The sequence below is a fragment of the Pseudoalteromonas sp. OF5H-5 genome, assembly GCF_021530695.1.
Lineage (GTDB): Bacteria > Pseudomonadota > Gammaproteobacteria > Enterobacterales > Alteromonadaceae > Pseudoalteromonas.
This window is the reverse complement of record NZ_JAKGBF010000007.1, coordinates 57,672-115,342: the sequence shown is the minus strand read 5'-3', so window position 1 is coordinate 115,342 and position 57,671 is coordinate 57,672. Positions and strand designations below refer to the sequence as shown.

54 protein-coding genes (1 of these 54 only partly in view) are annotated in these 57,671 nt (G+C 43.2%); 27 read left to right on the top strand and 27 right to left on the bottom strand.

Annotated features, from left to right (window positions below; translation table 11 throughout):
• The 3 genes in view from L1271_RS12135 to L1271_RS12125 are tightly spaced (each overlapping or abutting the next) and all read right to left on the bottom strand, a layout consistent with a single transcriptional unit that may run on beyond the window.
• Nucleotides 1-490, bottom strand: partial view of a hypothetical protein gene (locus tag L1271_RS12135; RefSeq protein WP_235367957.1) — the 5' end (the start) only. It extends 491 nt beyond the left edge of the window; 490 of the gene's 981 nt are visible here — the first part of the coding sequence; the start codon lies at nucleotides 488-490; its stop codon lies off the left edge, out of view.
• Nucleotides 490-774 carry a cell division protein ZapA gene (locus L1271_RS12130; protein WP_010607148.1) on the bottom strand — a complete coding sequence of 95 codons (285 nt, stop codon included), beginning with the start codon at nucleotides 772-774 and terminating at the stop codon, nucleotides 490-492. The genes L1271_RS12135 and L1271_RS12130 overlap by 1 nt, the downstream gene beginning before the upstream one ends.
• On the bottom strand, nucleotides 774-1,001 hold the full coding sequence (locus tag L1271_RS12125) for a hypothetical protein (RefSeq protein ID WP_010374211.1): 228 nt from the start codon (nucleotides 999-1,001) through the stop codon (nucleotides 774-776). Before L1271_RS12125 ends, L1271_RS12130 begins: the two co-directional genes overlap by 1 nt.
• A 234-nt stretch (nucleotides 1,002-1,235) precedes the next feature.
• On the opposite strand from L1271_RS12125, the gene L1271_RS12120 reads away from it, so the two are divergent.
• Both L1271_RS12120 and L1271_RS24855 read left to right on the top strand, forming a co-directional pair.
• Entirely contained in the window at nucleotides 1,236-2,078 is an 843-nt protein-coding gene (locus L1271_RS12120) for a 23S rRNA (adenine(2030)-N(6))-methyltransferase RlmJ (RefSeq protein WP_102057574.1), read from the top strand.
• A gap of 384 nt (nucleotides 2,079-2,462) precedes the next feature.
• Entirely contained in the window at nucleotides 2,463-2,654 is a 192-nt protein-coding gene (locus L1271_RS24855; RefSeq protein WP_095728048.1) for a hypothetical protein, read from the top strand.
• A gap of 7 nt (nucleotides 2,655-2,661) precedes the next feature.
• Here the strand turns inward: L1271_RS24855 and L1271_RS12115 are convergent, their stop codons facing one another.
• Nucleotides 2,662-3,231, bottom strand: coding sequence for a PhnA domain-containing protein (locus tag L1271_RS12115; protein ID WP_235367956.1), 570 nt, complete (start codon nucleotides 3,229-3,231; stop codon nucleotides 2,662-2,664).
• A 107-nt stretch (nucleotides 3,232-3,338) separates the two neighbouring features.
• Nucleotides 3,339-4,076: a substrate-binding periplasmic protein gene (locus tag L1271_RS12110; RefSeq protein WP_235367955.1), complete on the bottom strand. Its 738-nt coding sequence runs from the start codon at nucleotides 4,074-4,076 to the stop codon at nucleotides 3,339-3,341.
• Between the two features lie 209 nt (nucleotides 4,077-4,285).
• Between L1271_RS12110 and L1271_RS12105 the strand changes: the two genes are divergently transcribed.
• Nucleotides 4,286-5,563, top strand: a complete 1,278-nt coding sequence (locus L1271_RS12105) for an EAL and HDOD domain-containing protein (RefSeq protein WP_029215901.1) — start codon at nucleotides 4,286-4,288, stop codon at nucleotides 5,561-5,563.
• A gap of 114 nt (nucleotides 5,564-5,677) precedes the next feature.
• On the opposite strand, the gene L1271_RS12100 is transcribed toward L1271_RS12105, so the two are convergent.
• From L1271_RS12100 to L1271_RS12090, 3 genes are all read right to left on the bottom strand, one after another.
• Nucleotides 5,678-7,162 carry a Ppx/GppA phosphatase family protein gene (locus tag L1271_RS12100; RefSeq protein ID WP_235367954.1) on the bottom strand — a complete coding sequence of 495 codons (1,485 nt, stop codon included), beginning with the start codon at nucleotides 7,160-7,162 and terminating at the stop codon, nucleotides 5,678-5,680.
• Between the two features lie 17 nt (nucleotides 7,163-7,179).
• The gene (ppk1, locus tag L1271_RS12095; protein ID WP_235368009.1) at nucleotides 7,180-9,276 is read right to left on the bottom strand and encodes a polyphosphate kinase 1; all 2,097 of its coding nucleotides are present in this window, start codon (nucleotides 9,274-9,276) and stop codon (nucleotides 7,180-7,182) included.
• Between the two features lie 119 nt (nucleotides 9,277-9,395).
• Nucleotides 9,396-9,902, bottom strand: coding sequence for a glycine cleavage system protein R (locus L1271_RS12090; RefSeq protein ID WP_010607154.1), 507 nt, complete (start codon nucleotides 9,900-9,902; stop codon nucleotides 9,396-9,398).
• Between the two features lie 305 nt (nucleotides 9,903-10,207).
• Here L1271_RS12090 and L1271_RS12085 point away from each other — a divergent pair, with 305 nt between their 5' ends.
• The 10 genes from L1271_RS12085 to L1271_RS12040 all read left to right on the top strand — a co-directional run bounded on the left by L1271_RS12085 (nucleotide 10,208) and on the right by L1271_RS12040 (nucleotide 20,938).
• Nucleotides 10,208-12,442 carry an ABC transporter permease subunit gene (locus tag L1271_RS12085; RefSeq protein ID WP_102057570.1) on the top strand — a complete coding sequence of 745 codons (2,235 nt, stop codon included), beginning with the start codon at nucleotides 10,208-10,210 and terminating at the stop codon, nucleotides 12,440-12,442.
• 15 nt (nucleotides 12,443-12,457) lie between these two features.
• Nucleotides 12,458-14,107 carry a phosphate ABC transporter permease PstA gene (pstA, locus tag L1271_RS12080; protein WP_010607156.1) on the top strand — a complete coding sequence of 550 codons (1,650 nt, stop codon included), beginning with the start codon at nucleotides 12,458-12,460 and terminating at the stop codon, nucleotides 14,105-14,107.
• 27 nt (nucleotides 14,108-14,134) lie between these two features.
• Nucleotides 14,135-14,962 carry a phosphate ABC transporter ATP-binding protein PstB gene (gene pstB / locus L1271_RS12075; RefSeq protein WP_235367953.1) on the top strand — a complete coding sequence of 276 codons (828 nt, stop codon included), beginning with the start codon at nucleotides 14,135-14,137 and terminating at the stop codon, nucleotides 14,960-14,962.
• Nucleotides 14,963-14,985: 23 nt separating this feature from the next.
• Nucleotides 14,986-15,687 (top strand): phosphate signaling complex protein PhoU, encoded by a 702-nt coding sequence (gene phoU, locus L1271_RS12070; protein WP_010607158.1) that lies wholly within the window; start codon nucleotides 14,986-14,988, stop codon nucleotides 15,685-15,687.
• 142 nt (nucleotides 15,688-15,829) lie between these two features.
• On the top strand, nucleotides 15,830-16,507 hold the full coding sequence (locus L1271_RS12065; protein WP_010607159.1) for a TIGR00153 family protein: 678 nt from the start codon (nucleotides 15,830-15,832) through the stop codon (nucleotides 16,505-16,507).
• Between the two features lie 36 nt (nucleotides 16,508-16,543).
• Nucleotides 16,544-17,812: an inorganic phosphate transporter gene (locus tag L1271_RS12060; protein ID WP_010607160.1), complete on the top strand. Its 1,269-nt coding sequence runs from the start codon at nucleotides 16,544-16,546 to the stop codon at nucleotides 17,810-17,812.
• A 108-nt stretch (nucleotides 17,813-17,920) separates the two neighbouring features.
• Nucleotides 17,921-18,829, top strand: coding sequence for a hydrogen peroxide-inducible genes activator (locus tag L1271_RS12055; protein ID WP_010607161.1), 909 nt, complete (start codon nucleotides 17,921-17,923; stop codon nucleotides 18,827-18,829).
• A gap of 117 nt (nucleotides 18,830-18,946) precedes the next feature.
• Nucleotides 18,947-19,486 (top strand): RNA polymerase sigma factor, encoded by a 540-nt coding sequence (locus L1271_RS12050; protein WP_010607162.1) that lies wholly within the window; start codon nucleotides 18,947-18,949, stop codon nucleotides 19,484-19,486.
• Nucleotides 19,479-20,051, top strand: a complete 573-nt coding sequence (locus L1271_RS12045; protein WP_235367952.1) for a hypothetical protein — start codon at nucleotides 19,479-19,481, stop codon at nucleotides 20,049-20,051. The genes L1271_RS12050 and L1271_RS12045 overlap by 8 nt, the downstream gene beginning before the upstream one ends.
• Nucleotides 20,048-20,938 carry a hypothetical protein gene (locus L1271_RS12040; RefSeq protein WP_102057568.1) on the top strand — a complete coding sequence of 297 codons (891 nt, stop codon included), beginning with the start codon at nucleotides 20,048-20,050 and terminating at the stop codon, nucleotides 20,936-20,938. Before L1271_RS12045 ends, L1271_RS12040 begins: the two co-directional genes overlap by 4 nt.
• A gap of 107 nt (nucleotides 20,939-21,045) precedes the next feature.
• Here L1271_RS12040 and L1271_RS12035 read toward each other — a convergent pair whose 3' ends face one another.
• Together L1271_RS12035 and L1271_RS12030 are read right to left on the bottom strand one after the other, a co-directional pair.
• Entirely contained in the window at nucleotides 21,046-21,243 is a 198-nt protein-coding gene (locus L1271_RS12035) for a hypothetical protein (RefSeq protein WP_010607165.1), read from the bottom strand.
• Nucleotides 21,244-21,401: 158 nt separating this feature from the next.
• Nucleotides 21,402-23,909 carry a two-component system response regulator gene (locus L1271_RS12030; RefSeq protein ID WP_010607166.1) on the bottom strand — a complete coding sequence of 836 codons (2,508 nt, stop codon included), beginning with the start codon at nucleotides 23,907-23,909 and terminating at the stop codon, nucleotides 21,402-21,404.
• A gap of 320 nt (nucleotides 23,910-24,229) precedes the next feature.
• On the opposite strand from L1271_RS12030, the gene queA reads away from it, so the two are divergent.
• The 8 genes from queA (at nucleotide 24,230) to L1271_RS11990 (ending at nucleotide 33,261) form a co-directional block, all read left to right on the top strand.
• Nucleotides 24,230-25,267, top strand: a complete 1,038-nt coding sequence (gene queA, locus L1271_RS12025; RefSeq protein WP_235367951.1) for a tRNA preQ1(34) S-adenosylmethionine ribosyltransferase-isomerase QueA — start codon at nucleotides 24,230-24,232, stop codon at nucleotides 25,265-25,267.
• Between the two features lie 214 nt (nucleotides 25,268-25,481).
• Nucleotides 25,482-26,621, top strand: a complete 1,140-nt coding sequence (gene tgt / locus L1271_RS12020) for a tRNA guanosine(34) transglycosylase Tgt (protein WP_010374167.1) — start codon at nucleotides 25,482-25,484, stop codon at nucleotides 26,619-26,621.
• A 20-nt stretch (nucleotides 26,622-26,641) separates the two neighbouring features.
• Entirely contained in the window at nucleotides 26,642-26,980 is a 339-nt protein-coding gene (yajC, locus tag L1271_RS12015; protein ID WP_010374166.1) for a preprotein translocase subunit YajC, read from the top strand.
• 24 nt (nucleotides 26,981-27,004) lie between these two features.
• Complete coding sequence (gene secD, locus L1271_RS12010; RefSeq protein WP_010607168.1) at nucleotides 27,005-28,864, top strand: protein translocase subunit SecD; 1,860 nt, start codon at nucleotides 27,005-27,007, stop codon at nucleotides 28,862-28,864.
• A gap of 9 nt (nucleotides 28,865-28,873) precedes the next feature.
• On the top strand, nucleotides 28,874-29,818 hold the full coding sequence (gene secF, locus L1271_RS12005; RefSeq protein WP_010607169.1) for a protein translocase subunit SecF: 945 nt from the start codon (nucleotides 28,874-28,876) through the stop codon (nucleotides 29,816-29,818).
• A 132-nt stretch (nucleotides 29,819-29,950) separates the two neighbouring features.
• Nucleotides 29,951-30,478 carry a hypothetical protein gene (locus tag L1271_RS12000; protein ID WP_174170603.1) on the top strand — a complete coding sequence of 176 codons (528 nt, stop codon included), beginning with the start codon at nucleotides 29,951-29,953 and terminating at the stop codon, nucleotides 30,476-30,478.
• 112 nt (nucleotides 30,479-30,590) lie between these two features.
• The gene (locus tag L1271_RS11995; protein ID WP_235367950.1) at nucleotides 30,591-32,372 is read left to right on the top strand and encodes a bifunctional diguanylate cyclase/phosphodiesterase; all 1,782 of its coding nucleotides are present in this window, start codon (nucleotides 30,591-30,593) and stop codon (nucleotides 32,370-32,372) included.
• 85 nt (nucleotides 32,373-32,457) lie between these two features.
• Nucleotides 32,458-33,261, top strand: coding sequence for a substrate-binding periplasmic protein (locus L1271_RS11990; RefSeq protein ID WP_102057886.1), 804 nt, complete (start codon nucleotides 32,458-32,460; stop codon nucleotides 33,259-33,261).
• Between the two features lie 632 nt (nucleotides 33,262-33,893).
• Here L1271_RS11990 and L1271_RS24740 read toward each other — a convergent pair.
• The 4 genes from L1271_RS24740 to L1271_RS11975 form a co-directional block, all read right to left on the bottom strand.
• Nucleotides 33,894-34,016 (bottom strand): hypothetical protein, encoded by a 123-nt coding sequence (locus L1271_RS24740; protein ID WP_264484056.1) that lies wholly within the window; start codon nucleotides 34,014-34,016, stop codon nucleotides 33,894-33,896.
• Between the two features lie 251 nt (nucleotides 34,017-34,267).
• A complete protein-coding gene (locus L1271_RS11985; protein WP_235367949.1) occupies nucleotides 34,268-35,899 on the bottom strand; it encodes a methyl-accepting chemotaxis protein in 1,632 nt (543 codons plus the stop codon).
• 126 nt (nucleotides 35,900-36,025) lie between these two features.
• Nucleotides 36,026-36,736, bottom strand: coding sequence for a 16S rRNA pseudouridine(516) synthase RsuA (rsuA, locus tag L1271_RS11980; protein WP_174170605.1), 711 nt, complete (start codon nucleotides 36,734-36,736; stop codon nucleotides 36,026-36,028).
• Nucleotides 36,737-36,759: 23 nt separating this feature from the next.
• Complete coding sequence (locus tag L1271_RS11975; RefSeq protein WP_102057560.1) at nucleotides 36,760-37,089, bottom strand: 5-carboxymethyl-2-hydroxymuconate Delta-isomerase; 330 nt, start codon at nucleotides 37,087-37,089, stop codon at nucleotides 36,760-36,762.
• A gap of 81 nt (nucleotides 37,090-37,170) precedes the next feature.
• Between L1271_RS11975 and L1271_RS11970 the strand changes: the two genes are divergently transcribed.
• The 5 genes from L1271_RS11970 (at nucleotide 37,171) to L1271_RS11950 (ending at nucleotide 41,732) form a co-directional block, all read left to right on the top strand.
• On the top strand, nucleotides 37,171-37,962 hold the full coding sequence (locus L1271_RS11970) for a hypothetical protein (RefSeq protein WP_130164988.1): 792 nt from the start codon (nucleotides 37,171-37,173) through the stop codon (nucleotides 37,960-37,962).
• The gene (locus tag L1271_RS11965) at nucleotides 37,946-38,569 is read left to right on the top strand and encodes a LysE family transporter (protein ID WP_235367948.1); all 624 of its coding nucleotides are present in this window, start codon (nucleotides 37,946-37,948) and stop codon (nucleotides 38,567-38,569) included. Before L1271_RS11970 ends, L1271_RS11965 begins: the two co-directional genes overlap by 17 nt.
• Entirely contained in the window at nucleotides 38,569-39,099 is a 531-nt protein-coding gene (locus L1271_RS11960) for a gamma-glutamylcyclotransferase family protein (RefSeq protein ID WP_235367947.1), read from the top strand. The genes L1271_RS11965 and L1271_RS11960 overlap by 1 nt, the downstream gene beginning before the upstream one ends.
• Before the next feature lie 45 nt (nucleotides 39,100-39,144).
• Nucleotides 39,145-40,707 (top strand): serine hydrolase, encoded by a 1,563-nt coding sequence (locus L1271_RS11955; protein ID WP_235367946.1) that lies wholly within the window; start codon nucleotides 39,145-39,147, stop codon nucleotides 40,705-40,707.
• Between the two features lie 104 nt (nucleotides 40,708-40,811).
• The gene (locus L1271_RS11950) at nucleotides 40,812-41,732 is read left to right on the top strand and encodes a histone deacetylase family protein (RefSeq protein ID WP_235367945.1); all 921 of its coding nucleotides are present in this window, start codon (nucleotides 40,812-40,814) and stop codon (nucleotides 41,730-41,732) included.
• Here L1271_RS11950 and L1271_RS11945 read toward each other — a convergent pair.
• Nucleotides 41,729-42,028: a DUF4144 domain-containing protein gene (locus tag L1271_RS11945; RefSeq protein WP_235367944.1), complete on the bottom strand. Its 300-nt coding sequence runs from the start codon at nucleotides 42,026-42,028 to the stop codon at nucleotides 41,729-41,731. The genes L1271_RS11950 and L1271_RS11945 overlap by 4 nt on opposite strands.
• Nucleotides 42,029-42,104: 76 nt before the next feature.
• Between L1271_RS11945 and L1271_RS11940 the strand changes: the two genes are divergently transcribed.
• On the top strand, nucleotides 42,105-44,621 hold the full coding sequence (locus tag L1271_RS11940) for an EAL domain-containing protein (protein ID WP_235367943.1): 2,517 nt from the start codon (nucleotides 42,105-42,107) through the stop codon (nucleotides 44,619-44,621).
• On the opposite strand, the gene L1271_RS11935 is transcribed toward L1271_RS11940, so the two are convergent.
• The 12 genes from L1271_RS11935 to rsmD form a co-directional block, all read right to left on the bottom strand.
• On the bottom strand, nucleotides 44,594-45,415 hold the full coding sequence (locus L1271_RS11935) for a DUF2797 domain-containing protein (protein ID WP_235367942.1): 822 nt from the start codon (nucleotides 45,413-45,415) through the stop codon (nucleotides 44,594-44,596). The genes L1271_RS11940 and L1271_RS11935 overlap by 28 nt on opposite strands.
• 114 nt (nucleotides 45,416-45,529) lie before the next feature.
• Entirely contained in the window at nucleotides 45,530-46,813 is a 1,284-nt protein-coding gene (gene purD / locus L1271_RS11930) for a phosphoribosylamine--glycine ligase (protein WP_045990370.1), read from the bottom strand.
• 15 nt (nucleotides 46,814-46,828) lie between these two features.
• On the bottom strand, nucleotides 46,829-47,665 hold the full coding sequence (locus tag L1271_RS11925) for a class I SAM-dependent methyltransferase (RefSeq protein ID WP_102057551.1): 837 nt from the start codon (nucleotides 47,663-47,665) through the stop codon (nucleotides 46,829-46,831).
• Between the two features lie 100 nt (nucleotides 47,666-47,765).
• A complete protein-coding gene (gene purH, locus L1271_RS11920) occupies nucleotides 47,766-49,352 on the bottom strand; it encodes a bifunctional phosphoribosylaminoimidazolecarboxamide formyltransferase/IMP cyclohydrolase (RefSeq protein WP_039492703.1) in 1,587 nt (528 codons plus the stop codon).
• 211 nt (nucleotides 49,353-49,563) lie between these two features.
• Nucleotides 49,564-49,854, bottom strand: coding sequence for a DNA-binding transcriptional regulator Fis (fis, locus tag L1271_RS11915; protein ID WP_010374122.1), 291 nt, complete (start codon nucleotides 49,852-49,854; stop codon nucleotides 49,564-49,566).
• Nucleotides 49,855-49,899: 45 nt separating this feature from the next.
• The gene (gene dusB / locus L1271_RS11910) at nucleotides 49,900-50,865 is read right to left on the bottom strand and encodes a tRNA dihydrouridine synthase DusB (RefSeq protein WP_211858644.1); all 966 of its coding nucleotides are present in this window, start codon (nucleotides 50,863-50,865) and stop codon (nucleotides 49,900-49,902) included.
• A gap of 303 nt (nucleotides 50,866-51,168) precedes the next feature.
• A complete protein-coding gene (gene prmA / locus L1271_RS11905) occupies nucleotides 51,169-52,041 on the bottom strand; it encodes a 50S ribosomal protein L11 methyltransferase (protein WP_235367941.1) in 873 nt (290 codons plus the stop codon).
• 74 nt (nucleotides 52,042-52,115) lie between these two features.
• Nucleotides 52,116-53,963, bottom strand: coding sequence for an RNA polymerase sigma factor RpoD (gene rpoD, locus L1271_RS11900; RefSeq protein ID WP_102057550.1), 1,848 nt, complete (start codon nucleotides 53,961-53,963; stop codon nucleotides 52,116-52,118).
• Nucleotides 53,964-54,084: 121 nt separating this feature from the next.
• Entirely contained in the window at nucleotides 54,085-55,824 is a 1,740-nt protein-coding gene (dnaG, locus tag L1271_RS11895) for a DNA primase (RefSeq protein ID WP_010607191.1), read from the bottom strand.
• 177 nt (nucleotides 55,825-56,001) lie between these two features.
• On the bottom strand, nucleotides 56,002-56,448 hold the full coding sequence (locus L1271_RS11890) for a GatB/YqeY domain-containing protein (RefSeq protein ID WP_010607192.1): 447 nt from the start codon (nucleotides 56,446-56,448) through the stop codon (nucleotides 56,002-56,004).
• Between the two features lie 20 nt (nucleotides 56,449-56,468).
• Complete coding sequence (gene rpsU, locus L1271_RS11885; protein WP_010362466.1) at nucleotides 56,469-56,684, bottom strand: 30S ribosomal protein S21; 216 nt, start codon at nucleotides 56,682-56,684, stop codon at nucleotides 56,469-56,471.
• 186 nt (nucleotides 56,685-56,870) lie between these two features.
• A complete protein-coding gene (gene rsmD / locus L1271_RS11880) occupies nucleotides 56,871-57,455 on the bottom strand; it encodes a 16S rRNA (guanine(966)-N(2))-methyltransferase RsmD (RefSeq protein WP_010607193.1) in 585 nt (194 codons plus the stop codon).
• Nucleotides 57,456-57,671 lie beyond the last annotated feature (216 nt).

Sequence of the window (57,671 nt, the reverse complement as noted above, 5' to 3'; positions counted from 1 at the left end):
TCGTTCGTTCACTTGGTTCTAGAGACGCGATACGATTTTCACTAAGCATGACGCTTTGGTTAAAAAGCTCAAGCTGTGCGTGAAAGGCAGTCGTCAATGCGTTGGCTGATGTTGCCGTTGGGCTTAGCCATTGTAAATTTGGATAAGCATGCTTGAGTAGCACTATGCTGGTGTCTTGTTTGATATCGGCATGCAAAGAGATTACGTAACAAAGCGGAACGGTGAGGCGCTTTTCTAATTCGTGGATCAAGGCCTCTGTGGTGACAAGATCGCCATGTATGGATGCCAACAGTGCACACTGTTTGCCGATAACTAAAGCTTGATTGGGCTGTAAAGCGCTATCTTTTCCTTTGATAAAATAAACCGCGTCATTGATTTTATGGAACTGATTAGCATTGGCGGCAGTACTTTGAAAACTCGCCGCCAATAGAATGAGACCCCAAACTAGAGAGATGCTACATAAGATAGGGTTGCTCCAGTATGTCGGCATTATTCGCCTGCAGGCAGCACTAACTTGTCGATGAGCGTGGAAACGAACTCTGCGTCTTGCTGTTGCTTTGCTTCCAATGCTTGTAAATCATGACAAAGGTGTAAGGCTGCGAGTAGTAACGCATTGTGATCATTGCGAACGGTTGAGCGTTTACGCATTTCTTCTACACGTCGGTCTAAAAGCGCTACGGCGTTATGCAGCGCTTCTTCTTGATCTGGCGCACATGCAAATTGATGTGACTTGCCAAGTAACGTTACTGTTACTTGGTTATTCTGCTCAGACATTAGCTAGCCTGTTGAGTTTGCAACTTATCAAGTAGGCCAGATAAAGATGAACTAAATTCTTTTTGCTTTTCTTCGCTTTCTAGCATTTCAAGCTGTAGGGTTTCATTTTCATCGATGAGTTTTTGATTTTGTTCTTTCAGTGCCGAAACTTCCGATTTTAACTGGTTATTTTGGCTCAAAAGTTGGTCAATCAACTGGTCGAGTTTTTGGAGATCTTGGTTATTCATAAATGCGCTCATATGACTGTGATTTGTCATGCAAATGTAAAACAAAGCGGCTAAGGATGCTAGTGTTTACGCGACTTTCTGCTGATTTTTCTCAACTTTTAAGAGATAATGCCGATATTGGAATATTTTGTTCAGAAGTGATTCAGTCTAAAGTTAAAAATTGATGAATCATTGCTCAAATTTAGCTCAGGTTTATTTCACCTGTGTTGTTATTATTTTTATCAAGGCGGGGTTATGCTCAGTTACCGACATTCTTTTCATGCAGGAAACCCTGCCGATGTGATCAAACATTTAGTATTGGCAGAAGCTTTGTCATACATGGCTAAAAAAGATAAGCCGTACGATTACGTGGATACGCACTCTGGCGCTGGTTTTTTTGAGCTAGCGAGTAGTGATGCACAAAAAACTCAGGAGTATCTGCAAGGCATCGCTAAGCTGTGGGATTATTCTGGATCCGTGTCGGCAATTAGCGATTATGTTGCATTAATCAAATCATTTAACGAAGGCGATAAATTAAGCCATTATCCCGGTTCTCCTAAGGTAGCGGAGCACTTCTTACGTCGTCAGGATAACGGTTGGTTTTTTGAGCTACATCCAAAAGATCTTGAGCTGTTAAAGCAAAATACGGCACATAAAAAGTCACTGCGCGTCACTGGGAGTGACGGTTTTAAAGGGCTATTAGGATTGGTGCCTCCAGCTTCACGCAGAGCCTGCGTGCTAATGGATCCTCCTTATGAGATCAAATCCGATTATGATGTTGCGGTCAAAAGCATCATAAAAGCGCACAAAAAGTTTGATTCCGGCGTCTATATGATCTGGTATCCCGTTGTTGACCGTGAACGCATTGATGCAATGGAGTCGAGCCTGATTGAATCTGGAGTGCGTAATATTCAAGTGTTTGAACTTGCCACCCGCGCAGATACACAAGAACGAGGCATGACGGCTTCTGGTATGATGGTGATCAATCCGCCTTGGACCTTAAAGAAAATCATGGATAAAGTGTTGCCTGAGCTGGTTTCGTTATTGGCTGAGGATGATGGTGCGTTTTACCGCAGCATTCAATTAGTAGAAGAATAGTAAAAATAAACTGCTAAGCTATCTAACCTGAGGTTTGGATAAGGAATGTTCCAACTCATTGTTTCTAAAGAACAGCTTAGTTTTTTCCTTTTCTAGCCAGAGAGTTTTAGGGAAAACACCGCTTCCGCGTCCTGCTCTCGCTAAGGTACCTACATCCTGTAGGCAAGGCGAATTTACGCACCAATAGCTGGCTATTGGAAGTGAATTCAACGCAGTTAGCGCTAAAACTGGCTGCTAGAAAGGCATTAATTATCCGCAGCTCAGGTTATCTAGGGCCTGTTTACCTTTCAAGTTTGTTTTTGCAGCAGTTTGATTGGTATTTGTACAAGGCAGAGCCTGCGTAGCATAGTTATTCTATGTGAGTCAGGCGAGAACACAGTAGAAATGCTAATCAAGCGCTGCCCTTTGGGTTCACCTGAGTGCGCTTTGTTCATTGTTGCTCAACTTTTGCCTAGATTACTAGGCGGCAAGTCGAGCGTCGCGACCAAAACACACTCAGGAGAACAAAAATCAAACAGCAAAGATCAACAGGCCCTAGTCGATAAAGTATTGAAGAGACTTAGCAGTTTATCTTAGGGCCTAGTTATTTCTTAACAAACTTCGTTAAAATAACGATGTTTTGACCTTCTACACGACCTTCAATATGCTCTGGGTTTGAAGGCGAGAGGCGAATGTTACGTACCGCAGTGCCGCGTTTTGCAACTAGGCTACTACCTTTAACATCCAAGTCTTTAATTAAAGTCACTGTGTCACCAGCACTCAGTTTCACCCCGTTACTGTCTAGGTGAACAAGGTCGTCATCCTCTGCAAGTGCTTGATCTGCCCATGCTCGAGTCTCATCTTCTAGATACAGCATGTCTAATGCATCTTGAGCCCAACCATTATCTGGCGCGAGGCGTTTAAGCATACGGTAGGCAACAACCTGAACGGCAGGAACTTGGCTCCACATACTATCGTTTAAACAGTGCCAATGGTTGGCTTCTAAATCCTGCTGACCTTCAACCTGTGGTTTGCACTGGCTACAAAGATAAACACATTTGTCAGAATGCGCCTCGGCGACTGGTGGTACTTCGTATACTTCGAGACCACCCGTTGAGGTGCATAGCTCACATTGATTGTTACTGCGCTCAGCAAGCGCGGCAGCGATAGTCATAATGATTTCCCAAGCTGTAAAAGCGCTATTATACCAAATGCGTCAATTGATGCTCAATTTATGGGAAGAATTTATGCGTATAACTTGATCTATATCCAGAGCAGTGGTTATCTGCCACCTTTTGCGTGCATAGGCAGTTGTGAAATATACTGCTGTTCTATTTTTTCAATTTCACCAGAGTGTTTAAGTTGTGTGATAGCTTGATTTATCCGCTTAAGTAATCCTTGATGCTTAGCTAACAGGCGTAGCTGCAACATCCCTTCTGAATGTAGCTGGTTGAAGCTAAAAGTAATACCAAGTTGTTCTGACCAATATAATGCGGGTAAATCACCAATGATAATATACTCAATCCGCCGTAAGTTTAAGGCCTGAAGTAGTTCCTTTTCGGATGCGAAATCAACTCGCTCGAATAATTGGTCATCATGGTAGTAGTAGCCTCTCACTGTGCCAACTTCGACACCCGCTAGGGTTAGTACTGGAGGTTGAGACTGACGGGTAACAACGTACTCTTTAATAGGTAGAATGGGGTCTGAATAGATAAATCTATCATCTTGCTTTTGCTGTTCGTTCAACCAATCTGGGCTGATAATATCAAAATCAATTTGCTGCTTTTCTAAATAAAAGTTAGTACGTTTAGCTGGGAGAAGTAAGTTTTCGCCTTTGATATTTGCCTTTACCAAAATGGCTTCCACCATTTCGGGTAGGATCCCGGGCGCATCTTCGCTGTGAGTAAAATAAGGGTAAAAGCTTCCCGAGCCACTTAAACTGTATTTTAAGTAGGGGACTTGTTCTGCCTTAGTCAAACCGGCAAAGGCGAATAACCAGACGATCAAAACTTGCTTCATGCACTCATCTTAGCTTAACTTTTCTTAGACAGGCAAGCCGCTGGCGTTCTGTGAATTAAAAGCCTACTCTTTATAAGGACTTAGTTTAATAAGTTGGTAACTTTTGGTTATAAGTGTTGTAAAATAGCGAAACTTTTTTATTGCTCGGGGCGTTACCATATTATACGCTCCATGATACGTGGTTTCCTTTTACTTAATAAAGGATACGAATGTTAATGAGTGGTCCGGTGACTGAAGTACGTAAATCAGCAGTGCAGTATATTGCACGACAGGCCATTTTGCGGCCAGATCAAGAAGTCTTTGCCTATGAGTTGCTTTACAGAGACTCAGATAACAATGCTTTCCCTGTAGGGGTGAGCGATGGGCAAGCGACTGGGCGAATGTTTTTTAACTCCTTAATGTTTATCGGCGTAGACCGTTTGGCCGCGGGACAGCTTGCCTTTATAAACCTATCCGACGAATCCTTGCTGCAGGAATTACCTAGCTTATTAGCGCCACAGAAAATTGTGGTGGAAATCGTTGAGCGCTCTAAAAATATTCCTTCACTGGTGAATACGGTGACTAAGTTAACAGAGAAAGGCTACCGCTTTGCGCTAGATGACTACGATGGCACGTCAAAGTGGGATCCGTTGTTACCACTCATGGAATTCGTCAAAATAGAGGTTGAGCAGCCAATTATAAAAACCAATATGACGGTAAAAAAGCTCAAGCGTCAGTATCCAGATATTAAGGTGATTGTTGAGCGTATCGAATCAAAAGAAGAGTTCGAGATCATCAAATCATCTGGAGCAGACTTTTTCCAAGGTTTCTTTTTCGCCAAGCCTGAAATGCTCAACCATGGCAACGTGGAACCGTCGAAAATGGTGGTGTTTCAGCTGCTACAAGCAACAGCAAGAAAGTCTTTATGCTTCAAAGAAATACAAACTAGAGTAAGTAAAGATCTGAGTTTAACCGCACGACTGCTAAAACTGGCGAACGCGAAAGCCGGTGAAGACAGGTTAGAAATTAAGTCTATCTCTCAGGCCGTAGTGTATTTAGGTGAAGACGCAATTAGGCAGTTTGTTAAAGTACTCGCGTTGAGCGAATTGGGTTCAGATAAACCCAGTGAGCTGACAAGAATGGGGTTAACTCGTGCCAAGTTTGTGGAAACATTTTTGATGCCAGGGGGCGAAGAAATGGCTGAAACCGGCTATTTGCTTGGTCTTATGTCCATCCTTGACGTGATACTTGATGTTGATCTTGCTGTGATAGCAGCAGAATTTTCTCTCGATGATTCGCTTTCCAGCGCGTTACTGAGTTATCAAGGGTTGCTTGGTGGAGCGCTACGTTTAGCATTCGAAATTGAGCGCAATGACTGGCGAGAAGCTGAGCTTATTTTACAAGCCATTCGACCTGCTACACCGACCAATTATCTCTATGATATGGCGCTTTCTAGTCGAGCTTATGCAGATGAAATCCTCTCTATTGTGGCAGGTGATGAACAGTAGCTCTCACCTGTCAATGTGAGAAGGTAAGTAACTTGAGCTGTGGATAATTAGCGCCTTTCTAGCAACCTGTTTCAGTTCTAACGACGTCGAATTCCCTTCCAATAGCCAGCATACTTATCCAAAGCTCAGGTTAAATTGAATACCTATTGTTTTTAAGTAGTTTTGTTCTTGCTCTAAATCTGCTTGAAACAGTGAATGTGATTCGAGCCACTCAGTTGCTATGTGAAGTATCAAGGCGTTATCAACAGCCGTGATGCTGAGCTCTGGAAGTTGGTCTTGTTGACGTTTTTGGTTCACTAAAACGCTGAGACGAAACACAGCCAAAATACGGTTGAAGTGGATTAGCTCTTCTTCGATTAACTCTGTTAACTCTGGCATTTTTATCTTTTTTCGATAAAAGCGTACAAGTGCACTTAGCCTTAATTGCTGGGCTTGAGTAAAGCCTGGAAGTTGACTGTGCCTGACAATATAAGCACCGTGTTTATGCATGCCAGAAGAGTTAATGGCAAGCCCAACTTCGTGGAGTTTTGCCGCCCAACATAACATTTCGACATCATATGAGGATAGTTGCCAGTGCTTTTTTAGTTGAGTGGTAAAAAGTTTGATGGTTTCACAAATATTTTCGGCGTGTTGCTTATCAATATTATAGTGATCACTGAACGTGTTAATTGTGCGAGTTCGAATATCAAACTCGTCGGTTTGATGCATTTCAAACAATAAACCTTCTCGCAATGCATATTCACTAAGGCGCATGCGCTCGAGTCCTAACTGTCTAAACAGTGCTATCAATACAGCAAGGCCGCCAGCAATACTGGTTTTTCGCTCCTCTGGTAGTGCTCTTAAGGAGACGTTGTCTATGTGTCCTGCATCAATAAATAACTGCTTAATTTGCTCCAAAATAGGCAGGGTAATTTCATCGGCTTGAGTGAGTTCGTGAACCATGGCCGCAATCGCTTTAATAGTACCAGAAGTACCTATAACGGTATTCCAGCCGAGTCTTAAGTAGCTTGCGGTAATGCTCTCAATTTGTTGCTCTGCTTTTATTTCTGCTTTTTTGAATCGCTTTGCAGATAGCTTACCATCAGCAAAGTAGGCTTTTTGCATAGTTACGCAGCCCACATTGCGACTACTTAACAGTTTGTGTGTAAGGTGCTGACCAATGACCAGCTCTGTGCTGCCTCCACCGATGTCGATAACCAAACGGTTATGACTATCATGTTCATGGTTGGCGACCCCTTGGTAAATAAGACGAGCTTCTTCTTGACCTGAAATCACATTGATTGGATATGGAAAAACTTGTTTTGCCTTCGCGAGAAAATAATTAAGGTTTTTGCAATTTCGCAGCGTATAGGTTGCTACTACTTGCACGGACTCTTTCGGAAAATCATGTAGTGTCGTCGCAAATTGCGAGAGTGTATCTAATGCTCGGGCGATCGCGTCGTCACTTAAATTAAAATCATCATCAAGGCCCGCGGCCAAGTACACACGCTGCTTTTCTTTATGGAGGAGTTGAAGGCGACCATCTACTTCTCTTGCTACAACAAGGTGAAAACTATTTGAACCTAAGTCCACTGCGGCAATAGAAGGGTAGTCGCGCATATATTCTTCCTCAACGGTTATTCTTTCGCTTCATTTAATTGGTGTAACTCCCATTTTTTTAAATGGTCATAAATCGCGATCTGAGAGCGAATTTTTTTACGGTTACCTCGGCGAACGTACAGATTCTTCTGTTCGGCGTCAATAATTCTGGCTTTGGTGCGATCTTTAAACTGCAGTTCAATAATATCGATAATTAGTTTCTTCAAATGCTCGGCATAAATAGGCGTGCCTACTTCAACTCGGTGGTCGAGGTTACGGGTCATCCAGTCTGCTGACGAAATATACACCTTGGGGTCGCCGTTATTATCGAAAATCATCACTCGCGGGTGTTCTAAGAAACGATCGACGATACTAATGATCTTTATATTATCGCTAAACTGTGCAAGGCCTGGTACAAGGGCACACATACCTCGCACAATGAGGCGGATCTTGACGCCTTTACGTGATGCTTCGTAAAGTTTATCAACGAGCTGCTTGTCAACTAAATTATTGATTTTAATTGTTACTTTTCCTGTTCTCCCTTGCTCTGCATGAGTTATCTCTTCATCGATCAACTCTACAATTCTACTGCGTGCATTGATGGGGGAAATCATCAGGTGTTCGAATTTAAACGGTAGATAACTACTCTCAATAAAGCGAAACACGCTATCGCATTCTTCCGTAATATCGGGGTGTTTGGTAAACAGACTGAAATCAGTATAAATCCGAGCCGTTTTTTCGTGGAAGTTACCCGTTCCTATGTGTGCATATTTGACGATTTTGCCTTTTTCTCTACGGTGAACCACACAAAGCTTACTATGGACCTTAAGCGCTGGTATGCCAATCATGACCTTAATACCGTATTCACTCATGAGTTTTGCCCACTCAATATTATTTTGCTCATCAAAGCGGGCTTTCAATTCAACCATCACGGTGACTTTTTTGCCATTTTTTGCTGCATTGATCAATGAAGCGATCAATCGAGATTGCTTTGCCACACGATAAATGTTGACCTTGATTTGCGTCACTCTGGGGTCAAACGCCGCTTGGCGGATATATTCCAGCATGTGATTAAAGGTATGGTAGGGGTAGTACAGTAAGATATCTTGAACTGAAATTGCGCGAAAGACGCTGCTATATTTTGAAAAGGCTGCACTTTTAAGCGGCGGCAGGGGCTTGTTTTCTAGATAGCCGCGACCAACATTTGGAAAAGAAATAAAATCTCGAAAATTGCGATATCTACCGCCTGGGATCATGGCATCTTGACCTGTCACTCCCAAGCGCTTTTTCATCAGCTTGATCATTTCTTCCGGCATAGATTCTTCATATACCAAGCGCACTGGTTCGGCATATAAGCGCTGTTTGAGACCTTTAGACATGGTATCTAACACGCCTTCTTCAAGCTCATCATCTAAGTTGTATTCAGCGTCACGAGTGAGTTTCATCGAATAGGCGTCAATGCGTTCAAATTTGAAGAAGCTCTTAAACACATCGGCTATAAAAAATCGAATAACGTCATCGAGCAACACAATCGTTTTATGCCGACGAGTTTTTTCTGGCGGCAGTTGGACAAAACGATTCAGGCGATCAGTAGGGACTTCCAAAAAAGCGTGATGCTGCTTTTCACCATTTAGCTCCACAAAAAGGTGGGTCATGGTGTCATTGATATTGTCTGAATAGTCCTTACTTTCGTTAATCATCATTGGCAATAGGTGAGGTAGTACTTGGTCTTTAAAATAGTTGGCTAGCCAATTCTTATGGAAATCCGATAGCGCATCCGGTTGCTTAATATGAATGTGATGCTCATTTAAGTCGATGAGGATCTGGTCATAAATAGCATTAAACTTTTTACCTAGTTCCAACACTTTCTTCTGAATGTCGGCGAGCAGTGCTTCGTCTTCGTCGAAATTCGTTTCAGGAAGGTTATTTAATAAGATACGGCGTTTTACATCTGCAACTCGTACTTGGAAAAACTCGTCTAAATTATTGGAAAATATACCAAGAAAGCGGATCCGCTCGATGATCGGGTTGGTTGGGTCCTTGGCTTCTTGTAAAACACGTTCGTTAAAAGAGAGCCAGCTTAATTCTTTGGCAAAGTACGTGATAGTTTTATGCTCTGGAGATACGGCCTGCATGGTTCTTTCCATAGGTACAGCTTATTTTTACAGCTTAAGCAGGGTGTGTGACATAATTATGACAAACACAACGCGCCTGTCGTGTTTGTCATGTAACTATCATGAGTATAGTGAAGGTTTTAGCTTTCTTCTATGTCCACGATCAAATCACTGGTGATTGACTCGAGTGCTTCAATTACGTTTTCCTTGACCGTGCCTGCAGGTAAAGTCACGGTTGCGAAAGCGCTGAAAATAGGCAGCCCCCAGTTTGGAGCACTACGTTGTTTTGAGGTTAGGTGCGTGATGTTTGCGCCTTTGTGACGAATAACCGTAGCAAGCTCTTGCACAATTCCCGGTCTATCGTTGCCTGTAATGATTAAATTTAATGTGTCTGGCTCATCCTGCACTTGCAAGCTTTCGCCTGATTCAACGCTAACGTCTAAACCAGGCAATTTATGCAATGCATCTTGTATTTCTTGCAAATGTTCTTCTGCAACTTCAACCTGTACGATGCCCGCGAATTGTCCGGCAAGATGGCTTAAGTTACTGGTTAACCAGTTGCCATGGTTAGAAAGAATAGTGGAAGAGATTTCCTCAACGAGACCCGGTCGGTCCTTACCTATAAGTGTTAATATTAACTGCTTCATATCATGTCTCTTTTTTTGTGGCGCCCGTGGGCGAAAAAACGAATTCGGCGCATGATTTAGACTAGTCTAAAAACTTACTTTGTCCAGTGTCTAAAAACACTTAATGTAAAGAAATGCAACGGAATTTTTGTATTTACTCTAGGCTAACAATCAGAGCACTTTTTGAGCCGATTAGTTCCATTATTTTTATAATGAATTTGAAGGCCAAGACCGATTGAAGAAAGTGCAATTGTGTCTCGGGTGTAACACAACTGTCATCTTGATGAAATATAATGCCCCCAATTTTTAAACCAAAGGGTATATTGATGACTTCAAATCCGCAAAAGCCATCCTTTAAAACGGATAGAAGCCGTCTCTTTAAAGACAGGTTTGCACAATTTGGCATTACTTCTGGTGGAGTAATGGTATTAGTCGCACTTTTACTTATCTTCTTCTACTTACTATATGTTGTTCAACCAATCTTTGAATCGGCAAAGGTTGAGAAGCGTATGGATATTCAGCTTACACAAGACAAAACATATTTAGGTGTAGGGGTAGAAGAACAAACGGAAATTGCGTACTTACTCGGCAGCAGAGGTTCGGTAGATTATTACCAGATCAAAGGTGAAAGCGCCGGTAAATTACTAGATACATTGGATGTTGAACTTGACGGTAATATTACAGCATTTGCAGAAAGTGCGCCTTTCTTAGGGCAATATGCATTTGGTCTGGATAACGGTCAGGTACAACTGGTGAAGCCGATGTTCACGGTAAGCTTTCCGGGAAATCAACGTGTCTTAACTCCTCGCTTAAGTTATCCACTTAATGCGAAGCAACTGATTGTTGATGAACAAGGGCAAGCAATTCGTAAATTCGCCTTTAGTCACTTCGAAGACAAAACCGCTGTTGTTGCACAGACTGCGGATAAACGTGTGATTTTTGCCTCCTTTGTTGCAGAAGAAAACATGTTTACTGGAGAGGTTGAATGGGCGGTTGAGCGTACCGAGCTAGATATTGATGGTCGCGTTGATGAGTTACTTATTTCTCCAGACACATCGCGCACATTTGTTCGCTCAGCAAATCAAGTTTACGTCTTTGATTCTCGCTATGCTTCTGAAGTTGAGTTATTCCAGTTGCTTGCTGCAAATGAAGAAAATGCCAACTTGGTCGATATGAACCTACTAGCGGGCGCCAACTCATTAATGCTTGCTAACGACAACGGTGAGGTTTCACAGTGGTTTGAAGTCAATACCGATGATGGACGCCAGTTTGCTAAAATCCGCTCTTTTGAGACGCCAAAGAGCAAACAGGTCAAACTATTTAGTGAATATTATCGTCGTACTTTCTTCACGACTAATGAAAATGGTCAATTAGGTCTATATTACACCACCAGTGAAGCGCACTTATGGCAAGGTAAAATCACAGATAAAGCTGTACAAAAGTTTGCGGTAGCACCACGTGCTAATGCGGCTTTGTTACTCGCCGATGATACGTTAACGGTGGTAGAACTACACAATGAACACCCGGAAGTAACTTGGTCTGCTTTGTGGCAAGAAGTGTGGTACGAAGGGTATCCTGAGCCTGCTTACACTTGGCAATCAACCTCTGCGAGTGATGACTTTGAGTCGAAATTCTCATTAGTGCCTATTTCATTTGGTACCATTAAAGCGGCGCTTTATGCCATGTTGTTTGCTGTTCCTATTGCATTAGCGTCAGCAATCTACACCGCCTATTTCATGTCGAGTGAATTACGCCGTGTGGTGAAACCAACAGTCGAGATAATGGAAGCACTACCAACGGTTATCTTGGGCTTCTTGGCGGGCCTTTGGCTTGCTCCTTTAATTGAAACGCATCTACCTGCCGTGGTCGCTTTATTGGTGCTATTGCCAATCGCGATGATAGCAACGGCATTTGGCTGGACTAAGTTACCTGCAAAAGTGAGACACGTTGTGCCTGAAGGCTGGCATTCAATCTTACTGATCCCTGTTGTGCTTATCGTAGGCTGGATTTCATTTGCCATGAGCGCTGGTATTGAGTCTTGGTTGTTTGGCGGTAATGTGCGTCAGTATCTAACCAATGAGTTAGGTCTAACATTTGACCAGCGTAACTCGCTAGTCGTGGGTATCGCGATGGGTTTTGCGGTTATTCCTACAATCTTTTCTATTGCAGAAGACGCGGTATTTAGCGTACCTAAGCACCTTTCTAATGGCTCATTAGCACTCGGTGCCACGCAGTGGCAGACTTTGGTTCGTGTTGTATTACTAACAGCAAGTCCTGGTATCTTCTCTGCGGTAATGATGGGTCTTGGCCGCGCCGTAGGGGAAACCATGATTGTATTGATGGCAACCGGTAACACGCCAATCATGGACTGGAGTATCTTCCAAGGTATGCGTACGCTTGCTGCAAACATTGCGGTGGAAATGCCGGAGTCTGAAGTTGGCAGCTCTCACTATCGCATCCTGTTCCTAGCTGCCTTTGTATTGTTTATTTTTACTTTCGTATTTAACACCGTTGCTGAGTTTGTTCGCCAGCAGCTGCGTGAAAAGTACAGCTCAATGTAATTGGAGTGACATGACATGGTAAAACAGTGGTTTAAGTCAGGTTCTCCGTGGATCTGGATGACAGGTGGCGCGGTCAGTATTAGTTTGATTTCAGTAATTGGACTACTTGCGATGATAGCGTGGAAAGGACTGAGCTTCTTTTGGCCATCAGAAGTTGTAGAAATGCATCTCGACGGTTCTGTTGCTAAGCAGACTGTTATTGGTGAAATATACGATCGTGAGATGGTACCAAAGTCTCGCCTTGAAGCGGCTGGATTCGACCTTTCAGGCTACAACAGCGAGCAAATCGAGCGTTTACTCATTAAAACGGGTAACCGTGAATACGTAGAACTTGATTTCCGTTGGGTGTTATCAACAGACATCAAAAGCCAGTCTACGCCAGCGGAATTAGCGGTATTTGAGCGTAGTAAAAATGGTAATTTCTATGGTTATGTTGCTCGCGTTTTAGAAGACGGTAAAGTAGTAACTGACCAGCCGATAGAAAGGTTACATGAGCTTGTTGAGCGTGCCGTTGACCTTAATGACGAGGCGCTTGATCTACAAAATAGCGAAATCGGGCACATTAACTATGAGCTTGAACGTCTACGTTTAAAAGAAAAGTCGTATCAACTCGATAATGACCTGACAGAGGAAAAGTTAGCAGAGTTAAATGCACGCCGTGCTGAGCTACGTGAAGATTACAAAGTCTTCGAAAAACGTTTATTTGAGCTAAGGAAGCAAGCAAAGCGTGACCAAGTTGTAGTGCGTGATATGCGTGGTGAAGAAGTGACTTTGCCGCTGTACCAAGTGTTGGACGTTTGGTTTCCAAATGACATGGGCTTTTTTGCCAAAGTGGGTCACTACTTAGTGCAAATCAGCAAGTTTGTGAGCGATGACCCGCGTGAAGCAAATACCGAAGGTGGGGTATTCCCTGCAATCTTTGGTACGGTATTTATGGTTATGCTGATGGCGGTGATCGTGACCCCATTCGGTGTTATTGCCGCAATTTATCTTCATGAATATGCAGCAAAGAACGCTGTGACTAAGATGATCCGCATCGCGGTGATCAACCTTGCAGGTGTTCCATCCATTGTATATGGGGTGTTTGGCTTAGGATTCTTCGTTTATATGCTAGGTGGGTCAATTGACGAACTTTTCTACCCTGAGGCTGCGCCAAGTCCTGTATTTGGTACACCGGGTGTGATTTGGTCTGCACTTACACTTGCTATCCTTACTTTGCCAGTGGTTATTGTATCCACGGAAGAAGGTCTGTCTCGGATCCCAAGCTCAGTGCGTCATGGTTCACTTGCGCTTGGTGCGACTCAAGCTGAAACCCTATGGCGGATCATTGTACCAATGGCAAGTCCGGCAATTATGACTGGTCTTATTCTTGCTGTTGCGCGTGCAGCGGGTGAGGTAGCTCCTCTGATGTTGGTTGGTGTAGTAAAGATGGCACCTACACTACCACTAGACGGAAACTTCCCCTATATTCACTTGGATCGTAAGTTTATGCACTTAGGGTTCCATATTTATGATGTTGGCTTCCAAAGCCCGAATGTTGAAGCTGCTAGACCTTTGGTTTATGCAACCGCGTTCCTACTGGTTACGGTGATTATTGCACTGAATATCACAGCGATTGGTATTCGTAACCACTTACGCGAAAAATTCAGATCGTTAGAGCATTAATAGTAAAGATTTTTAATAGGTAAAAACATGATTACAGTAGCGCCAGAAGTCAATCAAGCAAACGGCAATAACAAGCTTGATTTAGCAAACTTAAGTCCAGAACTCACCGCACTAGAGATCAAAAACCTAGATCTTTACTATGGTGATAAACAAGCCCTTAGCAACGTTAATATGTTGATCCCAAAAGGGCAGGTAACCGCGTTTATCGGTCCATCAGGTTGTGGTAAGTCAACGTTACTGCGTTGTATTAACCGTATGAACGACCTTGTTGATAGCTGTCGTATTGAAGGAGAAATCAACCTTCAAGGACAGAACATTTATGACAAGAGCGTAGATGTTGCGGCACTGCGCCGTAACGTAGGTATGGTATTCCAAAGACCAAACCCTTTTCCTAAGTCTATTTATGAGAATGTGGTTTATGGTCTGCGTCTGCAAGGTATCAAAGATAAGCGCAAGTTAGACGAAGTGGTTGAAAAGTCACTCCGTGGCGCCGCACTTTGGGATGAAGTAAAAGACCGACTTCACGACAGTGCATTTGGTTTATCTGGTGGTCAGCAGCAGCGTTTGGTGATTGCTCGCTCTATCGCGATTGAACCAGAAGTATTGTTACTTGATGAACCAACATCAGCACTCGATCCGATTTCAACATTGGTTATCGAAGAACTCATTAACGACCTGAAAAACAAGTATACTGTAGTTATCGTTACACATAACATGCAACAAGCTGCGCGTGTATCTGATCAAACTGCGTTTATGTACATGGGTGAGTTAATTGAGTATGCAGATACCAATACCTTATTCACCACGCCGTCTAGGAAGAAAACAGAAGACTATATTACAGGTCGTTACGGTTAAGGCGAGCTTGCGAGGAGAATATAATGGAACACAATATTAATAAGCACATTTCTGGCCGCTTTAATGAAGAGCTAGAAAACGTGAGAAATCACGTACTCAGTATGGGTGGATTGGTAGAGCAGCAATTAAACACTGCGCTTGATGCGGTTAATCACAATGATGCTGAAAAAGCGAAAAAAGTCAGTCAGAACGACTACAAAGTCAATGCGATGGAAGTGAATATTGACGAAGAATGTACACGTATCATCGCGAAAAGGCAGCCTGCAGCCAGTGACTTGCGTTTGGTTGTTGCCATCGCAAAAACGATTGCAGATCTTGAACGTATCGGAGACGAAGCGGAGCGTATTGCTAAAGTTGCATTGGATTCGTTTACCAAAGATCAGCAGGATCTATTGGTGAATATTGACAATATGGGTCGCCAAGTGTCACAAATGCTGCATGATGTGCTCGATGCGTTTGCCCGGATGGACGCGCAAAAGGCATTTGAAGTGCATAAAGCTGATGCCAAAGTGGACCGTGAATACGAAGCAGTAACACGCCAAATTATGACCTACATGATGGAAGACCCACGCTCGATTCCAAAAATTATGGATTTAATTTGGTCTGTGCGCTCATTAGAGCGTATCGGCGATCGTTGTCAAAATATTGCGGAATATGTGATTTATTTCGTAAATGGCAAAGATATTCGTCATACATCTCAAGAAGATATCGCAAAAACCTTGTGATGCTTATCAATTAGTTGCGCGCTTTCGGCGCGCAATTTCATAGTAAGTTCATCTAAACTTGCAATAAAACCGTTCACAACAGCGCTCAATGCTGTAAAATTACACTTTGCACATGCATACAAATATGATTTAAGGGTCAGTTATGCCTAGTAACGCGTTTTTAGGAGTATTTGCTAAATCTCCTATTAAGCCAATTGAAGAGCATATAAAAATAGTCCATCAAGCCAGTGCGGCTTTGATCCCATTTTTTAACCATGTCTTCAAAGGGGAGTGGACAGAAGCGGATGCAATTCGCATTGAAATCCGCAACCTAGAGCGTGAAGCAGATGAACTAAAACGTGAAGTACGTTTACATTTGCCTCGTGGTTTATTCATGCCAGTAGAACGGACTGACTTACTGGAACTTATCACCCACCAAGATAAGATAGCCAATAAAGCGAAAGATATCGCAGGTCGCGTTATCGGTCGTGAAATGGTCATCCCTGAATCCATTCAAAAAGACTTTCTTGCTTACGTCACTCGTTGTGTGGACGCAACTAAACAAGCATCAGAAGCGATTAATGAGTTTGATGAACTGCTTGAGACAGGCTTTAGAGGCCGTGAAGTCACTTTAGTTGAAAAAATGCTAGTTGAGCTCGATGCCATCGAGCAAGATACCGACGATATGCAAATTAAAATTCGTCGAGAGTTACGCGCTGTTGAAAGCGAGCTTAACCCAATTGATGCGATGTTTTTATACAAGATCATCGAATGGGTCGGTGGGCTTGCAGATATCGCAGAGCGCGTTGGTTCACGTCTTGAGCTGATGTTAGCTCGTTAATAAAAATCGATCTTTTAAAATAAAGTAAGGTTTCTTATGGATATCATTGCATCCTACGGCACAGTATTGGTTTTAATTGCCGCAGCAGTTGGTTTCTTTATGGCTTATGGTATTGGCGCAAACGATGTTGCGAATGCTATGGGTACTTCGGTAGGTTCAAAAGCACTTACCATCAAACAAGCAATTATCATTGCTATGATCTTTGAATTCGCTGGTGCTTATCTTGCAGGTGGTGAGGTAACATCAACGATCCGAAAAGGGATTATAGATTCAACCCCTTTCATTGATATTCCTGAACTGATGATATTAGGAATGATCTCCGCGCTTTTTGCTGCAGGCGCATGGTTATTAATGGCTTCAATGCTAGGTTGGCCGGTATCTACGACGCACTCAATCATAGGTGCAATCATTGGTTTTGCGCTAGTAGCTGTGGGCAGCGAAGCAATCCAATGGGGCAAAGTTGCTGGCATTGTTGGGAGCTGGATTGTCACCCCTGCCATCTCTGGCTTTATTGCTTACCTCATCTTTATGAGTGCCCAAAAGCTCATTTTTGATACCAATAAGCCACTAGAAAACGCCAAACGCTTTGTGCCTATTTACATGGGTCTAGCGGGCTTTGTTATGTCTTTGGTTACAATCAAAAAAGGTCTTAAGCATATTGGTATCAAGCTTGGCACATTCGAAGGTTTTGCGCTTGCTATCGGTATCGCTATTATCATTGCTATTATCGGTAAGATTGCGATTTCTAAGCTGAAAATGGATCCTAATGCAGACAAGCAAATGCAGTTCAACAATGTTGAAAAAGTATTCGCTATCCTTATGGTACTAACAGCATGTTGTATGGCATTCGCGCATGGTTCGAATGACGTTGCTAACGCAATTGGTCCATTAGCTGCAGTGGTAAACATTGTTGAAAACGACGGTGAAATTGCTAAGAAAGCGGCACTCGCTTGGTGGATCTTACCGCTAGGTGGTTTAGGTATTGTTGCGGGTCTTGCGATTCTTGGTAAGAAAGTTATCAAGACCATCGGTGAAGGCATCACGCATCTTACTCCTAGCCGTGGCTTCGCAGCAGAGCTTGCAGCTGCTTCAACAGTCGTAATCGCATCAGGCACAGGCCTACCAATCTCTACAACTCAAACCTTAGTTGGTGCGGTATTGGGTGTGGGTATGGCACGTGGTATTGCGGCATTAAACATGGGTGTTATTCGTAACATCGTAGTTTCTTGGGTAATTACATTGCCAGTTGGTGCTGCCCTTGCTATTGTTATATTCTATATTTTGAGATTAGTGTTCGGCGTATAAAAATAAACCGCACTTTTCAAAAAGACAGACTTTTAGCTTGAAAAGATCTCAGCACCTTTGGTGTTGGGGTCTTTTTATTTGTGCTGTTGAAAATTAAGAGTAAAGCTTGTGACGAATTTACCTAGTATCAAACAACTACAATACCTGCTTGCGGTACATCAGCACCAACATTTTGGTCGTGCAGCGGAAGCATGCTTTATCGGCCAATCGACGCTAAGTAGCGCGATACAAAACCTTGAAGAGACATTGGGATGTCAGCTAATTGAACGCGAAAATCGCAGCCTAATGTTTACCGATATTGGTGAGGAAGTGGTTGAACGAGCGCGGAAAATTATCGACGACACCATGAGCGTTAAAGAGCTGACTAAAAGCTATAAAAATCCATTATCTGGCAAGTTGACGTTAGGGATCATTCCCACCATTGCGAGTTTTATTGCTGCGCCACTTTATCAGGCGTGTAAAAAGGAGTTTGCAGCACTTAATTTGGTACTGGTTGAAGATACCAGTGATAACTTACTGGACAAATTAGAGCATGGCCATATTGATATGGCCATGTTAGCGCTGCCATATAGAACCGATAAGTTTCATACTCAAGTGCTTGCAAAAGATCACTTTAGCTTGGTTCGCCATACCGAGTACAGCGTACCAGAGCCGATTGAGGACTTTAACCTGTTACCTGAGCAAAGTGTATTTTTACTCGAAAAAGAGCACTGTATGACGGGACATGCTCTTAGCGCTTGCCACTTAAACCGTAGCGCGTGCATTAATCCATTTGAGGCGGCAAACCTACATACTTTATTAAGTATGGTGGAATATAAAAATGGCGTAACGTTTTTACCTCAAATGGCGATCAATGCAGGGATTTTGGAAGGGAAACCTTTAGTGGCTATGCCACCACAAGATCATGCATATCGTGAGATTGGCTTAATTTGGCGTCGTACTACGGGGCGGATCAGAGATTTTAGACTGTTTAGCGACTTTGTTGGTGGCTACATCAGCGGCCAATGTCAGCCATAGTAATGATAAGAAGCACCCCCTCGGTGCTTTTTTTTTCAAAAAACTTTCCCGTCTGAACAACTTTTTTTGCAGCCGCTACGATTAATAGTTAGTGAGAAGATTGGATGAGTGAACTGCGTGTTTTTTAATAGCGAAAAACAATTAATAAAAAGAGCACTGCAAGGTAATCAAAGAGCATGGTCAAAGCTTTGCGCCCAGCATCATAGCCGTGTGTATAACCAATGCTTGAGGCTGGTTGGTAACCCGCAAGACGCGCTAGATATAGCTCAAGATGTATTTTTAAGTATGTATCGAAATCTGCATACCTTTAATGGTGATGCTAAGTTCTCGACTTGGGTATTTAAAATCACCCATGCAAGGATAGTGGATCACATGCGAAAACATAAGTTTGAATCGATTGAAGGTAAAGAACCTGAGACGCCGCAACACGGACCTGACAGCAAAATAGCGCAACAACAAAGTAATGAAGAGATATATATCGCGCTGAAACAACTACCATTTGAGCAGCGCATTGTCGTGGAGCTAAAGTTTTTCCAGCATTACACCTTTGATGAAATTGCGCTGCAGCTTGAGTTATCAAGTAATACGGTGAAGGCTAGGCTATACAGTGCGTTAGGTAAGATGAAAGGGCAACTAGAGGTGCAAAATCATGGCTAAATTAGCACACTTATTTGAGCAGTGGTTAGATGGCAAAGTGCTGTCTGAGGCAGAGTTGGCCGAACTTCAGGCAGATAGTGAATATCGAGAAATGATGAGTGCTGCTATTACTTGGCAACAGCGAGCTGCTAGCTTAGAAGAGCAGGCGCCACCCCCACAGCTCACTTTGCAGCATCAAACTCGCGCTTGGCCAGTGGCTGCCGTCGCAGCTTGGCTGGTCGTTGGGCTTGGTGTGTCAGGACTTTGGCTACAGAACTTAGGCTTACATCAACAGTTGAGTGCTCAACAAACACAACTGGCACAGCAGCAAAGCGCTATGCAGGCCATGCTTGCAAAACTTGATGAGACTAAGCCAATAGATCAAGCTACGCTTGCCAAGTTAGCAACGCAAGTGGTTGAACAAAATCGTAAAGAGCGCAGTTTGGCAATGAATAATCTCGTTGATCTGATCCAAGCACAAAGAGCGCAAGATCAAGCCCTACTTAGGCTGCAATTGAATGAATTGGCAGAGCAAGTGGAGCAAACACCGACACAAAATTTAGCACAGTATCGAGGTAAACCATGAAGTTAATTCCACTTTGTTTTGGCGCTGTCGCAGCCATTGCTACAAGCTTTGCTCAGGCCCAAGTTGTTGATGAAGCGCTAAAGCGTGAGGTTGCTATTTTTGAGCGGGTATTAATGAGTGCACTACAGCATGACACACAAGATCAAGTTCGTAGTGTTTCTGGCTATTATTTAAAAGATCAGGGAGTTGTGTTTGAACTGGCATTAAAACGTCGGCACCGTTTAGAGTGGATTTCTCATATCGATAATCTCGATGATGTGGCTGCAATAGGGGAGTTTGAACTGCCGGAATTTGATATGGACATCGCGGAGATTGAGATTTCACAGCCGATAGCTGAAGCTTTTTCTCAAGCTTATTCGGATGCAGCTGAGAAAGTGAGAGCAGGAGCCGAGAAGGTCCGCGAAGCCGTAGAGCAAGAAAGAGAGAATAGAATTCAATTGAGGGAACTTGAACGCCAAAAAGCGGAGCTGGAGTTTGCGAAAAGGCACGAAAGTGATGATCAAGTAAAAGAATTTACGGAGTCATTGAGAGAAGTTGAGAAACGCATAGAAAAGCTTTCACTTAAGGATTCGGAATTAAAAGACCTTAAGGATAAGCTGAAAGCAAGTCTTGAAGCTTCTCGGGTCAAACGAGCGAAAGAGAAAGCAGAAAAGCAGCAGGCGCTTGAAAAAATGCTAGTAACCAGCTTAGCCCGAAGTTTATGTGACTATGGTGCAGGTTTAAGAAGTTTACCTAGAGATGAGCATATAAGCTTTATTTACAATGAACTCAGCAACCCAAACAATAAACAGGTGTTTGTTTATCCAAAATCCTTGGTGCAGCAATGTGTAAAAGGTGAGAAAACGGCTAAGCGGCTTGCTGAGATAGTAACTAGCTATCGCTTTTAGTTAGCCTAATTTTGGGATAAAAAGCGCCTTCTTCGAACTTGGGGGCAAGAAAATGACAACACAAAAAACAGCATGGCTGCATGCTGTTTTGTTTTAAAAAGGAGCTATTAAGCCTGCTCGATGTTTTTTGCAGTAGTTAAATTTGGTAAAAAGAGTAAGTAAACCCAAACCACTAGATTAAAGTAGGGTAGCAAACCGAGCCCTGTGAACAATTTTACCGGGTATCCTTTTGTGTTGGCATAGCGGTAACATTGATAAGCAATGAGCAAGTTTGCAAGTAGTAAAAACAGTGATAATGACAGCATAATTTACCCCTTGAAGTCCATAGCAAGATGTAACTCAATCCTTTGAATGTCTATAAAATTAAGGTGTTACCTTAAAATTTGGTGACATTTTAAACTGGTATCTTTAATTATAGTGGACTTTGCAAGAAGTAAAAGTAACCTTTAGTATAAAAATGTTACTACGCTGTTTTTAGAGATAAAATAGTTTTTGCACTGCTCGCTAGTTGTTCAATAGGGAGCGGTCTAGAGATAAAGTAACCCTGTCCATAGTCCACACCTATTTCCTTAAGTTGTTGAAATATTTCTTTGTTTTCGACATATTCGGCAACTGAACACTTATCTAACGAGTGACTAATATCGTTTACAGCTTTGACCAGCGCTAGGTCAATTGGGTCGTTGAGCATGTCTCGAACAAAGGAGCCATCTATTTTAACATGCTGTGCGGGTAGCTGTTTTAGGTAGCTAAAAGTGCTGAAGCCTGTCCCGAAATCATCAATAGCGAAATGACAACCAAGATCGTTCAGATTTTTAATCATTGTCTGGGTTGCGTTGAGGTTATTAATACTGGCAGATTCTGTGATTTCAAAAATAACGCGATTAGCTGAAACTTGATGCTCTTTTAAACAGGCCTGAATGTGGGGTTGCAGTCGTTCATCTAAAAATGAATGAGCAGATAAATTAATCGCCACTTGGCTCAAAATCTCATGTTCAGCCAGTGCTTTAATGGCTGTTCTGATCACACATTGATCCATCAAAAATGTATCATTAAGTAGCTCTAATGCAGGAATAAACTGATTTGGGTAAACTGTCTCACCGTTAATCTTTAATCTAAGCAGTGCTTCGTAATAGGCTATTTGTTGTTTTTTGAAATCCCAGATCGGTTGATAATGGAGTTCTATGCTGTCGTTCTGAAGCGCTTGCCTAACACTATGGCCCCATTCTAAACCGGTTTGCAGTGTTTGGTTTTGTTCATCTTCTTTATTATAACAATGAACCAAGTTGCGGCCGAGATTCTTGGCGATATAAAGGGCTATGTCGGCTTGTTTCAAACACTCGCTGGGATCCGCATTTTCATTGGTAATTTGCGTTAACCCGATAGAACAACTGAGAGAGTATGCATTATCTTCAAAGTGAAATTTATGTTCTTCGATAGCCATGCAAATGCTTTCAGCGCACATATGAGCATCAAGTAAATTGGTGTGCTTAAGCAGTACAGCAAATTCGTCTCCACCAATACGGAAAGTGAGATGCTCTTCACCTATTTTGTCACCAAACAACTCAGATACTTCTTTGAGTACAATATCTCCTTGCTGATGGCCTTTACTGTCATTGATGATCTTAAAGTGATCTAAGTCGATGTAAATTAGTGCATGTTCTATCTCTTGTGCAGACTTTACTTCATTGCACAGCTGATTTAGTTGTTGGTCGAAGTAGTAGCGGTTGTGTAAGCCGGTAAGCGTATCATGCAATGCTAAGTGTCTGAGTTGCAGCTCAGCTTGCTTGCGTTCGTGAATATTATCGAGTGTTGCAGTTATTGCGACCGAACTTGAGGTATTCTTGATAAGTTGTAGGCGACACTCGACCCACACTAGATGTCCTGCTTTGTGGCAGAGTTGCAGCTCTAATTGCGCATGTTGCCTGACTCCATTTTGAATTTCTTGAATGACTTTGTTGAAGGTCGGCAATTCATCTTTGGCAATATAATCGCGGAGCTGGGTATTGAGGCTTGACTTAATACCAAAGCCTGAGAGGTATTCCCATGCTGGGTTTATAAAGCGGATCGCGCCTTCCAATTCCAATTCAACGACAACTGTTCTCAGGTGGAGTAAAATCCGTTGGTGTGCAGAAAACAAATCTTTATAGCGACTTTCACTGCGACTGAGTTGCTCGACTTTATTAGCAAACTCGGCATAGCTCACCATAAAATCTTCTCGCCGCGCTGCATGGTCGCATACTTTGCTTAAAAAGGGCATATCGTATGGTGCTCGAACAAAGTCGGTAACACCTAACAATAATAGTTGTTCGGCATGGTCGGCATCGCGTTTGTCAATAATGGTTACAATGGCTTGGCTTGGACGATGTTTGAGAATACTTTCGACTAAGCTTTCTGCGGAACCTGATAAATCAGACGTAGTGTCCATTAAAACAATGGCGTAATGATCTTGTAGAAATAGTGATAAAGCGCTGGCCGCCGAGCTTACATGTGTGCAAACGAAATTGTGCGATAGGTGCTCACATATTTTTTGCGCACGTTGTTGGTTGGGCTCTAACAAGAGCAAGTTGAGGCGGCTGCTTTTATCTAAATGCGTTGACAACACATTGGCCAAAATTTGCGGCAACATGTCTTGACGTTCAAATGGTAGCACGGCATCAATACTATAGCTACGAGCGGTGGTTTCGGCTATTCGTTCACAATAAGTCGGTGGAATAAGTACGATGGGTGTATTTTTGGGCGTTGCCAGCAGACCTGAGCGGATCATGCGCGAGAATCGCCAGCCGTCAATTTTGCCAACATCCAAGCCGGTGATCACTAGATCTACAGCTTGCGTCTTTAGTAAGCTTAGGGCATCTTGAGAGTCGGATTTGGCAATGATAGTAAAGACATCTAATGCACTAAGAGTTTTAGTCAAGGTTTGACGCTCGTGAGCACTGGCGTTAACAATGAGCAACGTTAGTTGTCTAGACACAATAAAAAAACCTCACCAGATACTGCGACACAATCATTGGGCTTGTCTTAAAGTTAGCAAATCGTACTTAACCGCTGCTTGATAATAATCAAACAGTGACACGAACTTTGCTCGGTAATCATAGCCGATAGCGATAAGTTATTGTTTAAACGTAAAGAATAAAGAACGTACTAAACAAAGGTGCACACCGTACAAAATTTTACATGGTGATTACCGTTTTAGACTCGCTAGGTTAAAGGTATTTACGCAAGGTTACAAGCACTTGATTTCGCCAAAACACCGCACTAGACTTGGCGCACTTTTAGAAATGAGGCCTTTCCATGCGCGTAGCAGACTTTAGTTTTGATCTTCCTGATGAGTTGATTGCCAGACACCCAATGAAGGAACGCTCTAGCAGTCGTCTTCTTACCTTAAATGGCAATAGTGGTGAAATAGAACACAAAGTATTTAGAGATATTTTGGCACTCATTAATCCAGAAGACTTAATCATCTTCAATAACACTAAAGTTATTCCTGCGCGTATGTTTGGTCAAAAAGCCAGTGGTGGAAAACTAGAAGTATTGGTTGAGCGCGTTGTAGATGAGCGGACTGTGCTTGCTCATGTAAGAGCGAGCAAGTCGCCAAAACCTGGTACTAAAATTGAGCTTGGAGGCCAAGCAACCGCAGAAATGGTTCAGCGCCACGGTGAATTATTTGAGTTGAGATTCGAGGGCGAAGAAAATGTATTGGCTATTTTAGATAAAATTGGCCATATGCCTTTACCTCCTTATATCGACAGACCGGATGATGAAGAAGATAAAGAGCGTTATCAGACTGTGTATGGTGAGAAACCAGGCGCAGTCGCTGCACCTACCGCCGGACTGCACTTTGATGATGAATTGATGGCTAAGCTAAAAGACAAAGGTGTTAAGATGGCCTTTGTTACTTTACACGTGGGCGCAGGTACGTTCCAGCCGGTGCGAGTCGATTCGGTGGAAGAGCATGTTATGCACTCAGAATATATCGAGGTCTCAGCAGAAGTCGTGGAGGCAATCAAAGCGGCAAAAGCCAGAGGAGGACGCGTCATCGCGGTAGGTACTACGTCGGTGCGCTCACTTGAGTCTGCGGCTAAAGCAAACGGCGGTGAAATTGCTCCACTTTACGGCGATACCGATATTTTTATTTATCCGGGCTACCGTTTTAACGTGGTAGATGCAATGGTGACTAACTTTCACTTACCAGAATCAACGCTAATCATGTTAGTGAGTGCGTTTGCAGGGCAACAGCATATTATGAAGGCTTACCAAACCGCCATTGAACAGAAATACCGCTTCTTTAGTTACGGTGATGCGATGTTCTTGCAAAAGCAAGATAAGTAACTCACGCCATACAACTATTAAAATGCCCAGTGTTGCTGGGCATTTTGCGTTTTATGGCTGTAAAGTTGCAAGCTCGATATGGACTTTGTGTTTTTTATCCCAATATTAGAATTGCGCTAGTAATCTTGGTAGAATCGAAAGATCACTGCCCTAAGCATTGGCTTAGCACGTTTTTTAGTCAAAGTTGGACTGTTTTTCCGACAACGAGGTAACAATGAAATTTGAATTAGATAGCAAACAGGGTAAGGCTCGCCGAGGTCGCTTGATTTTTGACCGTGGTGTGGTAGAAACGCCTGCATTTATGCCTGTTGGTACTTACGGCACAGTAAAAGGCATGACCCCTGATGAGCTCAAAGAAACGGGCGCACATATCTGTTTAGGAAATACCTTCCATTTGATGCTAAGACCTGGCACTGAGATCATCAAGCAGCACGGCGATCTGCATGATTTTATGAACTGGGATAAACCGATTCTGACCGATTCAGGCGGCTTCCAAGTATTTAGTCTTGGTGCAATGCGTAAAATTTCGGAAGAAGGTGTGTTGTTCAAGTCACCAGTTAATGGTGAGAAAATCATGTTGTCTCCAGAAAAAGCGATGGAAGTACAGCGCGACTTAGGGTCAGATATCGTCATGATTTTTGACGAATGTACGCCGTATCCAGCGACAGAAAAAGAAGCAAAAGACTCGATGGAGCTAAGCTTACGTTGGGCTAAGCGCTCCAAAGATGCACATGCTGATAATCCTTCAGCGCTATTCGGCATTATTCAGGGCGGTATGTACCCAGAGCTTCGTGCCGAGTCGCAAAAGGGCTTAGAAGAAATCGGTTTTGATGGTTATGCACTTGGTGGTTTATCAGTTGGTGAGCCAAAAGAAGACATGATCAATATTCTTGACCAATGTGCCTATAAAATGCCAGAAAACAAGCCACGTTACTTAATGGGCGTTGGTAAACCAGAAGATTTGGTTGAAGCGGTACGTCGCGGTATCGACATGTTTGACTGTGTAATGCCAACGCGTAACGCTCGTAATGGTCACTTATTTGTGACAGGTGGCGTGGTAAAAATCCGCAATGCAGCACACAAAACAGATACTAGCCCACTAGATGCGGAGTGTGATTGCCACACTTGTAAGAATTACTCTCGAGCGTACTTACATCACCTAGATAAGTGTAATGAAATTCTAGGCGCTCGACTCAATACCATCCATAACTTACGTTATTATCAACGTCTGATGGAAGGAATGAGAAACGCCTTATCTGAAGGTACATTTGATGAATTTGTCGAAGACTTTTATGCGCGCCGTGGCATTGCGGTGCCAGAGTTGGCTGACGTTGGTTTGACAGAAAATAATTAATTTATAAACGAGGAAGTGAAATGAGCTTTTTTATCTCAAACGCGCATGCTAGCACCGCAGCAGCTGCACCTGCTGGTGGTGGCATGGAAATGCTAATCATGTTAGGTATTTTTGGTCTGGTATTTTATTTTTTAATTTACCGTCCACAAGCTAAGCGTGTTAAAGAACACAAAGACCTAATGGGTGCATTAGGCAAAGGTGACGAAGTACTAACTCAAGGTGGACTTGTGGGTAAAATCACTAAAGTTGCTGATGATAAAGACTTTGTTGTAATCGCACTAAACGACCAAACTGAAGTAACAGTGCAAAAGTCAGCGGTTTCAGCTGTGTTACCTAAAGGTACAATGAAATCTCTATAAGAATAACAATAAAGGGATAGCCCAGTGTTAAACAAGTTTCCAATGTGGAAGTACTTACTTGTTCTCGCTGTGTTGGCTATCGGTATTCTTTATGCCACACCTAACTTGTATGGTCGTGATCCGGCCATACAAGTTTCTGGCACAAAAGGTGCTGATGCGACGCTCAGTGTATTAGATCAAGTTAACGAAACCCTACAAAAGAACAACCTTGCCGTAAAATCTTCTGTGTTAGAAGACGGTCAAATCCTTGTTCGCTTCAAAAATGTTGAAGATCAGCTTAAAGCACAAGATATTTTGCGTAATAGCTTAAGCGATGATTACATTTCAGCAATCAATATGTCTCCGGCGCAACCTGAGTGGTTAAAAGACTTAGGTGCAAATCCAATGAAGCTTGGTCTAGATTTAAGTGGTGGTGTTCACTTCACTATGGAAGTGGATATGGTCACGGCGATGGACAATGCACTTGAGCAAATGGAGCAAGATTTTAAGAGTGATTTACGTGAAGAAAAATTGCGTTATCGCTCGGTGCGTCGGGTTTCTAATAGTGAACGTGTACAAGTAACGATGCGCTCGGAAGAGGACAAAGACGCGGCAATGAGCTTCTTGAGAAAACGTTACCCAGGTAACGACTTTATCAATGATAGCAGCGATAGCCTTGCTTTCTTCTCAAGCCTTAGCGACCTTAAATATAAAGAGCTGCGTGAATACGCTATCAAGCAAAACGAAACCATTATTCGTAATCGTATTAACCAACTAGGTGTTGCTGAACCAAATGTTCAACGTCAAGGTGGTGAGCGCATAATTGTTCAACTTCCAGGTGTTCAGGACACGGCTCGCGCGAAAGAAATTCTCGGTGCCACGGCGACGCTTGAGTTCCGTGAAGTAGACGAAAATGCCGACGTGCGTGCAGCAGCACAAGGTCGTATTCCTCCTGGCACGGAAGTGATCCCGCATAAAGATGGTTATCCTGTCGTGCTTAAAAAGCGCGTTATTCTTGAAGGTACGCATATCACAGGTGCGCAATCTGGTATGGATGAATATCAGCGACCTCAGGTGAATATCAAACTTGATAGCAAAGGTGGGGCAAAAATGAATGCCTTTACTAAACGCGCCATCGGCAAGCGTATGGCGACGGTTTTCATCGAATACAAACCATCTGGCAAGAAAGATGAAAATGGCAAAGCGTTACCACCAATCAAAGTGGAAGAAGTGATTAACGTTGCCACGATTCAAGCGCGTTTAAACAGCTCTTTCCGTATTACCGGTATTGATAGCCCAGCAGAAGCGCATAACTTAAGCTTGCTACTACGTGCAGGTGCACTGGTTGCGCCAATTCAAATCGTTGAAGAACGTACTGTAGGTCCAAGCCTTGGTCAGGAAAATATCGAAGCGGGTATGACTGCGGTTGTGCTTGGTTTTGCTTTTGTTCTTGCCTTTATGTTGCTGTACTACAAAGGCTTTGGTCTGGTAGCAAACTTGGCGCTTGCGGCTAACCTCATCATGATTGTGGGTGTGATGTCGATGATCCCAGGCGCGACGCTGACGCTGCCAGGTATTGCCGGTATCGTATTAACCGTAGGTATGGCCGTTGATGCTAACGTACTTATCTTTGAGCGTATTCGGGAAGAAATAGCGGAAGGCCGCAGTCCACAGCAAGCCGTTCACCATGGTTACGATAGTGCATTTAGTACGATTTTTGATGCAAATATCACCACTTTAATTGCAGCTGTGATCCTATTCTCTGTCGGTACAGGCCCAATTGCAGGCTTCGCGGTAACCCTAGCTATCGGTATCATTACCTCGATGTTTACAGCGATTGTTGGTACGCGTGCAGTTATTAATGCCATCATCGGTGGCAGACGTATCACAAAGCTATCAATCTAGGAGACGGACATGCAATTATTAAACTTAAAAGGCACAATCCGTTTTATGTCGGCAAGAAAGCTTTCCATGGCTTTTTCGGCATTGTTGATCTTGGCTTCAATCGGCTCGTTTATGGTGAAAGGACTAAACTTTGGTTTGGACTTTACTGGTGGGACGGCAGTTGAAGTTGGATTCTCGCAGCCAGCAGACTTAGCAAAGGTACGTAGTGTATTAGCCGAGAGCGGTTTTGCCGATGCCTCTGTGCAACTTTTTGGTTCAAGCCAAGAGGTATTAGTACGACTCGCCCCTCGTGGGGACGACGTGAAAGCTGAAGTATTAGGTAACCAACTCATCTCCGCGCTGAAACAAGCGGATGAAAGTGTGGTGATGCGCCGCATTGAATTCGTAGGTCCAAGTGTTGGTGAAGATCTCAAAGAGCAGGGTGGCTTGGCGATGCTAACCGCGCTTATCTGTATCTTGATTTACGTTGCTTTTCGTTTTGAATGGCGCTTTGCAGTAGGTGCTGTATTTGCACTTTTCCACGATGTTGTACTGACAATGGGTCTGTTCTCAATCTTAGGTCTGGAATTTGATTTAACGATTTTGGCGGCAATATTGGCGGTAATAGGTTACTCACTCAACGATACTATTGTTGTGTCTGACCGTATTCGTGAAAACTTTCGTAAAGTACGTATTGATGACACCTTAGAGATCATCAACATTTCACTGACACAAACGCTTAATCGTACATTAGTGACCTCAATCACGACTATCCTTGTATTGATAGCGCTATTTGTATGGGGCGGTCAAACCATTCATGGTTTTGCGACGGCCCTGCTGTTCGGTGTATTTATCGGTACTTATTCTTCTGTTTATGTGGCGAGTTCAGTTGCAGTAGCAATGGGCGTTAGCAAAGAAGATTTGATCCCGGTAGAAGTTGAAAAAGAAGGTGCAGACCTAGACGCTATGCCTTAATCATGGAATTTGATGTAATAATCGAAAGCGGCTTTTTGGCCGCTTTTTTGTTGCCTGTAAAACGTCATTTTATTGTTTCTAAAATATTACATTACTATATAATGATAATCGTTATCAATAAAGGAGATACTTATGTACAAATTTGCGATGGCGGTTGGTGCACTGACATTAATGACCGCATGTTCTAAGCAACCTGAGCTTGAGCAACAAACCGGATCTGTAACTACAGAAGCAACCTCATCTTTAGCACAATACAAAGTTCAAGCAGAGGCCTTACTTGCAGATATTCGTATCGAGAAAGATGCTGCAGCACTTGAAACACAATCCGCCGATCTTGTGGCTCTCTCTAGAACTTTGCTAAATGAGTTTGTGGCTAAGTACCCTCAGTGCCAGACTTATCTAGATGCCTTGGATAAAGCCGCTGATATCATTCCTACTTTACCACTTGAAGAGATCGAAACGGGCTATCACGCAGATGGTAAATTACCCAAGTTTGATGACCCAGTTTGCTACCATGCAAAAGATTTATTAGTGCATCCAGCAACGGTTCAAGCGATTGCGATGAAAGGCTTTAGTGGCGCAGAAGACTATAAGAGTGCAGAGATGGAAATTGTGGAAGTGATTGCACACTTTGATCAGGTAGAGCGGGCGCTAAAGTAAGCGGTTGAAAATCATTCAATTGCAAATTGGGTACATTTCACCCGATTGACATATATCTGTCATACTCTGTTGCTACCGTGCGCGATTATACTTTTACAGTGAGTTTAATGCTGTGGATCCTTCGCGCACGTTAGTACTTAATACAATAATAAAAGAAAAAGCTGTATTTACTCTGTTTCAGCCTATCTACGATCTTGCGAAACGGCAAATCTTAGGGTTTGAAGCATTAAGTCGTGGCATGTCCGGCTCATTGTTGGAATCTCCAGACAAGCTTTTTGCGATTGCGAGTAAGCAGGAGCGTTTGTCAGAACTGGAGATTATCTGTCGTGAAGCCGCTATTAAGCAGTTCGTCTCACTCAACCTTCCTGATAAGTTATTTTTAAACGTTAGTCCAAAAGCGTTACTTGATCCGAGCCACCCAAAGGGCGAAACCAGACATCTTACAGAAGTGTATGGGCTCGATCCCAAGCGTGTCGTCATTGAAGTGACTGAGCAAGACAAAGTAGATGACGCGAATCTGCTACTAACTACAATTACCCATTATCGAGAACTTGGATTTCAAATTGCGATTGATGATTTGGGAGCGGGTTATTCTGGTCTCAAGAAGTGGTCGGAGTTATGCCCTGACTACGTCAAAGTAGACAGATATTTTATCGACCATTGTGACCAAAGTGTGGTGAAACGCGAGTTTTTAAAGTCCATTATTGAACTTGCTAAAGCCACTAGCACTCAAGTAATTGCCGAGGGAATTGAGCGAATTGAAGAGCTGAAGCTTATTGAGCAGCTCGGTATAGTGATTGCGCAGGGTTTCTTACTTGCTAAGCCTACTCGCAAACCTCCCACTGAACTCGCACTGTTTAAATCTTTACACACGGAATCCAAAACGGCCTTCAATCAATTTGAGCAGTCGATGGCAATCGGTTGGCTTGCCAAAGAGGCCAATGCTATCCATGAATGTACGCAATGTATCGATGCTCATAGGTTGTTTGAACAAGATCGTAAGCTAACCAGCCTTGCTGTGGTTAATGATGCTAGAGAGCCTGTAGGGCTGCTACACAGAGATCAACTGACTGAGGTGTTTGCGGCACCATATGGTCATGCACTCTTCGATAAGAAATCAGTGATTAAGTTGATGGATAAACAGCCGTTAGTGGTGGATGAGCAGCAAGAGCTTGATACAGTGAGTAAACAAATAACCGACCATGAATTTGATATTCGACGTCATATCATTATTACTAGAGATGGTCGTTATCTTGGCTTAGCGCCCTTGAGAGACATACTCAAGCACATCACAGAAGAAAAAATTCGTCATGCTCAACATGCCAATCCATTAACCATGTTGCCGGGCAATGTCGCGATAAATGAGGCAATAGAGCAAAGGTTACGTTCACATCATGACTTTTCTCTAGCATATATCGACCTTAATCATTTTAAGCAGTTTAATGATTTATATGGATATGCAAGTGGTGATAGTGTGATTAAGCTACTTGCCGAGGTGACAGTTGATGTATGTGCACAGAGCTCAAGTTTTGTTGGGCATATCGGGGGCGACGACTTTATGGTGGTGTTCGATAATAATGATGCAGAAGTGTTGTGTCATGAGATCATCACTCAGTTTGAGCTTAAATCAAAAGCCTTTTTTACTCCCGAGCATGTTAGTGCTGGCGGTTACTGGGCAACAAATCGTGAAGGGCAAAAGCAATTTGTACCTTTACTCACTTTATCGATTGGCTTAGTGAGACCAGATTTACAACACTGTATTAATTCGCATCAAGTTGCAGCTTTAGCAACAGATGCTAAGAAAGAAGCAAAGCGCTATCGTAATAGCTATTTATTTGTCTGTAACCGTCGTAAGCCTACGGTATCGACTGTACGACTGGAAAATGCAGGTTGACTATATTTTTAATTACGCAATAGTAATAGCAATCCGTAAAAATACTTTTGATTGTAGTATTATTTCCCCTAAAGAGGGTTGTGCGATGAAGTTAAAGTTGGGTGTAACTATCTCTGCTCTGGTGTTTCAAAGTGCTTGTATTGCAGCGCAATCCCCCGAGTTAATCTATGTCGCGAAAGAAGCGCGAACCTTGTACGATCGCGATCTTTATCTTTATGAATTACTAGAAAAGGCACTGGCTGCTGCTAAGTACTCAGCTCAAATCGAACACATCAAGATCCATCCTCATCAACAGCGTACGTTAATGGCACTAAGCCGAGGTAAGGTTGATTTACACTGGTCTATGACCAGCCCCGCACGCGAGCAAATCGCTATTCCCATTAAAGTCCCACTGTATGATGGACTTATTGGTAAACGCGTGCTGATTGTTCATAAAGATGTTTATCCAGCCATAAAAACGGTTCGTTCGCTTGATGAATTAAAGCGCTTTACCGCGGTACAAGGACACGATTGGCCCGATACTAAAATTCTTAGTTATAACGGTCTGAAGGTCAGGCCTATTTCCGATTATCAAACCATGTTTAATTTAATCGCGGATAAAAAAGCGGATTATTTTCCACGCTCGGTGATTGAGGCAAATTCAGAATTGATCGCACAAAATAACGAAAACCTCATGATCGTACCTGATTTTCACCTTGAGTATTCAACCGCTTTTTACTTCTTTGTGAATAAAGACAAGCCAAAACTTGCTTATGCACTCGAGGAGGGGCTTGCTAAGCTTAAAGAGTCTGGTGAATTAAAACGATTAAAACAAAAATATCGTTTAGTGTTACCGCCTGAAGGTGAAGGCATCAAATTGAATAACCCTTACTTTGCAAAAAACTACTAGCGTTTCTTGCGCAAGCTTGGGAGTGCGTAATCGTACTCTTCTTTGTATGTTAGGGCTGTTAAAGCTATCATAATTCCACATTTTGCTGAGTACAGAATATATCCTGCAATATCGGAAGAGTAGAAAAAGAAAGTCACATCATAGCCTTTACCATTTCTTAGGTAATTTTCGACAATAGTAGCGAATGTGAACAAAGCTCCTAAGATAGCCAACCATGGAAATATATTATCCGCAAAGGTGTATTTAATCTTATATCTTGGGAAAAGTTTTTTGGTTAATTCTGTCCGGTAAGTGAGTGGGGCGAGCACTATTAACTCGATAATTAGGTGAATGCCGAAAATCAAACTATTCTGAAATAATCTATTCTCAGGGGAAGATGATAGGCTAATTAATCCGGTTGAAAACACGAGTGTTTCAAGAACAAAGGGAGTCAGGCATAAGATGGACAGAATACATATGTTCACATCCTTCAGTCGTAATCCCACACCAAAACAGAGAGATATAAGTGCCGTGTACGTCAGAAAAAAGTGAAAATTAACATCGTGTATAATGAAGACTCCTACTACAACTAAGACATATGGTAGTAGTAAGTCTCCGAGTGCGAATTTTCTTTCCATAACTAACAATAATCTTTAATTGGCTTTGCTAGATTTGGTATTTGCATTAGCTTCAGCACTGTTAGCTGCTGGTTCATCTGGCATCCAAATACCACCACCAGAAACTTTTTTACATTCTTTCAAATTTAGTTTTTGCATTATCATAGTCCTTATTAAGTTTGCTTGATCTCTACGCAATCAAGCATTCAAACTTTAGGTTGCATATATTATTGCAATTATAACAAACAAAGAAGTCTCTTGAGACTACTAAAACTGAAACTCTCTGTGGGTACAAACTTAACACCAAATAAACACAAGGTGAATGAAAAATTAAAGAAATTTTTCAATTAACAGTTTATATAAATTTACACTTGGCTAATTGTATGAAAAATAAGAATAAAGTTGACTTATTACACTTTGAATTTGGCCATCTCAATCTCTAGATTTCCAGATAAAGATTTAATTGTATCAGTCGCTTTATGTGCTTTTTCAGACACACTTGCCGTCTGTGAGGCCGTGTCAGAGATAATAACGACACGTTTGGCTGTATCTTCTCCTGCATCCAACTGTTCTTTGGCTGCTTGAGCTATTTGATGACTCATCTGCGATATAGATTTTAAAGAATCGGCGACTTGTACAAGCGCTTGAGATGCCTTAGATGACATACTCACCGTTTTTTCGCTTGTTGCAATGCTCAAGCTTACAGAAGCCTTCGCATCTTGAGTTGCACTTTGCAGTTTAGTGATCATGGTACGGATCTCTTCTGTACTGGTTTGAGTGCGCTGAGCAAGCTGTCTGACCTCGTCCGCTACGACAGCAAAGCCTCGTCCTTGCTCTCCAGCTCGAGCAGCTTCTATTGCAGCATTGAGGGCTAATAAATTGGTTTGCTCGGCGATAGATTGGATAACGGTAAGTACATTAGCGATATTAGATACTTCTTCATCTAGTACTTGAATATTATTACCAGCGCTGTCAATTTGTTGCTCTAATAATGCAATTTCAGTTGCTGCTTGAGCTGTCAGTTTGTCGGCAGCATTACCTTGCTTTTCAGCCTCTTGAACTGAATCCGCAGCTTGCTCCGCATGTTCGACAACGGTTTGTGCTGATGCTGTGAGTTCGGTAATTGCTGAAGCCACCATTTGAGTTTCTGCATTTAAACTACGAGTTAGATTCTCAAGTTCTACTGAGCGTACCTCACTGTCTGATGTTTGGTTTTGTAGCGCCTTAGTTGCTTCTTTAAGCCCTTCAACTACTCCTTTTAATCCGCCTTGCATATAGTCCATGGCTGCGAGAATACTATAATCTTGGCAGTCAGCAGTATTGATAGGTGTAGTTAGGTTTCCTCTTGAAACATGTTTTACGATTTCGAGCACATCATTGATTTCAGCACCAAGTTTGTTATTCAAAGACAGTCCAAACCGCGCAAGTGCGGTGGTCAATGCAATGGCAACCGCTAAAGAAAGTGCGACTAACCAGATTGCGGTGTCCCAATAACGATCGTTTACTTCTTTGTAGCTAATACCTGTGCCGACATACCAGCCAAACCCTGGTGTTTTTTGTACCACTGAAGTCAGGTCGACAACTTCTCCATCTCGCAGTGAAGTCCAATTGTAGGTAATGATCCGATCAAATTGGTTACCGACTAAGCGCTTCACCATGCTGCCTATGCTTTTGCCGTCAGCATCTTCAAAGTCATTAAAGCTGGTGTTATGCAGCTGGGGGTCATGAGGTGTTGCTACGAAGTCCATTTTGTCATTAACAACATACACATACTCAGAGTCATGGTATTTATTTTCTCTTAAAACCTGAATTGCCATCTCTTTTGCTTGTTGCTCAGTCAGTTTCCCTTGCTCTGCAAAGCGCTCAAACTGTTTAACAATATTAACGGTGCTTTTCATTAATTGGTTGATACGCGCAATATTATCGCTTTCACTGGCATGGCGCAGAGCTTGAAGACCTACAAAGGCAACGGCAAGTAATGAAACAAATATTGCGGCGGCAAAGGTAATTATTTTTGCTTTTAATGTGAAACTAGAAAACACAGGATCGCCCCCTAAAAATACTCTCACTACATGATTTAGCATGTTTAGGGGGAAGTTGTAAGTAGGTTAATGCCCTAAGGAGGCGATTTTGAGATGATATTTACTCATACTACCTAAAGACGATGACTAACTTGCATTAATTATGCTTATTTCTTCATCAGTTAATGGGCGGTATTCGCCCTCAGCAAGGGTTGGATCAAGTTCGATCCCTGCAATATTTTCTCTATGAAGTTCAACTACTTGGTTGCCAACTGCGGCAAGCATGCGTTTTACTTGATGATATTTTCCTTCGCAAATAGATAAGCGTAGTGCAAATTTATCAATAAGCTCCGCTTTTGCTGGCAGGGTTGCTTGTTTCTCACCATGTAGTTCAACGCCTTGTTCAAGCTGTGTTAGCGCTTCTTCAGTGAGTTCGTCGCGACTTTCTAGTACATAGGTTTTAAACTTTTGTTTCTTCGGTGAGGTGATTTGATGAGACCAATCACCATCGTTAGTGAGCAGTACTAAACCCGTGGTATCGATGTCCAGTCGACCTGCAACATGAAAATCTTTTAAGTTAGGTTCTTCAATTAAATCGAATACTGTTGGGTGTAATTCATCACTATTTGCACATACATAACCTTGTGGTTTGTTTAGCATATAGTAGCGTAAACCCAAATACTCTAGGCGTTCGCCATCAAAAGTAATGTGGTCTGCTGGGGTGACTTGGATGTCGCCTTTTTTGACGATATTGCCATTGACGGTAACGAGACCTTTTTTAATATTAATTTTGACCTTGCTGCGTGGCATCTCTGCAACGTGGCTCAAAAATTTCTCCAATCTACATGGAAATTTCATAGTTAAATAACTCGAATAATAAATTAGTTTTTGCGATAAATATCGGATAATAAATCATAGCAATGGACACTGAGCGCAAAATGCTCCCCGACCTTTGCGAGCAAAAGCTTCAGAGCACCTTCCGTGAGCATTTGTTTTTGCTCTAATGTTCTACCAGCCATCATATGGATCTGCAGGTGAATAAACCCTTGTTTGCCATCGCCTAACTGAAAATGCTCAAAAGCAACAGCACGGGTTTTGACGGAAGTTGGATCAAACAAGCCACATGCACAGGCAAATTGCTGCACCTGTGATACTAACGCCTCGGTTTCAATTGGCAAATTAGCTGAGTGTTCAAGAATAAAGTGTGGCATGTGAAACTCCATGTTTTTGCATTAGGCTCAGAGTTTATGCTATTTATCAGGGGTTATTCCAGAAAAGAGTGAATTATTAGCATGCTGTCCTTATTTAAAGTCTCACCTTTGCTTAGCGATGAAGAAACCCAATGGTTAATTGATACCTTTGTCTGGGCATTTGAGCATTTTGATGGCGAGTACTTTTTAAATGAAACGCAGATCGTTACTCCGACTCCCAGTTGTTTTCCTGAGCCGGTATCCAGCATTGAAGAGATGGCGGCGGTGGTTTTCTCTCGAGTAAAGTCCTATGCGGGATTACAACAGTGGCCAATCACTTTGGTTGCGCCTGAACGTATGCTCGCGTCGACCAGCATGACTAAGTTAAACATTGCAGGGCGTTGGCGCGGTGAGCAAGCGGTCATCGCTGAACCGGCTGCGCCTATTTTGATTTCTTATAATCCCAATCAAATAAATCAGCCTCAAGATCTGATCGCCAGTTATGCAGGTGTCATGGCAAAAGTTTTAATTTTACAGCGTGGCGTGTTACCTCCAGGTGGGGAAGCGCAATTAGACGCGGCTTGTGATGTGCTGGCGAGCTTTTTTGGCTTTGGGGTCATGGTGTCTAATACCGTATATCACTTTAGGGGAGGATGTGGTTCTTGCTACAACCAATATGCCAACCGAAAAGCTGCACTGACGGAGCAGCAGAGTGTTTTTGTGCACGCCCTAGTATGTCATTTTAAAGGGGTGAAAGATGGTCATAAGCATCTTAAGTCACACCTTGTGAGTCAGTATAAAAAGGCGAAAAAGCAAATTAATACTCTAATGGATAACTCAGAGCGGGGTGATTTACTGGCCTTACAGGAGCATGCACATGCTCGTTTATCTTGATGAGTTTATTTTAATTGCACTGGCACATTTTTTTGCTGTCGCAAGTCCCGGTCCCGATTTTGCGATAGTGCTTAAACAAAGTGTACAGCAGGGTAGAGCAAACGCCCTTTGGACAAGTTTTGGGGTTGGTCTTGGTATTTTAGTACATGTCAGTTATTGCTTATTGGGAGTTGCGTTACTGCTATCTCAATCCGAAACCTTGTTCACAGCAGTAAAGTACTTAGCCGCGCTTTACCTCGCTTACCTCGGTGGCCAGGCATTGCGGTATGCAAAACCCAATTCAGAGCAAGAAAATATCACTGAACACGCTGTTACTGAGTCTAATTGGACTGCATTAAAACGAGGTTTTTTGGTCAATGCCTTAAATCCTAAAGCAACGCTGTTCTTCTTATCGCTTTTTACCTTAGTGATTGAGCCAACCACACCAAGCAGTGTGCAGTTGTTTTACGGTGTTTATATGGCGTTGGCTACTTGGGCTTGGTTTTCGTTTTTATCTTTAGTTTTATCAAAAACAAGGGTAAGACAATTTTTTCGTCGTGCAGGACATTGGTTTGATCGCGGGATCGGTGTGATCATGTTACTGCTTGCAGTAAGATTGATGATCTAATGTGTGACAAAAACATTATTAACTTTAGTTTTGGTTCAAACATGTCGACCGCACGTCTGCTTGCTCGCTTACCACACGCGAAGCTACTTGGAGTGGGGAAATTGCATGGCTATCGGCTGACTTTTGATATGTTGAGCACCGATGGTTCAGCCAAGTGCAGTATTACGCCGAGCACTAAAGCAAATAGCCATGTTTATGGCGTTTTGTATGCGTTGGATGAGCAAGAAAAGGCGCGTTTGGACGACATTGAAGGGGAGCGCTACAGCTGTCATTGTTTGCCTGTTGAAAGGCAAGATGGCGGTATGGTGGACGCCTGGTGCTATATTGCTAACACCTTTGTGGAACATCAATTACCTTTCGATTGGTACGTACATCATGTGTTGGCCGGGGCAAAGGAGCATCAGTTTCCGACCAGCTATTTACAGGCAATTTCGGCGCAATCACACGTTACAGATAATAATAGTGACAGACAACAACAAGAATTAGCCATCTACCACTGTGATACTACAAAGTTAAACCTTAAGGCTTGACTGGTAACATCATGATTGGTTGTGGCAAAAAACCAAGGAAAAATAATGAAAATAAAACAATGGCTATTAACCTCAGGCCTAGTTGCTGCGAGTTTTTTTAGTGCACAGGCAAGCGCGGCAGTAAATCAACAGGATGTTGAAGCTGCGGTAAAAAGTGCAATGACAAAGTTTAATATTCCAGGTTTGGCAATTGGTATCGTAGAAGATGGTCAGGTTGTGATGACCAAGGGCTTCGGAGTGACGCATTTAAATAAGCCAGCCAAGGTCAATGCGGATACCTTGTTTGGTATTGCATCTAACACCAAAGCATTTACGGCAGCAGCGCTGGCGATGTTGATAGATCAAGGCAAACTGAGTTGGGATGACAAAGTCATTAAACATATTCCAGAATTTAAGCTTTACGATAGTTATGTTACTCAAGAGATGACTATCCGCGATTTATTAAGTCATCGAAGTGGATTGGGTCTTGGGGCGGGTGACCTTATGATCTGGCCTGATACTGATAAAACCATGGCTGAATTGCTGGCAGGTATTTCACATCTCAAACCTGATTCAAGTTTCCGCAGCCATTACGCTTATAACAATTTGATGTTTGTTGTTGCAGGAGAAGTCGTAAGCCGAGTTAGTGGTAAAGATTGGCGCGATTTTGTTGAGCAGGAAATGTTTACCAAGTTGGATATGGATGACTCAAAGGCTGGATTCTCTCGGATCCCGGCTAACAATAGTAATTGGGCGACTGGCCATATTCCGATGGATGGCAAACTTACACCGTTCTTTGTTAACTACCTAGAAGATTTCCGTGGTGCTGGCGCCATTGCGTCTAACGTGGATGACATGACCAAGTGGTTACAAACTCAGCTTGAAGGTGGTCGCTTACCTTCTGGCGAGCAGCTATTTAGCCAAGAGCAACAAGTGCAAATGTGGCACCCACACATTACGCGTATTCCCGCAGCAAAAGCCGCAGAAGTATACCACCAGCAGTTTAGAGGGTACGGCCTTGGCTGGGCGGTAGAAGACTACTTTGGTTATAAAAAGGTAGGTCACGGCGGTGGGATTTTAGGTATGGTGTCGCAAGTGGCGATGATCCCAGAGAAAAAATTGGGGGTGGTGGTCTTATCAAACCAGCAAAAATACCCTGCACTTTCCGCGATTATCAATGAAGTGTTTGAAGATGCGCTTGGTCTAGAAGATAAAGACTGGGTGCAGATCATCGCCGATGATTACTTTAAGGCGCAACAAGAAAAATATGCTAAAGCTGGGATAATCGAAGTTGCAAAACCACAACCTGCTTTACCATTAAACAACTACACAGGGACACTAACTAGCGCTTGGTATGGCGATGTGGTGGTGGAAAAGCTTGGTAAGGAACTGCGCATTGATTTTACGCATACGAAGCGCCTAAAGGGGAAACTTGAGCACCTAACCGGTAACACCTTTGTGGTACGTTGGGATGAGCCATTACTTGAAGCAGATGCTTACATCAATTTTGTGATGGATAAATCTCAACGGGTTGAGTCTGCTGCAATGGAATTTGTTAATCCGGAAATAACCGACTTTAGTTTCGATTTTCATAACTTGGATTTAAAGGCGAAAGAAATCCAGCATTAGGATATACCAAAGTATCAAAGCCACAACTATGTGGCTTTGATATAGTGAAAGGATAGCTACTTAAATCAACCACGTCGCAAACTAACATAGGATGTATATTCGTTATGCGTACTGCAATTATTACTCATCCATATTGCCGCAAGCATAAAATGACCGAGGAACATCCTGAGTGTCCTGCGAGGTTAGATGCGATATCAGACAGGTTGCTAGCGTCTGGACTTGATATCGCCATTGAGCACAAAACGGCGCTGAAAGCCGATACCTCACACTATGCATTGGTTCATGATCAAGCCATGATCAAAGAAGTAATGGATAAAATCCCTAATGAAGGGTTAACCGAGTTAGACGGCGACACTTGGCTTTGTCCTGATTCTATGAAAGCGATTGAACGCGCTGTCGGCGCAGGAATACTTGCGGTGGACGAAGTGGTTGCAGGTAAACTTGATGCTGCATTTTGTTCTGTTAGACCTCCTGGGCACCACGCCAATCAAAGTACTTCATCGGGATTTTGTGTCTTTAATAATGTTGCCATTGCCGCCGCTTATGCCAAGACAAAGGGCGTAGAGCGGGTGGCTATATTGGACATCGATGTACATCATGGTAATGGCACACAAGATATTTTCAAAGACGATCATAGCGTGTTACTTTGCTCTTTGTTTCAACACCCTTTTTATCCAAATACCGCGATTGAGAATCATCAAACACTTATCAACTCTCCTTTGAGTGCGGGAGCGGATGGCACAGACTTAAAAGCCTTGGTGGAGCAGCAATGGTTGCCTAAGCTGCAATCATTTAAACCTCAGCTCATTTTTATCAGCGCAGGGTTTGATGGTCATTTAGAAGATGATATGGGTGGACTAAAGTTTGTTGAACAAGATTACCAGTGGTTTACTGAGCAAGTGGTTGAGTTTGCAAACTCATCGGACTGTTTGGGGATTATTTCCTACTTAGAAGGGGGCTATGATCTTTCTTCTTTAGGCCGCAGCGCCGTGACACATATCAAAGCGCTGGTTGAAGGCGGTTAGCTTAGAATTAATAAATCAAAAGCCTGCTGAGTAGTGCTCAGTTGGATTTTGCTCACGCAACACTGGCCTTCGTCAACGAGATATTGTTGCACTAATTCGGTTAAATATTTCAAATCAATACACTGCACGGGCGCACCGTGTACGTTGCTGCAGCAATCGTTTGGGTATACTAGAATTAACCGCTTGAGTGACGCATCATCGAGCAGATGTGTTGCATCTCTAAGTGCTTTTTCATCTTCGATAAACTCTATACTTTGGTCTAATACCAGCAATAAAGGATAGGTTTTTATCGCCATAATTTGTTCTTGGTCAAGTTATCAAAAGTGTCGCCCAGTATACTTCAAATTGGAATAATATTGCGAGAGTGTGCTTATGGTTGGTGATTCACGTCAGTTACAGATCAAAGAAGTATTTACCAATAGCTTGTTATGTTGCGATGAGCAAACCAGTCTATATGATGCGGTTGCGCAAATGCGAGCGAGCAGAGTGAGCTCGATCTTTATTACCCGTGCTGATGACATTATTGGTATCTGGACTGAGTCGGATTGCGTTAAGCTCAACTTTAACGATCCTGACTTTGCCCAGGTGCCGATCCGAGAAGTGATGACTACACCGGTGCAAAAAATTCAAATTGATAAAACCTTGAGTGAGGCGACGGTCAAGTTCCACCAACTAGGGATCCGTCACTTACTCGTGGTGGACTCGGATAATCTGCCTTGTGGTGTGGTCTCTTTATCCGATATTGTGCGCAGCCAAGGGCTCGACCATTATTTGCATTTTAGACCAATTGAGCAACACTTTGACTCGAGCATTGTGATTTTAGACAGCGAAGACTGCGTCTCTGATGTTATCAATAATATGCGTGAGCTTAAGCTTACCGCTGTGCTGGTGTATAACCGTGAATTAAATGAGTATGGCATTATTACTCAGCGTGATATTGCGTATATTATTCTCAACCCAGATTGGCGTCAGCCTTGCTGGCAATTAGCCAGCTATCCGATGCTCTCCATGACGCCAAAAGACAGCCTATTCGATGCTTACCGGCTGATGACGGTAAACTCCATTCGTCATTTGGTAGTGACTTCCCCAGACTCGCAACAAGTGATAGGGCTATTGGCGCTCAAAAATGTCCTGACTGAAATTGAAACTGCGTATTGTAGCGAGCTGGAAAAAGTCCTAGTACAACGTGATATTGCACTGCAAAAATCGGAGAAGAATCTTTATCTAGCTAACCGCATCATTGATGCTTCTCTCGATGGCATTATGATCACCAAAAGTTCAGGTGAAATAATCCAGATCAACCCAGCGTTTAGTGCGCTTACCGGCTACAAAGATTACGAAGTACTAGGGAAAAACCCAAGCATATTGAGCTCTGGGCTACATGATGAATGCTATTATCAGAGCATGTGGCAAACGCTCAGAGAAACTGGTGTGTGGCAGGGCGAGATCTGCAATCGTAAAAAGAGCGGTGAGATTTATGTTGAATGGCTTACGATTATTGAGATCAGAGAGCCGTACAGTGACGACATGCTTTACGCAGCCATTTTTAGCGACATTACGGAGCGTAAAAATGCTGAAGAAAAAATTGCTCGCTTAGCCTATTTTGATGAATTGACTGGGCTGCCTAATCGCCGCTTATTTTACGACAGACTCTCTATGGCATTGGCATCAGCGCACCGCTACAAGCAAAAACTCAGTGTGATGTTTATAGATTTAGACCGCTTTAAGGAAGTGAATGACTCTCTTGGCCACAGCGCCGGAGATGAGTTATTGGTACAGGTTAGTGAGCGGATAAAGTCTATTCTGAACGAAGGTGACACCTTAGCGCGACTTGGGGGCGACGAATTTGTTGTGCTTCTGAGCGAAGTGAATGGTATGTCGGAGGTCATTGAGTTTGCTGACCAAATGTTGATGGCATTATCGAGCCCCTTTCAACTTGGTGATATGCAGGTGGCAGCGACGGCCTCGATGGGGGCTGCTATTTATCCCGAAGATGGTCATGACACGGAAACATTGCTTAAACACGCCGATGTTGCTATGTATCGCTCCAAAGAAGTAGGGCGCAACTCCTTTCAGTTATTCGAAGCTTCGATGAATGCACGTTCATTTGAGCGTTTATCCATGCTAAGCCGTTTTCAGAATGCCTTAGAAAATGATGAATTTGAACTGCATTTTCAACCCTTGCAGTGCTTAACCAGTAGTCGTATTTCCAGTGTTGAGTGCTTGCTGCGCTGGCGCGACCCAAATCTTGGGATGATCTCGCCGGCTCAATTTATTCCACTTGCTGAGGAGCTTGGGCTTATTATTCGCTTAGATCAGTGGGTAATAGATAAAGCCTGTCAGCACCTGGCTAAATGGCAACGCGCAGGTGTTGATATTAGGCGCTTGGCGATTAATATCTCGGCGTCACATGTCACTCAAGGTGACCTGTATCAATGTGTTGCGCAGGCATTAAAGAAGCACAACGTCGACGGCAAGTATCTTGAGCTTGAGCTTACTGAAAATAGCTTTATCGGTAATCTGCTTGAGGCTAAGTACACTTTGAAAAAACTCAAGGAACTGGGTGTAAAACTGGCGATTGATGACTTTGGTACAGGGTATTCTGCGCTCAGTTACTTGGCTAAACTGCCCATCGACATCCTAAAAATAGATGCTAGTTTTATTGCTAAGGTGCCCGATGAATATGGCAACAGCGAAATTGTTTCGGCAATTGTGGCGATGGCTAAGGCGCTCAACCTGCAAGTTGTAGCTGAGGGCGTAGAAAAGCCTGTACAGAAACGTTACCTGCGCAAGCTAGGTTGTCATACAATCCAAGGTTACGTCTTCTGTAAGCCGCTTACAGAAGACGATTGGCATGCATTTTATTCGTCAGAGAAGGTAATCTCGTAAGAAGTAAACTTACGAATATTGATCACACCATTATCAAAAATAAGGTATTGGCCTTTGATCCCTTCAAGCACGCCTGATACTACAGGGTCTTTATCAAAGTTAAACGAGCTGATTTTACTCGGGTGCTGCTCTACTGGGAAAGTGAGATCTACCACTTCCTCGTCCAGCACTTCAATGGCGGTTGCACCAAAAAGTTCAGCAAGTTCGTCGAGCTTTGCTTGGATCTCGGGAATAAGCTTAGCGGCTTCTGCTTTGAGGTCTATTTCAGGATTGATGCCTTTGAGCATATTGCGCCAGTTAGTCTTATCGGCAATAAACTGAGCCAGTGCCACTTCCACTAATCCTGACTGGTGACGGGTTTGCACCTTAAAAATCGGCAGTGCTTGCGTTGCGCCTTGATCTATCCAACGCGTTGGGATCTGCGTATGACGAGTGATCCCAACTTTAAGACCTGAGGTATTGGCCAAGTACACATAGTGCGGGATCATACAGTTCTCTTCTCCCCATTGGGGTTCACGACAGGTACCTTGATCATAGTGGCAGGTCTCTGGCTTCATAATGCACATGTCGCAGCTAGCGAGCTTTTTCATACACACGAAACAGTGGCCTTGCGAATAGCTCTTTTTGGTTTTTTTACCACAGCTACTGCAAAATATATTGCCGGTGAAGGTAAGGGTAACTGGTTTACCAAAGTAATCGTTGAGCGATACTAAGTTATCACCCACGGGTAATTGATATTGAATAGGTTCAACAAGCGCTGACTTTAACTTGCTGAGTGTACCTTGTACTTGCATCTTTGCCCCTAAAAATGCTCATAAAAGGGTAGGATACCATTACAAACTTAGAAACGCAGTGTGTAAAAATGAAAAAGGCCAGCGCCGGGCTGGCCTTGCAAAGCTTAATGTGAATTAGCTTTCGCGTGCGATTGCACGATATGCGATATCTGTGCGGTACTCTACACCATCCCAGTGAATGTCTTTCACTAGAGAGTAGGCGCGTTTTTGCGCTTCGGTTACCGTGTGACCAAGGGCCGTTGCACATAATACTCGACCACCAGCGGTGACTACATGCTCGCCATCTTGCTTAGTACCAGCATGGAACACTTTTTCACCTTCAGGGTAGTTCACTTGAAGACCTGAAATAGCATCACCCTTAGGGTAGTTGCCTGGGTAGCCACTAGCTGCAAGCACAACACCAACAGCAGCTCGCGGATCGAATTCAATCGATGTTTGATCAAGCTCTTCACGGTTTGCCGCTTCAATTAGCTCAACTAAATCAGATTGGAGGCGTAACATGATAGGCTGTGTTTCTGGGTCGCCAAAGCGGCAGTTATACTCGATAACTTTTGGTGTGCCGTCTGCTGTGATCATCAAACCAGCGTATAGGAAACCTGTATAAGGGTGACCTTCTTTCGCCATACCTTCAACCGTTGGATTGATCACTTCGGCCATGATGCGGTCATGAATATCTGGCGTGACTACAGGAGCTGGAGAGTATGCACCCATACCACCTGTGTTTGGGCCTTTATCTCCATCGTATGCACGCTTGTGATCTTGGCTGGTGGCAAAAGGAAGTACATTTTTGCCGTCAACCATGACGATGAAAGAGGCTTCTTCACCTTCTAAAAACTCTTCAATAACCACACGGCTGCCTGCTTCGCCAAAAGCATTACCCGCAAGCATATCGCGGATAGCTTCTTCCGCTTCCGCTTCGGTCATTGCCACAATGACCCCTTTACCAGCAGCAAGCCCATCAGCCTTAACGACGATAGGTGCCCCTTGTGCTTTCAAGTAGGCAAGCGCAGGCTCAATCTCTTCAAACGTTTGATAAGCCGCTGTTGGAATATCATGACGTGCTAAAAAGTCTTTAGTAAACGACTTTGAACCTTCCAACTGCGCTGCCGCTTGAGTAGGTCCAAAAATAGCTAAGCCTTCTTCACGGAAACGGTCAACTACACCGATAACCAGTGGCGCTTCAGGGCCAACAATGGTTAATTGCACATTGTTTTCTTTAGCAAAGACGACCAAGGCATCGATATCTTCAACGCCGATAGCTACGTTTTCGAGTTTAGGCTCAAGCGCAGTACCTGCGTTACCAGGTGCTACAAAAACCGTTTTTACAGATGGGTTTTGTGCGGCTTTGAACGCAAGCGCATGCTCACGTCCACCGCTGCCAATGACTAGTACATTCATGGCGAAATTTTCCTATTAAAGCTTTTTGAATTTTAAGGTCATGCGGTCGCTTTCCCCAATCGCTTTATATTGCGCTGCTTTTTCATCACCTAGCGCTAAGCGAGGTGGCAGAGTCCAGACGCCTTTTGGGTGATTGGCGCTGTCTAGTGGGTTGGCGTTAATGTCGCTGCTTGCAACTAATTCAAACCCAGCTTGCTTGGCGATATCAACAACATAACTTTGCTTCATATAACCTGACGACTTTTGATCATCAAGTTGACGGTGCTCAGGTAGGCGGTGTTCAACCACACCTAAAATGCCACCAGGTTTCAGTGCCTTATTAAACGCGTTGAACGCGCTAAGTACACCTTCATCCCCTTTACCCATGTACCAGTTATGTACGTTACGGAAGGTAAGTACCACGTCTGCACTGCCTTGTGGCGCAATATTACTGTGCGTCACTGGTGCAAATTCCGTGATCTTTACTTCACTATAGTCTGGGTTGGTTGCTACTTTTTCTTTGTAGCCTTTTAATGAGCGTTGATAGTAGCCAACATCTGAATCAGCAGGGAAGTGCGCTGCGTAATAGGTGCCTTGACCTTTAACCAGCGGCGCTAAAATCTCACTATACCAACCACCACCAGGTGCAATTTCTACCACGGTCATTGATGGCTCAATGCCAAAAAAAGCAAGCGTTTCACTTGGGTGGCGATATTGGTCTCGGGCTCTATTGCTCTCAGCTCGATTGTCGCTAGCAACGGCTTTTGCAATCGCGCTTGGTACTGCTTGGCTGGAGTTAGATTCTGTCGCGTTACAGCCCACTAAAGTAGTAAATACTGCAGCAGCGATAAGAGATTTCATACCTAGATTCATCGTTAGCTTCCTTCATTCTGTTATGATTATGCTGTAGCCAGAATACTGGAAATTAGCTGAAACAAAAAGCGCGAAACTCATAAGTTTCGCGCTTTATTGATTAATGACGGAAGTGGCGCATGCCGGTAAACACCATTGCCATTCCCGCTTCATCAGCGGCGGCAATCACCTCTTCATCACGCATTGAACCACCCGGCTGGATAACCGCGGTGATACCCGCAGCTGCAGCGGCATCAATGCCATCACGGAATGGGAAGAACGCATCAGAAGCCATCACAGAACCCGGAACTTCTAGGTTCTCGTCCGCGGCTTTGATCCCTGCGATTTTTGCAGAGTATACGCGGCTCATTTGGCCTGCGCCCACACCAATAGTCATGCCATCACGGGCGTAAACAATTGCGTTGGACTTAACAAATTTAGCGACTTTCCAGCAGAACAGTAGATCTTTTAGTTCTTGCTCTGTAGGTTGACGTTTTGAAACCACCTTAAGGTCGTCCAAACCAACCATACCTTGATCACGATCTTGTACTAAGATACCGCCATTAACACGTTTAATATCAGTACCTGTGGTTTTGTTTGACCACTGACCACATTCTAGTAAACGTACATTTTGCTTCGCAGCAACGATTTGTGCGGCTTCTTCTGATACGCTAGGTGCGATGATAACTTCAACAAACTGACGCGCTACGATGGCTTCCGCCGTGTCGCCGTCTAGCTCTCGGTTAAAGGCGATGATACCACCGAAGGCAGAAGTTGGGTCGGTCTTAAATGCGCGGTCATAGGCGGCAAGAATGTTTTCATCTACCGCAACACCACAAGGGTTTGCGTGTTTTACGATAACACAAGCCGGCTTATCAAACTCTTTAACACACTCAAGTGCTGCATCGGTATCAGCGATATTGTTATAAGACAGCGCCTTACCTTGAAGTTGTTTAGCTGTCGCGACGGATGCTTCTTCAATGTTGTTTTCAACATAGAAAGCAGCGTCTTGATGCGAGTTTTCACCGTAGCGCATATCTTGCTTCTTAGTGAATTGCATATTGATAGTGCGAGGGAATTTGGTTTCCTCTGCTGCTTCTTCCGTATAATCCGGAACCATTTTACCGAAGTAGTTGGCAATCATGCCGTCATACTGTGCGGTATGCTCATAGGCCGCAATAGCAAGGTCGAAACGTGTCTTGTATGTTGTAGAGCCAGAGTTCGCCTTCATTTCTTCAATGACGCGGCTGTAGTCATTCGCATTTACAACAATGGTCACGTCTTTGTGGTTCTTAGCCGCAGCACGAACCATAGTTGGACCACCAATATCGATATTTTCGATTGCATCTTCTAGGCTACAGTCAGCTTTCGCAACAGTTTGTGCGAAGGGGTATAAGTTGACTACTACCATATCGATTGCAGAAATATTGTTTTCAGTCATGACGTCTTCGTCTTGACCGCGACGTCCTAAGATACCGCCGTGCACTTTTGGGTGAAGCGTTTTAACGCGACCATCCATGATTTCTGGGTGGCCAGTGTAATCAGATACTTCTGTTACTTTAATGCCGTTGTCTGCAAGTAGTTTGCAAGTACCGCCAGTTGACAAAATTTCTACGCCTTGAGCTGCAAGTGCTGTGGCGAATTCAACGATACCGGTTTTATCTGACACGCTTAGTAGGGCGCGACGAATTGGACGATGTATATCCATGATGGTTCAGGTTTCCTCAATGATTAGTTAAGGGCTAGCTTAGAAAGCCGGTATTTTAGCGCATTATTGTTAAGATGACGATGTTAAAAGGCGAGATAAACATGAGAAAAGTGCGATATGAAAAGGATAAATGTCCGCTAGATGCTGAATTTTAAACAATAAAAAAGCACCCGAAGGTGCTTTTTTATCAACTAAATTTTACTAGCAGTGCTTAGTTCATGCCGTATTTTTTTAGCTTCTTGCGAAGTGTGCCACGGTTAATGCCTAAAAGGATCGCTGCACGAGTTTGGTTACCACGAGTATAAGTCATAACCTCTTCAAGTAGAGGTGCTTCAAGCTCAGAAAGAACTAACTCATAAACGTCTTGTACGTCTTGACCATTAAGCTGCTTTAGGTAGTGATGTACAGCTTTTTTAACTGCATCGCGCAAAGGTTGCGGTTTCTCTTGTGACTGAACATGAGCGTTAGTAATAAATGGAGAAGTCACATTTTGTTCGAACATCGTTATGTCTCTTTCTTAGTTAGCCTGAAGGATGAATAAATTCATTCACCCTAATGTTTCAAAATAGTCTTCTAATGCCTCGATTTGCGCTTCTGGCGTCTCCAAGGCATTGAATACTCGCCTAAATTGACCTTCTTGGTCATGGGCCTGCAAATACCAAGATACATGCTTGCGTGCGATGCGCGCTCCCATTGGCTCACCATAGAATTGATGAAGATTTACTAAGTGCTCCATCAATATTGCTCGAACCTCTGCTATTTCAGGTTCTGGCAAATGTTCACCGGTTTGCAAATAATGGTCTATTTCTCGGAAAATCCAAGGACGACCTTGGGCGGCTCGACCAATCATAATGGCATCTGCGCCCGTGTATTCCAGCACCTGTTTCGCTTTTTCAGGAGACGTAATGTCACCGTTTGCTATCACAGGAATAGATACTGAACGTTTAATTTCTCTGATCGTGGCGTATTCAGCTTCGCCCTTATACATACATGCTCTTGTACGGCCATGCACGGCTAGCGAAGCAATGCCTCGACGTTCAGCTATGCGAGCAATCTCAACACCATTACGATTGTCTGTGTCCCATCCTGTACGGATTTTTAACGACACAGGTACGTCAACGGCAGCAACCACAGCGGTTACGATTTCGTCAACCAACTCTGGATATTGCAACAATGCTGAGCCTGCAAGCTTCTTGTTCACTTTCTTAGCGGGGCAGCCCATATTGATATCTATGATCTGCGCACCGTTTGCGACATTAAATTGTGCTGCTTGCGCCATCAACTCAGGATCTGCTCCTGCGATTTGTACCGAGCGAATGCCCGATTCACCGCTGTGATCCATGCGATTTTGCGACTTATCGGTTTTCCACACTTTTGGATTTGAAGACAACATTTCTGATACCGCAAGCCCAGCACCTAGACGTCGACACAGTTGTCGAAACGGTCTGTCGGTGATCCCAGCCATTGGTGCTACGATAAGATTGTTTTCAAGTTGGTATGGACCAATACGCACTACAGTTTAATCCGCCTTACCTCAAGGGGCGCTAAGTTTACGGTTTTTTTCGCAAAAATCAAAGGTTATAAATTGAACATAATTGCTTTTTTTTTGAACTTTATGGGTTGACATTTGATAACAACCTGAGAGCCCAGATAATTTGCACGAAATTTATGCAAAAACAATTTTAAAGGGACAATTTGAGCCGAAAATTTAAGCTGTGAAAAATGCGTAAAGCCTGTTAATTACAGGCTTTACCAGTTAAAACTTACTAACTTTCATTGACTCGCTGATACTTTTGTCAGCGTGACGTTAGCAGCCTTATTTTTTCACACCGCTGACGCGCGTCCATTCACCCTGTTGAGCAATGTTGTCTAGCTTTAAAAATGGCGCATAAACATCCGCAACAGATTGTGCTTGCTCTTCTAAAATACCAGACATGGCGATGGCACCTTTGTCGCCCAAGAAGCCGAGAATGATTTCGTGTAGCTCTCTCAGCGGCTGTGCAAGAATATTAGCAACAACGATATCAGCACTGAATTGCGGCTGATTTTCAGGTAAATACACTTCTAGTTTATCTGCAACGCCATTGCGCTCGGCATTATCGCGGCTTGCGATAAGCGCTTGTGGATCGATATCAATACCAATTACACGCTCAGCGCCCAATTTGATTGCTGCAATGCCTAAAATCCCAGAGCCACAGCCAAAATCAACGACCGTTTTACCGCTGAGGTTTTGTTGTTCTAACCATTGCAGGCAAAGTGCGGTTGTAGCATGGGTACCAGTACCAAATGCAAGACCAGGATCCAGTAGCACATTGACGGCATTGGGATCTGGCACATCACGCCAGCTTGGGCAAATCCATAATCTCTCGCCAAACTTAATTGGGTGGAAATTATCCATCCACTCGCGTTCCCAGTCTTTGTCTTCTAGCTGTTCAAGCTTGTAGTTTAACGGCTTGTCATATTGTGACTGGACAAAGTCAACGACTGCTTGCATATCATGATTCGCTTCAAATAAACCGATCACCGTTGTCTCAGGCCATAAGATGACTTCGCCAGGTTTTGGTTCGTAAACGGGATTGTTTTTACTATCCATGAATGTGACAGACGGACAACCGACATCCATAAGCATATCGCTTAACGCATCGGCATCGGCTTTATCTGAATAAATTCGGATTTGGATCCAAGCCATGTGTGTATACCTATTTAATCCAATTACTATAAAAAAGGCCGCTGAATAGCGGCCTTAATCTTATTTGCTACTTTTTAGCCCTTAACGTCTAAAAAGCTCTTTAATAGATCTGAGCGAGAAGGGTGGCGCAGCTTACGTAGTGCTTTAGCTTCAATCTGACGAATACGCTCACGTGTAACATCAAACTGTTTACCCACTTCTTCTAACGTGTGGTCTGTATTCATATCGATACCAAAACGCATACGTAGTACTTTAGCTTCACGAGCTGTAAGACCTGCCAGTACTTCGTTGGTCGCGCCACGAAGACTTTCCATCGTTGCTGAATCAATCGGCGACTCGATAGTTGTGTCTTCGATAAAGTCACCAAGATGTGAATCTTCATCATCACCAATTGGCGTCTCCATTGAGATTGGCTCTTTGGCGATCTTTAACACTTTGCGGATCTTGTCTTCAGGCATCATCATACGTTCTGCCAATTCTTCAGGACTTGGCTCACGGCCCATTTCCTGTAGCATTTGACGAGAGATACGATTCAGTTTGTTGATTGTTTCAATCATATGCACTGGAATACGGATAGTTCTTGCCTGGTCCGCAATTGAGCGAGTAATCGCCTGACGGATCCACCACGTTGCGTATGTTGAAAACTTATAACCACGACGGTATTCAAATTTATCAACCGCTTTCATCAGACCGATGTTACCTTCTTGGATCAGATCCAAGAACTGCAGACCACGGTTGGTATACTTTTTAGCGATTGAAATTACAAGACGTAAGTTCGCTTCAACCATTTCTTTCTTCGCACGGCGAGCTTTTGCTTCACCAATACTCATGCGACGGTTGATGTCTTTAATACGCTCAATGCTAAGGCCAGTGCTATCTTCAAACGCTTTAAGCTTGTTAACACAACGCTCGATTTCAGGTTTTACTTCAGCAAGTTTTACTGAGTGTTTTTCACCTGATGCAATTTCAGCATCGATCCATGCGGTATCGGTTTCGTTATTAGCAAAGTGCTTAACGAAAACCTTTTTTGGTACCTTGGCAATTTGAACTGCTTGCTTCATGATGATGCGTTCTTGAACACGCACTTTATCCATCATGTCGCGCATGTTATTTACCATGCGGTCAAATTGCTTAGGAACTAACTTGAAAGTACGGAAGTGATCGCCGATTTCCTGAATTGCAGCTTTCGCATCTGGGTGCGAGCGACCTTTACTTTCAAAAATTTCTCGCGCGGCATTGTACAGCGTACGAAGATGTTCAAAATGCTCGCGAGCTTCTTCAGGATCCGGGCCTGAATCGCCTTCTTCTGAGTCGTCATCTTCATCATCTTCATCATCTTCGTCATCCAAGTCTTCATCACTTAGCTCAGAACCGATGTGTGTTGCTGAAATTGGTGCTTCGTTTTCCTCGACAGCATTAGGATCAAAGAAACCAGAAACAATGTCGCTTAGGCGCATTTCTTCCGCTTCGTACTTGTCCCATTGTTCTAGAAGATAAGTAATGGCTTCAGGGTATTCTGCAACAGAAATCTGTACTTGGTTGATCCCTTCCTCGATACGCTTAGCGATTTGGATTTCGCCTTCACGAGTTAGAAGTTCAACCGTACCCATTTCACGCATGTACATACGAACAGGGTCAGTTGTGCGGCCAATTTCTTTTTCTACTGTTGCTAAAGCCGCAGCTGCTGCTTCCGCAGCATCCTCATCTGTTGTTGTTTCTTGCATCATCAACTCGTCAGCATCAGGCGCATTTTCAGAGACCTGAATACCCATATCGTTGATCATGCTGATGATATCTTCTACCTGATCTGAGTCTATGATGTCTTGTGGAAGATGATCGTTAACTTCTGCAAAAGTTAAATAACCTTGCTCTTTACCTTTCTGAATCAGAAGTTTGAGTTGTGACTGAGGAGATTGATCCATAGAGAAATTTGCTTCCACTCTGAAAAGTTGATACAACAGGCGCCAGCTATTTAACAGCTAAATTTTGATGACGCAGTGAATAGAACATTATAGCACCGAAAATTGCTATTGACTAGAACTTCTACTGTTTAAGCGCTTGGGTAAGGAGTGCGCATTCTAGCCGCTCATCATTTGTTAGGCCTTCGGTTTTCTCCTTTATTAATAGGGTCTCTAGGCGATAATTTAAACACTGATCTTCAATAAATTGAAAAGTATTTTTAAATTCGTCTTCTAGCCTATCTTCAGCAACGCCATGTTGCCACACGGCAAGCTTTTTCAAGGCATCGAATTCAGCTTGGTCGCGATAATGTTCAAGTAACTGCGCTGTGTTTATTTGCGGGTTATCGTGACATAACATTTGTAAGCTCAGTAGCAGCTGAATACCTGGGATCGCCATTTCACCGAGTTCAGGCATATACTCAACCGTTTGCGCAAGCTGTGGATGTTGGAGCAGTAAGCCAATCGCTCGACGCATTGGCGTGACTTTAAATTGGCGCTCAATTTTATTCTGCTGTTTGTTACTTGCCAATTTAGCACTAAGTTGCTCACGAGTACGACCAATTAATCTAGCTAAGGTAGTTAACAAACTCTCTTGGTAGTAGTCACTGGGTATTTTGCTGATCAGTGGAATGGCATCGGTAAGCAGCTTGGATTTGCCTGCATCATTTGTAAGGTCGCATTGCTCGCGTAATTTGGTAAACAATACTTGCGTATAATCGGTTGCCGTGTCCAGCCGCGCTTCAAAGGCGTCTTTGCCTTCTTGCTGTACTAATGAGTCTGGATCTTCACCATCAGGTAAAAAGACAAACTGTAGAGACTTACCGTCTTTTAAATTAGGTAAAGCATGGTCAAGTGCACGCCAAGCCGCATCGCGGCCAGCTCTGTCACCGTCATAGCAGCATATCACTCTGTTGGTATTTCGAAACAAAGTTTGCATATGTTCAGCTGTGGTTGCAGTGCCTAACGCGGCAACGGCGTAATCAATGCCTTTTTCTGCAAGGGCAACGACGTCCATATAGCCTTCCACAATCAACACTTTATCTAATTGCTTATGGGCTTGTTTAGCTTCATAAAAACCATAAAGTTCGAAACTTTTATGGAAAATGCGTGTTTCAGGCGAGTTTAGATATTTAGGGCCTTGATCTGCACCCATTATCCTTCCGCCAAATGCGATGACACGACCACGTTTATCACGAATAGGGAACATCAAGCGATCGCGGAAGAAGTCAAATTGGCGGCCAGCTGACTTTTCTGATGCTAATTTCAAATCAAGTAGCTGTTGTTTGTGCTCAGGCTTGCGGGCTATTTGATTACACAATGACTCCCATTCAGGTGGTGCATAACCAATCATAAACTTTTGTACAGTTTCGCCACTCAGGCCGCGGCCTTTTACGTAGTCAATTACTTGAGTGGCATTGCTATGATGTTTTAACTGATGCTGATAAAACTTAGCGGCTTGGAGCATTAAGTCATAATCAGACTTTTTTTCTTCCATTGAACGCTGCGGCCCTTGCGGGGCGTTTTCGCGTGGTACTTCTAAGTTTAATAGGGCGGCTAATTCTTCAATAGCATCGACAAACTCAAGCTTGTCGTATTCCATTAAAAAGGAAATTGCGTTGCCATTAGCACCACAGCCGAAGCAATGATAAAACTGTTTATCACGTGACACGGTAAATGAAGGCGTTTTTTCATTGTGAAATGGACAGCAGGCTTGATAGTCTTTTCCTGCTTTTTTTAATCCCACACGACCGTCTATGAGCTCGACAATGTCCGCTCTTGCGAGCAAGTCATCAATAAACTGTCTAGGGATTTTGCCTTTCATTTAAGTTCCGAAGTTATATTAGTGAGTGAGCGCATTATATCAAGTAGCAACGAGAAAAAATCAACTTAATTCAATTAAGGTATCTTATTAGCGCTGCATTGATACGCATGACGCCTAAAACGAAGAAACCGAGCACTAGGCTCGGTTCACTTATCAATCATACAATTGTATGTGGGCTTAAGCGGTAAGTCTTTGCTTAATTAAACCAGAGACTTTACCCATATCAGCACGACCTTCAGCTTCTGCTTTAATCGCACCCATTACTTTGCCCATGTCTTGCATGCCTGACGCACCAGTTTGTGCAATCACGGCATCAATTAGCTCGACAAGTTCATCTTCGCTAAGTGGCTTAGGAAGGAATGTCTCAAGTACGCTAATTTCGTTAGCTTCGATATCAGCTAAGTCTTCACGCCCTGCATCTTTATACTGGGTATAAGAATCGCGACGCTGCTTAACCAACTTAACTAAAACCGCAGTAATGCCTGCGTCGTCTAGTGTAGTTTGGTTGTCGATTTCTCGCTGTTTAATTTCAGCAAGTACCGCACGAATCGCGCCAAGACGAAGTTTCTCTTTGGCTTTCATCGCTTCTTTTTGCGCGTCTTTTAGCGTAACTAATAAGCTCATTGATACAAGACCAATACTGATTAGTATAATTTAACGCGACGTGCGTTTTCGCGAGAAAGCTTCTTCATGTGACGCTTAACCGCTGCAGCTTTTTTGCGCTTACGCTCAGCAGTTGGCTTCTCGTAGTGCTCGCGACGACGAACTTCAGAAAGGATACCTGCTTTTTCACATGAACGTTTGAAACGACGTAGTGCAACGTCAAACGGCTCGTTTTCTCTTACTTTAATTACTGGCATTAAAAATTCACCTACCTAATTAATGAGCTTAGCTCTATCTGGCTAAAAACTAGCCAATTGGTTCAAAAATGGTGCGGTATTGTAATCTGAAGCAAGACCGCATGTAAAGCCTAAATTATAGCTAAAAACACCAGCCCTGTCATGTCATACGCTAGCGGCTGTTTTTTCATTCTTTATGAGGGAATTTCAGCGCTGATAAAGGCGGCAGATCACTTGTCCTGCATGCTTTTCTTTAATCACTTGCCAATTTTCTGGTGTTTCAGGTTGTGCCTCTTGTTCAAATTCAACGTAGATGAGTGCGTCTTCGCTGAGCCAAGATTGTGATTCAAGTAAGTCACAACAAGGAGTCACAAGCCCTTTGCGAAAGGGTGGGTCAATAAAAACCAAGTCATATTGCTGTTGCTTAAGGTTATTTGCCAGCATGGTTAACGCGTCGGTATTAATGATTTCAACGTTATCCAGTTTGAGTAAAGTTGCATTATTGCTAAGCTGCGTCGCCGCTGTTTTATCCAGTTCGATAAAAGTTCCGCTTGCAGCGAAGCGTGAAATAGCCTCAAATCCTAGACTGCCAGCACCGGCAAAGCAATCGAGTACTTTTGCGTCTCTTACGTCCTGCATGAGCCAATTAAAAACGGTTTCTTTCATTCTATCTGTTGTTGGTCTTAATCCCACAACATCATGAACTGGTAACTTGCGACCTTTATGCTTACCACTGATCAGGCGGATGAAACCAGACTGTTTGGTATTTGACTTAGGCTTAGATTTTCTCATAGCGACGTAATTTGCTTCTTTATTAAAGGTTCTTGGTGTCAGGATTTTTCATCCTTACGGAACATGGTACACTTGCACGCAATTTTGTCTAAGCACTAAGGTTGCCATCCTCGGCTTGCCTTTCGAGCCCAAAATTAAGTGTGATATCAATCCAAGTAAAAGCAATAAGCTGATGCGGATTGGCGTTTTCGAGTATGGTAGCAAGATCATCAACAT

Excerpts from the sequence above, each read along its gene's own strand:
- L1271_RS11940 (WP_235367943.1), top strand. The coding sequence starts at position 42,105 with ATGGTTGGTGATTCACGTCAGTTACAGATCAAAGAAGTATTTACCAAT.
- L1271_RS11975 (WP_102057560.1), bottom strand. The coding sequence starts at position 37,089 with ATGCCACACTTTATTCTTGAACACTCAGCTAATTTGCCAATTGAAACC.
- L1271_RS11955 (WP_235367946.1), top strand. The coding sequence starts at position 39,145 with ATGAAAATAAAACAATGGCTATTAACCTCAGGCCTAGTTGCTGCGAGT.
- purD (WP_045990370.1), bottom strand. The coding sequence starts at position 46,813 with ATGAATGTACTAGTCATTGGCAGCGGTGGACGTGAGCATGCGCTTGCG.
- L1271_RS11925 (WP_102057551.1), bottom strand. The coding sequence starts at position 47,665 with ATGAATCTAGGTATGAAATCTCTTATCGCTGCTGCAGTATTTACTACT.
- secF (WP_010607169.1), top strand. The coding sequence starts at position 28,874 with ATGCAATTATTAAACTTAAAAGGCACAATCCGTTTTATGTCGGCAAGA.
- rpoD (WP_102057550.1), bottom strand. The coding sequence starts at position 53,963 with ATGGATCAATCTCCTCAGTCACAACTCAAACTTCTGATTCAGAAAGGT.
- L1271_RS12045 (WP_235367952.1), top strand. The coding sequence starts at position 19,479 with ATGGCTAAATTAGCACACTTATTTGAGCAGTGGTTAGATGGCAAAGTG.
- L1271_RS12105 (WP_029215901.1), top strand. The coding sequence starts at position 4,286 with ATGTTAATGAGTGGTCCGGTGACTGAAGTACGTAAATCAGCAGTGCAG.
- L1271_RS24855 (WP_095728048.1), top strand. The coding sequence starts at position 2,463 with ATGCTAATCAAGCGCTGCCCTTTGGGTTCACCTGAGTGCGCTTTGTTC.
- L1271_RS11970 (WP_130164988.1), top strand. The coding sequence starts at position 37,171 with ATGCTGTCCTTATTTAAAGTCTCACCTTTGCTTAGCGATGAAGAAACC.
- L1271_RS12125 (WP_010374211.1), bottom strand. The coding sequence starts at position 1,001 with ATGAATAACCAAGATCTCCAAAAACTCGACCAGTTGATTGACCAACTT.
- pstB (WP_235367953.1), top strand. The coding sequence starts at position 14,135 with ATGATTACAGTAGCGCCAGAAGTCAATCAAGCAAACGGCAATAACAAG.
- dnaG (WP_010607191.1), bottom strand. The coding sequence starts at position 55,824 with ATGAAAGGCAAAATCCCTAGACAGTTTATTGATGACTTGCTCGCAAGA.
- L1271_RS11965 (WP_235367948.1), top strand. The coding sequence starts at position 37,946 with ATGCTCGTTTATCTTGATGAGTTTATTTTAATTGCACTGGCACATTTT.
- queA (WP_235367951.1), top strand. The coding sequence starts at position 24,230 with ATGCGCGTAGCAGACTTTAGTTTTGATCTTCCTGATGAGTTGATTGCC.
- L1271_RS24740 (WP_264484056.1), bottom strand. The coding sequence starts at position 34,016 with ATGCAAAAACTAAATTTGAAAGAATGTAAAAAAGTTTCTGGTGGTGGT.
- L1271_RS12085 (WP_102057570.1), top strand. The coding sequence starts at position 10,208 with ATGACTTCAAATCCGCAAAAGCCATCCTTTAAAACGGATAGAAGCCGT.
- L1271_RS12110 (WP_235367955.1), bottom strand. The coding sequence starts at position 4,076 with ATGAAGCAAGTTTTGATCGTCTGGTTATTCGCCTTTGCCGGTTTGACT.
- yajC (WP_010374166.1), top strand. The coding sequence starts at position 26,642 with ATGAGCTTTTTTATCTCAAACGCGCATGCTAGCACCGCAGCAGCTGCA.
- L1271_RS12115 (WP_235367956.1), bottom strand. The coding sequence starts at position 3,231 with ATGACTATCGCTGCCGCGCTTGCTGAGCGCAGTAACAATCAATGTGAG.
- L1271_RS12065 (WP_010607159.1), top strand. The coding sequence starts at position 15,830 with ATGCCTAGTAACGCGTTTTTAGGAGTATTTGCTAAATCTCCTATTAAG.
- L1271_RS12060 (WP_010607160.1), top strand. The coding sequence starts at position 16,544 with ATGGATATCATTGCATCCTACGGCACAGTATTGGTTTTAATTGCCGCA.
- L1271_RS12120 (WP_102057574.1), top strand. The coding sequence starts at position 1,236 with ATGCTCAGTTACCGACATTCTTTTCATGCAGGAAACCCTGCCGATGTG.
- L1271_RS12090 (WP_010607154.1), bottom strand. The coding sequence starts at position 9,902 with ATGAAGCAGTTAATATTAACACTTATAGGTAAGGACCGACCGGGTCTC.
- L1271_RS11960 (WP_235367947.1), top strand. The coding sequence starts at position 38,569 with ATGTGTGACAAAAACATTATTAACTTTAGTTTTGGTTCAAACATGTCG.
- fis (WP_010374122.1), bottom strand. The coding sequence starts at position 49,854 with ATGTTCGAACAAAATGTGACTTCTCCATTTATTACTAACGCTCATGTT.
- L1271_RS11890 (WP_010607192.1), bottom strand. The coding sequence starts at position 56,448 with ATGAGCTTATTAGTTACGCTAAAAGACGCGCAAAAAGAAGCGATGAAA.
- L1271_RS11945 (WP_235367944.1), bottom strand. The coding sequence starts at position 42,028 with ATGGCGATAAAAACCTATCCTTTATTGCTGGTATTAGACCAAAGTATA.
- prmA (WP_235367941.1), bottom strand. The coding sequence starts at position 52,041 with ATGGCTTGGATCCAAATCCGAATTTATTCAGATAAAGCCGATGCCGAT.
- L1271_RS12100 (WP_235367954.1), bottom strand. The coding sequence starts at position 7,162 with ATGCGCGACTACCCTTCTATTGCCGCAGTGGACTTAGGTTCAAATAGT.
- L1271_RS11990 (WP_102057886.1), top strand. The coding sequence starts at position 32,458 with ATGAAGTTAAAGTTGGGTGTAACTATCTCTGCTCTGGTGTTTCAAAGT.
- rsmD (WP_010607193.1), bottom strand. The coding sequence starts at position 57,455 with ATGAGAAAATCTAAGCCTAAGTCAAATACCAAACAGTCTGGTTTCATC.
- ppk1 (WP_235368009.1), bottom strand. The coding sequence starts at position 9,276 with ATGCAGGCCGTATCTCCAGAGCATAAAACTATCACGTACTTTGCCAAA.
- pstA (WP_010607156.1), top strand. The coding sequence starts at position 12,458 with ATGGTAAAACAGTGGTTTAAGTCAGGTTCTCCGTGGATCTGGATGACA.
- phoU (WP_010607158.1), top strand. The coding sequence starts at position 14,986 with ATGGAACACAATATTAATAAGCACATTTCTGGCCGCTTTAATGAAGAG.
- L1271_RS12130 (WP_010607148.1), bottom strand. The coding sequence starts at position 774 with ATGTCTGAGCAGAATAACCAAGTAACAGTAACGTTACTTGGCAAGTCA.
- rpsU (WP_010362466.1), bottom strand. The coding sequence starts at position 56,684 with ATGCCAGTAATTAAAGTAAGAGAAAACGAGCCGTTTGACGTTGCACTA.
- tgt (WP_010374167.1), top strand. The coding sequence starts at position 25,482 with ATGAAATTTGAATTAGATAGCAAACAGGGTAAGGCTCGCCGAGGTCGC.
- rsuA (WP_174170605.1), bottom strand. The coding sequence starts at position 36,736 with ATGAAATTTCCATGTAGATTGGAGAAATTTTTGAGCCACGTTGCAGAG.
- L1271_RS12035 (WP_010607165.1), bottom strand. The coding sequence starts at position 21,243 with ATGCTGTCATTATCACTGTTTTTACTACTTGCAAACTTGCTCATTGCT.
- L1271_RS12000 (WP_174170603.1), top strand. The coding sequence starts at position 29,951 with ATGTACAAATTTGCGATGGCGGTTGGTGCACTGACATTAATGACCGCA.
- L1271_RS12040 (WP_102057568.1), top strand. The coding sequence starts at position 20,048 with ATGAAGTTAATTCCACTTTGTTTTGGCGCTGTCGCAGCCATTGCTACA.
- L1271_RS11935 (WP_235367942.1), bottom strand. The coding sequence starts at position 45,415 with ATGCAAGTACAAGGTACACTCAGCAAGTTAAAGTCAGCGCTTGTTGAA.
- purH (WP_039492703.1), bottom strand. The coding sequence starts at position 49,352 with ATGGATATACATCGTCCAATTCGTCGCGCCCTACTAAGCGTGTCAGAT.
- L1271_RS11950 (WP_235367945.1), top strand. The coding sequence starts at position 40,812 with ATGCGTACTGCAATTATTACTCATCCATATTGCCGCAAGCATAAAATG.